Origin of the sequence: Shewanella chilikensis (genome assembly GCF_037953065.1) — a bacterium.
GTDB lineage: Bacteria > Pseudomonadota > Gammaproteobacteria > Enterobacterales > Shewanellaceae > Shewanella > Shewanella chilikensis.
On record NZ_CP149966.1, the window covers coordinates 173,014 to 226,543 of the forward strand.

Here is a 53,530-nt window from a genome sequence, read left to right on the forward strand (position 1 = left end):
CTGTCGCGATCCCGTGACTTGTCGATGCGAACAAAGGGATCAAAAATGCGCTGTTTGTCTTCATCCCGGATCCCCGGGCCATCGTTGGCAATATGCAGCCTGATTCTGTCAGTGTCGCCGCTCAGCTTTATGCTGACGCTTTGGCTGGCATAACGGTAGCCGTTGCGGATGATATTACTGATTGCTCTGTGCCAGAGGCGCAGGTCTACCATGGCCTCCAGTGGTTCTGTGGTGGTGAGTTCAAGGGCGATATCGGTTTCAAACTGCAGGTGGGCAATCAGCTCTTGTAGCGAGGTATTCAATGATTGGCAGCTCAATTGTAATGGCGCCTGACGCCGTTCCATCTTGGCGTAATGCAACAATTCGTCCACCATGGTGCCAAGTTCATCCAGATCCTGATGTATGCCTTCCAGATAGGGCATTTGCTCCGGGCGAACGCCTGAATCGTCCAGCATGTCCAGATTGCAACGGATCCTGAATATAGGTGTACGCACTTCATGGGCTACGGCATTGGTGAGTTGTTTGTTGCTGTCGATGAGTTTGGCTATCTTGTCAGCCATCTGGTTGAAGGATTGGTTCAGGTGCCCCACTTTGTGCCAAACACCTGTTTTGGCTCTAACTTTGAAATTACCATTGGCAAAGGCGTTGTGAACCCGCTCCAAGCGGCGCAGACGCCGGGCCAATAGGTAGAGCAGCACAAAGTTGATAAAAGCCAGTACCGGAAACAGCACCCAGAAAGCAATGGATTCTTTGAAGTAGTATTCCTGCCAGAAGGGGGCGGACTCATCGCGGCTGATGGCATACACCTTGTCTGAGCCTTGGAACATGATGTAGGAGATATCCTCTTCCACATCTTTGATATAACGCTGGTTTTCTCTCAGGCGCTGTTTTTCGTCAGCCGACAGCTCATCCGAGTCCAGCGAGATGACCCTCAGCTGTTTGTGCAGGTTGCCTAGTACTTGTTGAAGTGATGACTCGGCACTGGCAACGCCCTCGGCCGCCGAGATATCCGATAACAACTGGCTCAGTGATATATAGGAGCGATCCTGATAGTCGGCTTCCCACTCATCGGAGGAAAAGAAGTCCAGTTGAAAGACAAAAATGAAGCAGGTGAAAAACAGAAACACCAGCACCAGGTAGGAGAAGATAAACAGCCGTTTCATTACCACCTATCCGGTACAAATAGATAACCCTTGCCTCTTACCGTGATTATCTTGCGCGGCAAGCTGGGGTTGTCACCTAATTTCTTTCTTAAAATCACTACTTTGTTATCTATACTACGGTCTATTCCGTCGTACTCTATGCCGCGGGTTTCTTTGACCAGATACTCTCGCGACAGTATTTCATCCGGATGTGAGCTCAGCAGCCATAGCAGGTCAAATTCGGCAGTGGTGAGGTTGACTTCTGTCTGACTGATGGTGCAAAGCTTGCGGGCATTATCCAGGTAGAGTTCTCCGAACTGGCGTTCGCGATTGCTTTCCGTTGGCACATTTTCCTGACGTCTCAGCAACATGCGGATCCTGGCCAGCAGTACTCTGGGTTGGATTGGTTTATTGACAAAATCATCGGCGCCCATCTCCAGCGCGGCCACCTGATCCATGTCGTCCTCACTGGCGGTCAGGATCAGTATCTTGCCTTGGTATTGGGCGCGGATTTCACGACAAATACTCAAGCCATCGCTTCCCGGCAACATAAGATCCAGGATCACCAGTTCAGGCTGACGCTCGAGGATAAGTTGTCCTGCGCGACTACCATCGTTTATTCGCTCTACATCAAAATGTTGGTTTCTGAGATAATTTGTCAGAAGGTCACTGATCTTATTATCGTCTTCTACGAGTGTTATGCGAGTGTTTGCCATTTCCTGCCGATAAGCATGCGGGTTTAGATAAAGCAAAATTATCACTCCGGTTACATAAGTGACAGCTCAATTGACATAAAGGGGGACTTGGTCACCCCTTTACCCACGAACATCCAGTAATGCAGCTGACAGTATTGAAAATATAGCCAGCCGAAAATCCAAGTTATAGATCGCTATAAATTAACCTTTGCAGTACTGGGAGTAGCGGTGTTTCTGACAGAGTGCTGCCATTATGTATTTGTCGTTATGGTTGTTAACATAGTTATTCCACCAAGTATTTGAGTCCACCTGAGTTCTCGTTAAGTCTTTGTCGAGATCCCAGGAAAATTTCTGGGTGTCATAATGGGTCGCACAGCCACTGACTACTATGGCTAAACCTATGGTAAGCAAGAGGTTTTTAAGCGATTTCATCCAATGGCCTCAGATTCAGAAGTAATAAGTCAGTGCCAGGTTGGCGTTCCACTGTTGTTTGCCATCGACAATCGGCGAGTCGGCAATGGCGGAATCCAGGTAGTTGAAGTTGCTGCTTTGGCTGAGTTCGAGATGTTCACTCAGAGGCACAATCAGCTTATAACCTGCGTTGTAGGTGAAGGCTTTGCCCGGTTGGTAGTCCTTATGCTGCTTATTGGCTTCAGCCTTGCTGACTCCGAAGTAGTATTGGGTAAAGTCACGGCTTAAGTAGCTGACGCCGGCGTAGGGAACGACAGTGCCCCAGCCCAGGTTTAGTGGTACGGCGTAACGGACCTGGCCGATAAAGCCGTTGTATCTGTTGGTTACGTCATGTTGTACCGAGGTGGACAGAGTACCGAATCCCAGTTGGGTATCCAGATTGATACCCAGATCGCCACTCAGCTTACGTTCATGGATGCCGCCAAGCGCTGCAGCGTCTGAGCCTTTCAAGGCAATACCAGGACTACCCAGATACAGACTCAGGTTGAACAGATCTTTATCATTACCGAAGAAGCGGTAGTTGATATTGGCCAGTGAGGCGTTGAAGTCCTTGCCGTTATAACCCAGGTTGCCAAAGGGACGCAGCTTGGAATCGACGCCTTGATAGAGTTCGCTGCCCTGATAGGCACCGGCAGAGACAAAGAAACTGTTTTCATGGCTGTAAATCTGGCCATTACGGATATAAACGTCAGTGTTGTCCGCCAAGGCGGCATTGCTTACTGCAGCGCCAATGAGGGCCAGGGCGCTGAATCTGAATGCTTTCATATTACTTCTCCTGAATACATAAGAAATCCAGGGCATTGTCCTCGGCGCTGCGGCCATACAATAGTGCCGCTTTGTATGGAAATGTCCGTGATCTGTCCCGTAAGCTTGGAGTATGATCGGGCTTTGGCACCCGAAGGGAGACGTAACGTGACCAAGTGTTTGACTGACAAGATTTCTGGGCTGTATGCCGGTGATAAACTGACATTCAGGGACAAGCTGGCAAGCGGGATAGATAACAAGTCTCGGATGGAGACACTGGAGGTTTTCGGCGACAGGGTTGCGGGTGATGCCCAGGCGGATCCCAAACATCATGGTGGCCCGGATAGGGTACTGCATCATTTCCCTCGCGAGCACTATGGCCACTACCGGCGCATGGGGCTGATAACCGCGGGGCAGGATGCTCCGGCCATGGGAGAAAACATCAGCAGTGTTGGCCTGACCGAGGCAGATATTCATATCGGCGATATCCTCAGCTTTGGCGAAGTCGAGCTGCAGGTCACCCAACCACGTTCACCCTGTTTTAAGCTCAATCACCAATATGGCCAGAGGGACTTTGCCCTTGCCATGCAGCAAACAGGTATGTCAGGTTGGTTCTATCGGGTGCTTAAGCCTGGCATCATAAGCTGTCAGGATGCCCTGATACTGAAACAAAGGCGTACCGATATCAGTGTCGCCGAGGCGATGAAGCTGTATTTTCGCCCCGAATTTGATGCGGCCGCCTATGACAGGCTGCTCAGCTGTGAAGGTTTGGCGGCCAGCTGGGTAGGCAGCTTGCAGCGCCGACTGGAGCGGGGCAGCATAGAAGACTGGCAGATGCGCCTCTATGGCCCGGATAGTTTGGCTTTGAACTGAAAAAGTTAGGAAACAGCATGGAAAAGCAGGAAAGAGACATGGGAATGTTGGTGCACCTGGCGAGTTTTGCCGGTTACCTGATCCCTTTCGGCACTATCTTGGGGCCGTTGATCGTTTGGTTGATGAAACGGGAAGAGTTTGAATTTGTCGATGTTTGCGGCCGTAATTGCCTGAACTTCAAAATCAGTATGATCATTTACACCATCATCAGCCTGATCCTGATCTTTGTTGGCATAGGTTTGGTGCTGGTGGCTGTACTGGCGATTTTCGATGTGGTGGTGACCATAGTCGCAGCGGTCAAGGCCAGTGAGGGGGTGGAATACAAGTACCCCTTGGCAATCAAATTCCTGTGAACCCGGGCCATCCATTGGATGGCCTTGTTGCAGACAGCGGAGGAGCAATGCGAGCCTTTTTATCCGGTATCAATAACTTTTGGGTCGGTCTGGTGTTCGGGTTGTCACTGCCGCTGTTGTTAATCGTGCTGACGCTGAGCGTGACCCTCTATCAACTCACTGGCTTTGCCAATGATGTTGCCATAACCCCTCTGTATCAGCGCGGAGAGCAGACGTTGGCGCGGGTCGACCAACTGCTGATGACTCTGGATCAACGACTCAGTGATGACGACCCAGGTTTATTGGCACCATTGAAGCAAATAGAGTTGTTGCCTGAGCTTAAGTTGTTGGCTCTCAGCATTGCCAAGTTACAGGTTGAAGAGAACCAACCAGCTCTCTCTGCTGTGAAGGCTGAGCTGGCGACTCAACTCGATGCATCCCTTAAGCAAAGATTTGCGGCAGCTGAGGCTGATGCTTTGAGCCAGCATTTGCAGCAAATTCTGGAAATATTGGCCAAGGGTAAAGAGGCGCCTTTGCCGCCTCAATCCTGAGAGTTTGTCGAGGTTTCTGCAGCCAGTTGACTCAGCGCTCGTTGGCGGTAATCCAGCAAGGCAAACACCCCGAATAGAAAGGCGTTGAGATAGTCTTTAGCCTTGAGCGGCAACAACTGACAAAATATCGTGTGAAATATCAGCACCTGCAGCCCATGCATCATGGCGGTTACCCCGAGAAGTATGGTGAGTATCACGCCGATATTGCCTTCAAACGGGCTGAACAGGTTGAAAAACATCAACACCCAGGCCAATAGGGTCGCCAGTTTTCCCAACACTAATACGGCTTTCATGACTCTACTCCTCCCGGGAAGCGATACAGGCGGTAGCTGACCTGGCCGGCCTGCTTCTCTTTCAATGCTTCCCAGTCAGCCGGTATCGGCAACTGCTGCAATTCTGATTCCACTTCGAGATAGATAAGGGCGCCTGGGTTGAGCCATTGATGCCGGGCCAGCAGGGTTAGGGTTTGCTCGGCCAGTCCCTTGCGAAAAGGGGGATCGATAAACACGATATCGAAACGGCGATCGGCAGGGCGCGCCAAACCGGCCAATACATCGCCGTTAATGACCTCGGCACTATCGCATTTTAGGGTTTGCAGATTCTGCTGCAGTTGCTGAGCGGCAGTTTTTTGCAGCTCATAGACTCTGGCAAAAGCGGCATAGCGAGACAGGGCTTCCAATGCCAGAGCACCACTGCCACCGAAACAGTCCAATACCGAGCTGCCGCTGAGTTCTCCTGCCAGCCAGTTAAATAGGGTTTCCCGCACTCTGTCTGTGGTTGGCCTCAGCCCTTCCAGATCTTGGATGGGTAATTTTCTCGAGCGCCATTGGCCTGCGATAATACGAACCTGACCGCTGCCCGGTCTATTTTTGGCCATCTTGCCCCCGTGATTTTGCCTGAAGAAAGAAAGTGGTAGACTATGCCACCTTAAAAGCGTCGCTATTTTATAACAAACTCAGCCGAAAAGGTGAGATGAAGCTAAAGCCCTTTATCGCTCGGGAATGCCAGTAACAGGCCCCGTTGCTCCAGGGAAATAGTTGCGACCTCAAGCGGGAGCCCGGCTCCTGAAGATCCCCCACGATGTTGAGCACTGGTAGCACTGATGGCAAAGAAAGGTTTTTTTTCCTGGTTTCGTAAAGACAAACGCAACGACGAAGCCGAGCAGGCGGCCAAACTCGCCGAACAACAAGCCGCAGAAGCCGCGGCAGAGGCCGAACGTTTAGCTGCTGAAAAAGCGCAGGCCGAACAAGCCGAAGCTGATCGTCTGGCGGCTGAAAAGGCACAAGCCGAGCAGGTAGAAGCAGCACGTCTGGCAGCTGAAAAGGCACAAGCCGAGCAGGCAGAAGCCGAGCGTATTGCTGCCGAAAAGGCACAAGCTGAACAAGCAGAAGCCGAACGTATTGCTGCCGAAAAGGCGCAGGCAGAACAGGCAGAAGCCGAGCGTATTGCTGCCGAAAAGGCACAAGCTGAACAAGCTGAAGCCGAGCGTATTGCTGCCGAAAAGGCACAGGCAGAACAAGCTGAAGCCGAGCGTATTGCTGCCGAAAAGGCGCAGGCCGAGCAAGCCGAAGCTGAGCGTCTGGCGGCTGAAAAGGCACAGGCAGAGCAAGCCGAAGCTGAACGTTTGGCGGCTGAAAAAGCCCAGGCTGAACAGGTTGCCGAGGAAGAAGCTCAACCTGAGCCACAGGCAAAACCTGTTAAAGAGGGCTTCTTTGCCCGCCTCAAGCGGGGGCTGATGCGCACCAGCGAAAATATCGGTAGCGGTTTTATCGGGCTGTTTCGTGGTAAAAAGATTGATGATGACCTGTTTGAAGAGCTGGAAGAGCAACTGCTTATTGCCGACGTTGGGGTGGAAACCACCAGTCGGTTGATCTCCAGCCTGACAGATCATGCTTCACGCAAGCAGCTCAAGGATGCCGAAGCCTTATATGAATTGCTGCAGCAGGAGATGCTGGCGACGCTGGAGCCTGTGAGTGCGCCTCTGGTGCCGGACAATGCCGCTGGGCCTTTCGTTATTTTAATGGTGGGTGTCAACGGCGTTGGCAAGACCACCACCATAGGCAAGCTGGCCAAACAGTATCAGCGCGAAGGCAAGTCTGTCATGCTGGCAGCCGGTGATACCTTCCGCGCGGCTGCGGTTGAGCAGCTGCAGGTTTGGGGCCAGCGCAACGATATTCCTGTGATTGCCCAGCATACAGGTGCCGATAGCGCCTCTGTGCTGTTTGATGCCTTGCAGGCTGCCAAGGCCAGAAATATCGATGTGTTGATTGCCGATACCGCAGGTCGATTGCAGAACAAGAGCCATCTGATGGAAGAGCTGAAGAAAGTGGTTCGGGTGATGAAGAAACTGGATCCGGACGCTCCCCATGAAGTGATGCTGACCCTGGATGCCTGTACGGGTCAGAATGCCATCAGTCAGGCGCAACTGTTCCAGGAAGCAGTCGGGGTTACCGGTATCAGTATCAGCAAGCTGGATGGTACCGCCAAAGGCGGAGTTATCTTTGCCATTGCCGATAAATTTGGTATTCCTATTCGTTACATAGGCGTGGGAGAGCAGATAGACGATCTGCGTACCTTCAATGCCAAAGACTTTATCGAAGCCCTGTTCAGTCAGGAGAAGGCGGATAACTGATATATGATTCGATTTGAGCAGGTCAGCAAAATTTACGCCGGGGGCCAAAAGGCACTGTCTGATGTGAGTTTTCATCTTCAGCGGGGTGAAATGGCCTTTCTTACCGGGCATTCCGGGGCCGGTAAGAGTACCTTGCTCAAATTGATCACTGTTATCGAGCGCGCCAGCGCCGGCCGGGTATGGATCAACGGCCATGATATCGCCGGTATCAAGCGCGGCCATGTGCCTTACCTGCGCCGCGATATCGGGATGATTTTCCAAAGCCACCATCTATTGATGGATCGCAGCGTGTTTGACAATGTGGCGCTGCCCTTGGTTATCGAAGGTTTTACCCTGGGGGAGATCCGCAAGCGGGTAGCCGGTGCTCTGGATATGGTGGGGCTCTATGGTAAAGAGCGCCATAATCCCATCATGCTTTCGGGCGGTGAGCAGCAGCGGGTAGGCATTGCCAGGGCGATAGTCAACAAACCCCCTCTATTGCTGGCCGATGAACCGACCGGTAACCTGGACCCCAAGCTATCCATGGATATTCTCAGGCTGTTTGAAACCTTCAACGATGCGGGCACCAGTGTGCTGATTGCCACCCATGATCTCGGTCTTATCGCCAGAATGAAATACCGCACCCTGACCCTGAAGCAGGGGCGGATGATAGGTGGTGAAGAACTGGGGACCAGCCCCATGAGCGCTAAGGAATAAGCTATGTCTGCCCAGCCTTCATTGACCCGCAGTAAACTCCCGCTTTCCGGCCGGATAGTGATGTTCTTTATCCGCCATATACAGCATGCCATGGCCAGCATGGGTGAGTTGTGGCGCAACCCTATCTCATCGCTGATGACTATGGCAGTGCTGGGGGTCAGCCTGAGTTTGCCGGCCGCCTTGCAGGTGCTGGTAAAAAATGCCGAGACCATTACCCAATCCTGGAACAGCGCGGCACAGATCTCCTTGTTTATCGAGGGGAACCGCTCAGAGCAGAGTATTCAGAGCCTGCTGGCGCGGATTAAGGTCTACCCGGAAATCGATGAGGTCGACTATATCAATCGTGACGAGGCACTGGCGGAGTTCCAACAGCTGTCTGGTTTCGGCGAGGCGCTCTCCTATCTGGAAAGCAACCCTTTGCCGGCGGTGATCAGCGTGATCCCCACCGAAAAGTATTCCAGCCCAACAGGCGCCAGAGAGCTTTTGACCAAGCTGGAGCGTGAGCCAGAGGTGAGCTTTGGCCGTCTGGATATCGAGTGGCTGGAGCGCTTACAGGCGCTGGTGCGCTTGTTGGAACGTACTGTGCTGGCGTTGGCGGCGCTGCTGATCCTGGCTGTGGTGCTGGTCATAGGCAACACGATTCGCCTGGCTATCATGAATCGGCGCAGTGAAATTGAGGTCATGAAGCTGGTCGGGGCCACAGAAGCCTTTATTCAACGGCCTTTTCTCTATACCGGCATCTGGTATGGTGTTATCGGCGGTATGCTCGCCTGGGTGATAATCAACCTCTTGGTCTGGTATCTGGATGGAGCGCTGGCCTCGCTTTTGGGCCTATATGGCAGCCAACTTGAGATGCAGTCCCTGAGTTTTGTCGAGCTGCTGCAGATGATGGCACTGGCGTCATTTTTGGGCTGGCTGGGGTCTTTCCTGTCGGTGCGCCAACACCTGCGAGCCATAGAGCCTCACTGATGTAAAAATGAACTTATCTTCACTTGCATTGTCCTATTTTCGGGGTAAAAATAACCCCGGGTGTTGGATACGGCGTTGACAATATATGTCAATTGACCGATAGTGCATCGGCTCATCAGCATTTTTTTCGACCCGAAATGAGCATCAAAGCAGTAAGAAACAGGAGCGTGAATGACTGATCAAACGCAATCAATGGCACTGATGGTTCCCCAAGGGAGCAGCAGTCTCGAGGCCTATATCCATTCGGTAAACAGCATGACCATGCTGGACGCCGAGCAGGAGTATGAGCTGGCGAAGCGTTTGCAGGAAACCGGTGATCTGCAGGCGGCTAAGCAACTGATTATGTCGCACTTACGTTTTGTGGTGCATATTGCCCGCGGCTATGCGGGTTATGGTCTGCCTCAGGCAGATCTGATCCAGGAAGGCAACATAGGCCTGATGAAGGCGGTCAAGCGCTTCGACCCTGATGTGGGTGTGCGTTTGGTGTCTTTCGCCGTGCACTGGATCAAGGCAGAAATTCATGAATATGTGCTGAAGAACTGGCGCATAGTTAAAGTTGCCACCACCAAGGCACAGCGTAAATTGTTCTTCAACCTGCGTAAGGCCAAGAAACGTCTGGGTTGGTTCAGCGATGAAGAAGTCACCATGGTGGCCGAAAATCTTGGCGTATCCAAACAGGATGTGACCGAGATGGAGTCGCGGATGGCGGCGCAGGATCCGGCCTTCGACCTGACCAATGATCACGATGATGATCATGACTTTGCCCCGGCGCTTTATCTGGAAGACCACTCTTCCGACTTGGCGGCTCAGGTAGAAAATGACAACTGGGAATCCAATGCCCAGAACAAGCTGTTGTCTGCCATCAAGACCTTGGATGAGCGCAGCCAGCATATTCTGCGGGCCCGTTGGTTGGACGATGAAAAGACCACACTGCAGGAATTGGCCGATACCTATCAGGTGTCTGCCGAGCGGATCCGCCAGTTGGAGAAAAACGCCATGAACAAGCTCAAGGCTTGTATGGACGTATAACCTAACTTATTTAGTGTGTTGTTTTGATTGCTAATGAATGCCGTTCACCTCAAGTGAACGGCATTATGCTTTCTTGACGGGCGTTTAAAGTATTATCCAGACGTTTTGTACCTGGATAATCTCGGTATTTCTCGCACCTTTTGCTGATTTTTGATTTAGCTGAGTGGGTTAATTCACTGACTCAAAGTTCAGTCTTATCGGTCGGTCACCAGGCAAGCTCAAGGATTTCACGGCTGCTGTCCAGACCAAGATCGCCGGTTTCAGACAAGGCCGTCATGCCGTGAGCTTCCAGTGCGGCAACAACGTCGGCGATACGCTCTTGCGGCACATCATAGTCGCGCAGACGAGTCTTGAGGCCGACCTGTTCAAAGAAGGCCTGAGTGGCTGCAATGGCTTGCTCGATACGGCTGTCTTCATCACCCGAAGTGATATCCCAAACCCGCTCGGCATATTGCAGTAGCTTGGCGCGTTTCTGTTCCTTGCGCACCCGCCATACAGAGGGCAGGACTACGGCCAACGTTTGCGCATGATCTATGCCGAACATGGCTGTCAGTTCGTGGCCTATCATATGAGTGGTCCAATCTGCAGGTACGCCGCTGCCTATCATACCGTTGAGCGCCGAGGTGGCACTCCACACCAGGTTGGCGCGGGCATTATAGTTCTCCGGCTCGGCCACAGTGACAGGGCCCACTTCAATCAGGGTCTTCAGTATGCCTTCGGCCATTCTGTCCTGAACTCTGGCATCCACGGGGAAGGTGACGTATTGCTCGACCACGTGCACGAAAGAGTCGACTACGCCGTTGGCGACCTGGATCTTCGGCAAACTGAAGGTCAGGTTGGGATCCAACATGGAGAATACCGGGAAACTCTGTGGATGAGTCACGGGAAACTTGCCACCCTGATGGCTGACCACGGCAAAGGCATTCATTTCTGAACCTGTGGCCGGCAGTGTCGCCACTGTACCGACAGGCAGTACCTCTGTCACAGGAACCGGGTTGAAACCGTGATGCAGCAAGCTGCTGCTGTCGCCATCGAATTTTGCCGCCAGGGCAATAAACTTGGTGCCGTCCATCACTGAACCGCCACCGACGGCCAACAGAAAGTCGATGGATTCGCGCCGCGCCAGCTCGGCAGCCCTGGCCAGGGTGTCGTATTTGGGGTTGGCTTCAATGCCGCCGAATTCAAATACAACACGGTCGCCCAGCGCGGTTATGACCTTGTCCAGGGTGCCGAAGCGTTTGACACTGCCACCGCCGTAAGTCACCAGCACTCTGGCATTGGCCGGTACCAGTTGGTCCAGTTCTGCCAGTCTGTCTTTACCAAATACTATGTGGGTAGGGTTACGATAGTCGAAATTGAGCATGATATATCTCTCTTCTACAGCTGAAAAACTATGGTTGCCATCTTAGTCCTCTCAGCTTGGATTGAAATACACATTGCTGGAGCGTTTATGCCTATTCCTGCCTGGTTTGGTTAATAGGGGCTTAAATTTGGCTATTTTGATGCTTTTTTCTGTGATGGTGCTAGTATCAAAACCCTGATGATTGGAGAGTGTTATGAGTGATATTGCAGCTTTAATGGCGGCCCTGGCGGTGCATGAAGGGGTCAACAGCACCAGCCTGCCAGGGGTGCATCTGTTTCGCAGTTCGGCCTATGGCAGCCGTGGCCCCATGTGTTATTCCCAAGGGATCATGATAGTCGGCCAGGGGCGTAAACGTGTCTATCTCGAAGATAAGATCTACGACTATGATCCGCAGAACACCTTGGTGATGACAGTGCCTATGCCGGTGGAGTGTGAAACCTTTGCTTCCGAGGAAGAACCGGTATTGGTGCTGATGGTGGATATAGATCTGCAGCAACTGAACCAGTTGATCCGCATGATGGATCAACACCACAAGATGCCCAAGGATCTCGATGATGCTCGTCAGAGCGGCTTCTTTGTTGCCGCCAACAGCGAAGATATGCTTTGCTGTGTCGAGCGTTTGCTGCTGGCTCTGCAGTCGCCGTTGGAAGCCGAGATCTTGGGTAAGGCCATGGTGCAGGAGTTGCTGTTTCGGGTGTTGGCTTCCGACAATGCGGCGCCTTTATATGCGCTGGCGCTCAGTCATACCCGTTTATCCCGGGTAGAGAAGGCGCTCAAATATCTGCACCAGAACTATCGTGAAAGTGTGGAGGTAGAGCAGCTGGCCGAGTTGGTCAACATGAGTCCCTCGGCATTTCATCGCTGTTTCAAGGAGGTAACCGCCTCATCGCCCATTCAGTACTTGAAGAAGATCCGCCTCAATAAGGCCAAAGAGCTACTGCAAAGACAGCGCCTCAAGGTGAAGGAAGCGGCACTGGAAGTGGGCTATGAGAGCCCGGCCCAATTCAGTCGGGAGTTCAAGCGTTACTTTGACCAGAGTCCGGGGGAAACAGCCAGGCTCTAAGGCTGACTCCAGAAGGTTTTGCTAACCGAGACCTCACCAGTATCCGGCAGATATTCCATGATCAGTGTCTCTTCATTTTGCTGGATAAAATACACTGAGCGGTAGATACAGGTATTGGGCGTTTGCTTATAGGTATAGGCCACGTCGACAGTGGTTGTAGGCAGATTGGCATCTTCCACATAGGCGATGCTGAGGTCGGTATCTGTGAGGCCATGCCACAACTGTTCGCAGGCGTCGAAAATATGGGTGTCTTTGCCTGCTGTGGCATAGGGCCAGCCGTTGGCACTGGAATCAACACTGCCATCACCAAAGCTGGCGAGGTTGTCGATGGCGCCCTGATATCCTTTGGCCAGATAGCCACTGTGATAGAGTTTCACCGCAGATTCAAAGGCGGCATACTGGCCTTTAAGTACCTGCTCTGTGGCGTCGTCGCGCAGATTGAGGAACTTGGGTGCGGCCACCACTGCCAGGATCCCGAGGATAATAATCACCACTACAAGTTCAATTAGGGTAAAGCCCTGATACTGCTTTGCTTTCATTATATCGCCCGGTTTATAGAATAGAGATATTGCCAACTGAATCGTCGCCGATGCGGCAGTCTAGCCAAGCCTCTGACGTCTGGCAAGCTGAGAGTGGCAGTGGATATAGGGAAGGTCGCTGCCATGGATTCCTTAATGGTATTTTGCCTCGGTGCATAAATCCAAAGACATTAAAGCTTAAGATATTGTTTTACATGAAACTACAGCTTTGTTCACACTCCGGTGACCTAAAGCATGGCAATCTTCGACTAGGCTGGTTGAGCCTGTGGCGGGATGACGGGCTAATATTGATACTGAAACTATCAGGGAGGAAAGCAGATGAAATGGATTGGGATCTTGTGTGGTTTGCTGGGGTCACTGCCGGTAGCCGCGGCCGAAGGGGAATACTTCTCTGAGGAGATAGTTCAGCAAGGCACTTTAGCCAATGAAACCCTGCTCAGGAATGCTATGCCGGGCGTGGCCGCCGAAGTGGCTCGCCGCGGCTGCGAGGTGCCGGAGCAGTTTTTTGCCTTTGTGCTGGCGATGCCCAAAGGCGAAGTCGGTGAGCGCTACTGGCATGAACGCTGGATAGTAGAAGGTTGTGAGCGTGAGTACCCGGTGGATATTGAATTTCGTGAAGATGGTGTCAACGCGGCCTACTGGACCATCAAGAATAAAGGCTGAACTGCTGGGTTAGCGATTTTGCCAATCTTCTCAGAAACAACAGACCCAAGCCTTGGCCTGGGTCTGTATCTTCAAGGTTTAACATATAAACAGGCTTTAAGCGGCCGCGGGGTTGTTTTGCGGCAGTTGCGCCTGAATCTCTTCGAGACGCTGCTCATACCAGGCAGTTTCGGCCTCGGTAAAGCTTTGCAGCAGTTCCTGTTGCTGCAGCACTAGATTCCCCTGAAAACCAAACTGGTTATGTTCTGCCAGTTCCAGATACAGCCATACGGCGGCATCTACCCGTTTATCCAGCTTGAGGCAGGTTTCATACAGCTCTTCATAGGCCAGAGTTTCTCCGCCGAAGGCGGCCTTTTCCAGCCAGTGCAGCGCTTGTTGCAGCTCCTGGTATTCTTGCTCATCCGCATACAGTAGAGCTTGGCCCTTGAGCAGGTCCAATCTGGCCTGGGCCAGGTTATCTATGGGGTGCAGGGTCAAATATTCCTGTTTGAGAGCTTGGGCTTGCTGCTTTTCCGATTGGCTCAGACGTGCCGTCAGAGTCTCTTTGGCGGCGATATACTCGGCTTCTTCAGCCATGGCGGCAAACTCGAAATGCATCAGTGCCAGCGGCAGCTGGCGATTGATGCCCAGCCCTTGTTGATAGAGTTTGCCGAGCTGAAAGTGGGCACCCAGATCCCAGGCTTGCGCCAGGGGTTCAAGTATTGCCTTGGCACGCAGATGATCCTGACTGTCGTGGGAGTGTTCGAGTAGGAAGCCGGCCCAAATAGTCGCCGCCACGCTGTTTTCTTCGTCGGCTGCGGCCTTTTCCAACCATTCTCTGGCCTTGTGCAGATCTTGGGGCAATTGGTCACCGTTCAGGTAGCGCTGCCCTAATGTCAGTTGCGAGTAACTGCTGTCCTGAGCCTGCTCTATCAACAGCTGCTCGGCCTGGCGTTTATCCACCGGGCCACCTAGGCCTTGCAACATCATTTCCGCCAGATGACCGGCGCTGGCCGCTTCACCCAGCTGGTGTGCCTTGGTGAGCCAGAATCTGGCCTGCTGCAAATCGGCTTCCCCTTGCCTGGGCTCCTGCAGCAATATCCCCAGATGAAAGCAGGCTTCGGGATCATCCTTGGCGGCGGCCAACTCGAGCCATTTCATCGCCTTACTGCCGTCCTTATCGAGTATCGGGTTACGGGAATAGACCCGTCCCAGTTGGCTCTGGCTCTCAGTATCACCGGCTTCGGCTCTGGGGAGTAAGTTTTGCTCCAGCAGCTGAATATTGTCACCAAAAGCAGGGTGTTGGCGTAGCTCCAACATCAGGTCATGGAGCTTGGCAAATTCATTGTCCAATGACGAGGCCTTGGCGGCCCAATGCATCGCCTTGTCGGCATCGTTGGGCACCATCTCCAGCTCGGGACGGGTATAGAACTCATAGAGCATTTGGGCGGCGGCGGGATGATCTTTATTGGCGGCCTGTTCCAGCAGCGCTATGCCTTCATCGACTCTATTTCTGCCAATCAGTCTCAAGCCTTCATTGGCCATGGCATCCGGGTCGCCGCTTTTTACCGCTTGGGCTCGTTGCCACTTTTTCAGGGCAATAAAGAAGGCCACAAACGCGATAATAATCAGTATCAGTTTCATTGTTTTCCTTAACCTTGGGAATTTGGCGCGGACACAGTAAACGCTGTCATGGCGTTTTTTGCAACAGCTATTAAAAGACCGCGGCGGTGCGCGGTCTTTGGAGTGAGAGAGTTGAACGGCGCCAGTATATCCCAGAACTGTTCTGGCTTATAAAAACGGCATAAGGCTTCCTCGTTAGAAACTCCAGGTCATCCCCAGCCAATAGCGGCGGCCGTCTTCGATATAGCCGTATTCTTCCTGGGTAATCTCTTTGTCTAGTAGATTATAGATACCGGCGCTGAGTTTGAGGTTTTCCATCAGCTGCAGGTTGGCACCTATATCCACCAGAGTGTAAGAGGGGGCCACCAGAGTCGACGAAGAGGGGCCCGTGGTGGGTTGGCTCTCTTCACCCCGGTAGTGCACTCTGGCCCAACTGCCCCAGCTGTCGTTGATTTGCCAGTTCAGGGAGGTTTGCAGCAGGTGCTTGGGCAATTGATTCAATGGACTGCCCTGATAGCGCCCTGTCTTTTGCTCTGAGTCCGTATAGGTGTAGTTGGCCGAAAGCTGGATGTCATCATTGATGTCATAGTTGAAATCCAGCTCGAACCCTTGAGTTACCGCTTCATCCACATTCACGTAAGTGGTGGGATCGGAGCCAAACTGGTTCGGACCGTCGGTACACTGACTCTCGGGGCAGGGTACCCGGGTGATCTTGTCTTCAAACTCGTTATAGAAGACGGTCAGGGCCGTGGTGATATTGTCGCCGAAGCCGGTGTGCAGCCCCAGTTCGTAGTTGATTGAAGTCTCGGGTTTGAGATCCGGGTTACCATACATATTGCCACCGCGGCTGACCTGGCCCCAATCCGGCACAGTTTGTCTCAGGCTTGGGGCTCTGAAGCCGGTGGAAACACCACCTTTGAGGGTTGTGCTGTCGGTCAGATCCCAGACTCCGTAGATACGGGGGCTGAAGTGCTCGCCAAAGTTTTCGTCATCATCCATGCGTAAACCGGCCGTCAGGGCAAAGGTGTCGCTCATGCGCCATTCGTTTTCGGCAAATACCGACCATTGGCGTCTGCTGATGTCACTACGGTCACCTATCTGGTTACCTGTCTTGTCGCTGAGATCCTGGTAGTTGAAGGCGGCCCCAAAGGTGGTGGTATGACTATCACCAAAGCCGGTGACCAGACTGGTCTGGGCATCAGTGTTCTTGATGGTCATCTCTCGGCTTTTGTTTTCGAACTCTTCATATTTGACCCAGGTATTACTCGTGCCTATTTCCCAGCGGCCCGAGTGTGCCAAGGAGTATTTGCGGCTCTCATATTCAGTGGTGGAGGACGCCGGGCAGCCGTAACGACCGCAGGATTCACCGGGAGCGAGCGGGGCGACGGTTTTGCCCAGGGTGCTGTCCAACTCTTGAACGGCATTGCTGACTTCCAAAATGATGTCGTGGTCGTCACTCGGGGTCAGCGAGAAACGGGCACTGAGATTGTTGGCATCTCGACCGCGGTAACCGCCGGTTATCTGGTCTTCTTCACGCTTGGTGTACTGGCCATAAAGTTGTAACCCCAGCCAGTTAGGGATCAGGGCACCGCTGACAAAGAAGTTGCCCTGATAAATATTGCCGGATTCGCTGTGTTCCTGAACTGTGCTGTCCAGTCTGAGTTCTCCCTGCCAGTTTTCCGGAACCTTGCGGGTGATGATATTGATCACCCCGCCTATGGCGTCAGAACCATACAGGGATGACATGGGGCCGCGCACCACTTCGATTCTGTCTATTGCCGACAGTGGCGGAGTCCAGGCGCCTTCGACTCCCGGGCCATCGCTATTGGTGCGAGTCTCCCGGGATGACTGGCGCATGCCGTCTACCAGGATCAGTGTGTATTGGCTTCCCATGCCCCTCAGGCTAATGTCACGGCGATCGCTGCCGCCGGTAACCACGACACCGGGAACATCCAGCATGGCATCGGTAATATCGCGATAGAAACGGCTATCCAGCTGTTCTCGGGTAAGTACGCTGATAGAGGCGGGAGCATCCTTGAGTTGTTGCTCGTAGCCGGAGGCGGTAACCACTATGACTTCCATGTCTTGGGGCGCTTCATCGGCCTGTGCTGCAGGTATGAGGAAGAGTGCGGCAATGGCGCTGGCCAGAGGGCTGATTCGACACAAAGACATCGGCTTTAAACTCCTGAATGCATAATTGCAAATTTGGTAAATGAGAATGATTTTCAATGGCGAGAATTTACGCCGATGATACAATCCTCTCAAGCGCATTTTTCTGGAAACACAGTTAAGGAATGCTTTATGGCGACCGCTGTAACTGAGATGTTTTTGCTGTTGTGATGGGGCTTAAAGATGAATAGGCAGATGGTCAAGGCGATGCTGGTATTTGCCACCACAGTTGAGAAAGGCACCATGAATGCCGCCGCCGGGCAGTTATGCATGAGTACATCTGCCGTTAGCCAGCAGATCTTCAAGCTGGAGCAGCAACTTGGGCTTGGGCTACTTAATCGTAGCACCAGGGCGTTGACACCGACCGAGGCAGGTAAGCTCTTTTACCAGAGCTGTGTACAGATGATTGCTCTTGCCGATGAGACAGAGCTGCAGTTGAGTCGTTTGAAGGACGGTCCGGCCGGTGAGTTGCGCATAGCCGCCCCTGTGGGATTTGGTGGCGGTCTTCTCAGTGAGCCGCTAAGGCGTCTGTTGGAAGCGCATCCCGGCATTCAATTGTCGCTGCAGCTGCAGGATGAGACTGTGGATCTGGTGGGTTGCGCCCTAGACCTGGCTATCTGTATCGGGCCTTTGGCCGATTCGGCGCTGGTGGCTCATCATCTGGCCGATTGGCAGATGCTCTTGTGCGTAGCACCGGACTTTCTGCGTAGGCGAGGGAACTCAATGCCCATGCATCCCGGTGAATTGCAGAACTGGGAGCGTCTGTGCCATAAGGGGAGTATGGTGCAGGACAGTATGTTGAGTCATACCGTCAGTGGTGAGCAGCTGTCTTTGGGGCCAGGGCGTCTGGCGGTCAACAATATGCAGAGTCTGATCCGCTTTACCTTGGATGGTTTGGGTTATGCGGCCTTGCCGGAGCCTGAAGTACGGCAGTTTTTGCAGCAGGGCACTTTGTTGCCTCTATTGCCTGACTGGCAACTGCCGCAGTACAGCGTTTACGCTCTGACTGCGGGACGAGAGGCGCAGGCGCCAAAGATCCGCGAAGCCATAGCAACCCTGAGTGCCTGTTTTGCAGAAGATGGTCCACTGGTTGCCGCTTGACTCAGGGTTGTCATTACCAGTGGATTGTCATTGCCAGTTGGGGAAATGGCTACAGGCCAAGACGGATTATTGCTTTACCAGCGGCTGTCGTTTTCACAGGGACGGCCATCATTGTCGCCATCCATCTTGGTGTTGGGGCAGTAACGGTTGAAGTACTCGGCTTCGGCTCTGGAGGTCATCTGACTGCAGTACTGGCGTCCATCGCAGTGGAAGTTGGCATCCATATCCACAGATTTACTGGCATAGCGTGGCGCAGTTTGAGCCGCTTCGCGGATGCTGTTGCTTATGGTGTCCTGGTGAATGTCGGTCAGCTGTTGCGGTTCATTGCCGCTGAGTTTTACCCAACTCAGGTAACAGGCATAACCAAAAATAAAATAAAAAACAAAGCGTTTCATCTTTTTCCCTTAAGTATTTCGGCATCCTTGGCCAAATTGAAGTTGGCTTTGCATCTTTGAGTGGCTAAACCGCCCAAGGTGAAATTTTGCGTCGCTATTGCAGCCTGTTCCGGGGAAAAATTCAACTTAAATTTGACTTGTGTCACCCTATTACCGGGTGTAATGCAGTTTACTCTTCCGCCAAGGCCTGTAGCCTGTTCATTTCATCCTGCACCTGTTGCACATATTGGTCCCAGTAGCCCAACTGTCGAAATTCTTCCAGACAGCAGCGATAGAGCTTGAGTTTGTGCTTGTTGGCCAACTGCGGCAGTAAGCAGATTTCTCCTTGATTGCTAGCATCCATTCCTTTAACTCCTGTCAGGCGATACTGCGTGGCTTCCTGCCACTGCAGATAAGTTACTTTTTAATCAGTTGTCTGATGGTGCCGACTCGACTGATATCGGCGGCATTTGGACCCGGCCAAGCTGGGGCAAGCCCTATGCCACCAGGGGTTGCCAAGGGTGAGTTGACAATAAATTTGAATGTTTTTGGCGGATTTCTTAATGAAAAATCAGCATAAGCTTAAGTAATCCAAGGCAAATTTCTTACTGCTAAAGTATGGGTATTTCAAGAGTGGCTTCCCCTGTGGGCCTTGCTTGGCTATGCTGCGCTATTGGCTGTATTGGGGGAATCATAATGGTCACAGAGTTTAGGCAACTGCAAGGCACGGCTTTGGTGCTGGAGGGCGGTGGCCTGCGCGCCATTTATACCGCCGGGGTGCTGGATGCTTTCCTGGAAGCCGGAGTCATGTTTGATTATCAGGTAGGGGTTTCCGCTGGAGCCATCTACCCGGCTTCGTACCTTTCCAGACAGAAAGGGCGTAACCTGTTAATTCAGCAGCGTTATCTTGCAGATAAGCGCTACATGGGCATGAGGCATCTGCTGAAGACGGGCAATTATGTCAATACTGACTTCACCTATAGACGTATGGCTCACGAGTTGCTGCCGTTCGATTTTGAGACCTTCCTGTCCTCGGGGGCCGAATTCAAAATAGGTGCTTTCAACTGCCTTTCCGGTGAAACCGACTTCTTTGGCATGAGTGATTTTGGTGGCCACGACGAGCTGTTGCAGATACTGATTGCCTCAAGCAGCCTGCCTTTTATCTCCAAACCCGTCGCCATCAATGGGGTGCCTTATCTTGATGGTGGCATTGCGGCTCCTATCCCGCTGCAGCAAGCCAGAGCTGACGGCTATCAAAAACAGCTGGTTATCCTGACCCAGGCCGCGGATTACAGTAAGTCAGCCTTTAAGTTTAAATGGTTGGCACAAAAGGCCTATCGGCGTTACCCCAAGGTTGCCGAGGCTTTGCTGAGGCGCCATCAGGTGTACAACCAGGCACAACAACAATTACAACAGGCGGTTGCTGAAGGGAGTGCCATGGTGATCCAACCCAAGATGGCGCTGGACTTGTCGAGGCTGGAGCGCGACATCAACAAGGTAGAGGCTGTGTATCATTTAGGGCTGGCCGATGGCCGTGAAGCGCTACCGGCTGTACAGGAGTTCAGTTGTTTTGGTGAAAAGCAAAGGGCTGGATAGCGAATGGAGCCAATTACAAGCACCAACCTGACACTGCGCCGCTTAAGAGCGTCAGATCTTGCCGCCTTCAGCCGTTATCGGCAGGAGCCGCAGGTGGCTCGTTATCAAAGCTGGGACACCTTCAGTCTCGAACAAGCCAAGACCTTGTATGAAGCCATTCCAAAAGCTTGGGCGCTGAGCGGTCATTGGTATCAACTGGCTATTGAGCTTACCGACGGCACTCTGGCCGGCGATCTGGCCTTGCACTTCATTGATGAGCAGCAAGTGGAGTTGGGATTCAGCCTGGATCCACTCTGCCAGGGGCAGGGTATCGCCAGGGAAGCGGTATTCGCCGTGCTGGATTACCTGTTTCGTGAGCTTGGCAGGCACAGGGTGATCGCAATTACCGACACGGAGAACCGCCCTGCCTGGCGCTTGCTTGAGGCCTTGGGCTTTCGCCGCGAAGGGCATTTTATCGACAATATTTTCTTTAAGGGACGCTGGGGCTGTGAGTATCAATATGCCCTGTTGGCAAAGGAGTGGTTATCCAAATGAAACAGCAAGTTGAAGTTCTGGAGCAAACCGCCGCTGTGGAGGACTTTATCCGTTTGCGGCAGATTACCGGACTGAGCCCTAGGCCGAGAGTCGGTGTCGAAAAGGCGCTGCCCAACAGCCTCTATGGTGTGCAACTTGTTTTCGAGGGTGAGTGTATCGCCATGGCCAGGGTGGTGGGGGACGGCGCAATTAATTTTGAAGTGGTGGATGTGGCTGTCGATCCCCGCTGGCAGGGACAAGGCTTGGGGCGTTTGTTGATGCAAAAGGTGATGGACTATCTGAAAGCTCACGCCTTCGAGGGTGCCTATATCACCTTGATGGCCGATGTGCCGCAACTGTACCTCAAATTTGGTTTCAGTTTCAGTTCACCGGCCAGTGAGGGCATGTATCTTGTCTGGCCGCCCAAGGCCGAGTTGAGTGCCTGAGTCCGGCCAAGGATCCTGAGCCTCAGCAGCGGCTCAGGGACGCAGTGCCGGCATCCGGCCACGGGTTGGTCGCACACTGGACAACAGCATATAGATACAAGTTGTGGTCAGACACAAGCCCAGATACATAGGCAGACCCTGCTGTTGCTGGAAGCCGTTGGCCACCAGAGGCCCGATAACTGAACCCACAGAGTAGCTGAGCAGCATAAGTTCGGTTGCCGCCACTATCTTGCTGCTGTCGAGGCTGTCACAGGCCAGCGTAATAGCGATAGGGTAGAGGGCGAAGGCGGCAGCCCCCAGCAGCAACAGGTTGAAGCCCATCACTAAAGTGCTGTGACTCAGCAGAATACCCACAACCCCGGCGGCGCCCAACAAACAGAAAAATGCCATCAAGAGAGTCTTGCTGAATCTGGGAGACAACCAACTGACCAGGGGTTGCACCAACATGGCTCCCAGGATCACTATGGCCATCAGTTTGCCCGTCAGCTGGTGGTCACCTGTCTGCTCGCTGAGAAACACAGGCATCAGGCCATAGATGGGGCCCAATACCAAACCTGCAACCAGACAGCCCATGATGGCAGGGCGACTGACATGCCTGACTTCTTTGAAGCTAATCTTCTGATGCTGTATTTTTTGTGGCTGGCAGCGCTTGGCCAGCAGTGGCGGCAATACGGCCAACACCAGTACTATAGCCACCAAAATATGCGGCATGGCACCATCGACACCCAACTGTCCCACACCCAGTTGTCCCAGGGCGTTACCGCCATAGAGTGAGCCTGTATAGAAGCCCAAACGCTTGGCTCTCTGCTTGGCGGTGTCGGCTATCAACAACCAGGACTCCACCACTACGAAGATGCCGGCCACGGCAATCCCGGCAATGAAGCGCGCCGCCAGCCAAAACTGACCATTAACCACCAAGGGCATGCCAGCCACTGTCGCCGCCAGTAGCAATAGAAACAGGATGAAGGCACCTCTGTGTCCCAGACGTGCCACGACAGGTGAAATACAAGTTGCCCCGAGCAACAGGCCGAAATAGAAAATACTCGCCAGCCAAGCCGCCAGATCTGTCGCTAAGCCAAAACCGTCCAATGCCAGCGGCAGCAGACTCATGTGATAGCCGGAAGCCAGAGCAAACAGGGTCAAACCCGCAACAGGTACCCAGGCACTGTTGTTGTGAGCGGTGGCGTGAGGTTGGGACAACTCAGACTCCAAATAGAAAAACGACCTTTTAAACGGAGATCAGTTTAAAAAGTCTGAATGGTGAAATTTTCCGCGAATATAGGAGTCTGTAACGCTCGGGTAAAGTGAGTTTATTTTGTTGTCTTGGAAAGAAAATTTCACCAAAGTCTGGATGTTTAATAGTCTGTTTTAACTTTGAATAAATGTAAATAAAAACTCGCTTGAACGGCAATTTTTGCTGAGTTAAAACGGTGTTTTTAGCCGTTTGGCAATATCACCTCTTGTGGCCTTTGTTGTTGGCTGCGCTGCATTTAGTGTTTGCCCTGGGGTAAGATGGGGTCATTCGTTTCTGTGGACTATTTCTATGGCCAAGATTTTGCTCGTTGCCAACCTTAACTGTGACCGAATCTTATTGCTGGATAAACCCTTGCGTACCGGAGGTAGATTCCATTATCAGGATGGTGGCCAACGCTTGGGTGGTGGTGGCGCCAACACTGGCATAGGGCTGGAATGGGCCGGTCATAATGTGGCTCTGGTCAGTCAGGTTGGGCGAGACGAGATGGGCGATTGGCTGCTGGCCGAAGCCAGTACCCAAGGGCTGGATTGTCGCAGGGTGCAGCGGCGAGCAGGCAATACCTGTGAAATGTTGTTGGTGATGACCCCGGATGGCGAGCGCACCATTATCCGGCCGCAGCGGCCGATATTTGAATTGCCGGCGCCGCCCAAGTGGTCGCAGTGGGATGCGCTCTATATCAACTCCTCTGCCGAAGGGGCGGTCAGTTGGGCGCGAACCGCGCTGGAACACACTCTGGTGGTGGCACAATTGGCCAAAGATGACAGGCCAAGACCCTGCCATGTATTGCTGTCTTCGATAACCGATATGCAAGGGCGCAGCGAGCTCAGCCCCTGGCAGTTTGGGCGTCAGATAGCCGGTGATGCACTTACATACTTTATTGTGACTCAAGGCGAGCAGGGCGCGGTGTTATACCAGGAGAATGGTGAGACGCTGATAGCGGCGGTTCCAGCGAAAGTGGTGGATACCACGGGTGCCGGTGATGCCTTTGCCGCCGGGCTTATCCATGGTTTGGTATCGGGAATGGCAGTGGAACAGGCCATGAATGAAGCCGCTCAGTGGGCGGCTTTCGCGGTTGCCTCGGAAACCTCGATTCCGGGAGACGCCTTACGTCAGTACCTGCAAGCACAGCAGGATTGAGCTTGTCATAAAAATCCCGCATCAGTGTCATGCTGCTGTCATCAAGAGTGCTTAATCTTGCTGGCGATCTTTGGTTAGAGCTTAAGGGCTCTGCGGGTTTCTCCCTTCTTATTTATGTGCTAACTGGCTTGCCCTGCTCTTTGAGCGGGGCTTTTTTATATCTTTTACCATTGTTTTTGAGGTCGGATTTTCGACAAGTTCTGTTAGTCACCTAACTGGAAGCAAAGGCGATGAGGACAGAGTTGTTCTATTTATAAAGCATTGTTGTCATACAGTGGACTCTCATTAACCGTTTCATTTTGGCATCGGACTCTGAGCCGAATTTAACCTGGGGCATGTGTTAATATTGGCATTACTGAGCTGCCGTCTTGGCAGATGATCGACTATCAGCCTGACTATAAATAGCAAGATGGCGTTGAAGAGAGCAAGTGCTGATTAAGGAAAGATATTAGGTATGTCGCGCTGTTATTGTGAACAATGTGGGTACCCAGAAACGGCCTGTGTTTGTACTGCAGTGTCTGCAATATATCCTGGTAGCCATCTGCTGGTGCTGCAGCATCCTTCGGAGGTCGAGCATGCCAAAAATAGTGTGCGTTTGTTGCAGTTGGCCGTGCCGGACACCCGGGTGATAGTGGGAGAAACCGAGGCGGATTTTGCCGAGTTGAGAGCTGAACTGACAACAGATAGCATGCCGACTTTCTTGCTCTATCCTTCTGATAACAGTCAGCTGTTGCAGGCGGATGACTCATCAGAAGCTGTAAGGCTTATCCTGCTGGACGGCACCTGGCGCAAAACCTTGAAAATGTATCGGCTTAACCCTTGGTTACAGGCGTTGCCTCAAAGGCATTTGCCACTGGCGGTGCCGACAGCGTATCGCATCCGCAAGGCTAATCGCAGTGATAGCTTATCGACACTCGAGGCTGCAGCTGCAGCTCTGTCTCAGTTGGAGCCTGGGCTGGATGTGGCACCTATGTACGCATTACTTGCTGAGCTGGTGGAGCAGAGGCTACGGCGGATGCCGGCCAAAGTGCGTGAGCGGTATTGAGTAAGTGAGTAAGTAGTCGCGAAAATTCCGTGTAGATCACGACATTTATAAGTGAATCCGGTTTTAATGAGCCTACATCATCCTTGATGATGGAGTGGGACTGTCGGCTTACCGCTTTTGCAGGGGAGTGGTAGCAGAGTAACTCTGTTGCCGACAGTTCTGTTCACCCTTCTTAGTATCGAGCTCTTATAGATCAAAATGCGCTAAGGCAAACTGTTCTGGATGTAAGGGGTAACCGAAAAAGAATCCCTGAGCCAGTCCATCCCCCATTTGTCGTACCATATTATTTTGATATTCGGTTTCTATTCCTTCGGCAACAAATTTGAGTTCAAGTGCTTGTGACAGCTGTACTATGGCTTGGCACAAACGTTTGCCTTTTTGATGTTGCAATTGCTCGGCAAATTCACCGGCAATTTTTAGCCCATCCAGTGGCAGACTGCCCAAACGACTCAATGATGACAGCCCGGTACCGAAATCATCGAGAACTATTTTGACGCCCAGTGCCCTGAGCTGTTTGAGGGTTTGTTTGGCCTGACGTGGGTGGCCCAGCAATGCCGATTCGGTGATCTCCAGAATCAAGGCTTGTGCGGGAAGCTGATGATGTTGCAGTGCAGATTTTACCTGTTGGTAAAAGTCCAGGTGCTCTAATTGCAGCGGCGATATATTGACTGAAATAATAAAGTCGTTGTCCTGTTGCCGCCAAACAGCCAGTTGTCGGCAGGCTTGCTCTACCACCCAGTTGCCGACAGTGATTATTAGACCGGTTTCTTCAAGCAAGGGTACAAAATCGGCCGCTTCCAACAGTTCATGAGGACTCTTGTGCCAGCGCAGCAGTGCTTCGGCACCGGCCATATGGTTATCTTTGAGCCTGACTATGGGTTGATAAAACAGGCTTAGTTGTCCCAGACCCAAGGCGTGACGCAGATCGCCGAGCAGTTTAAGTTTATGTTCGGCGGCCTCACTCATGGAGCTGTCATAGAAATTGATATGGCTGGCGCTGCGTTTGGCACTGTACATGGCGGTGTCGGCTTGGCTCAGCAGTTCGGAAGGGTCTATCTCCTGGTTGCCAAAAAGGCTGATACCTATACTGGTACCCAGGTAAAACTTTTGTCCTTCCAGTTCAAATGGGGTCTCGAATAGAGCCAATATCTGCTGTGCAAAAAGGTAGATATCTTCCTTGTCGCGGCAATCTTGCAACACCAGGGTAAATTCATCGCCGCCCATACGGGCGATATCGGCTCTCTCTATACAACCGGCTTCCAGCCTGGCGGCGACCAGTTGCAGTATTCTGTCCCCCATGGAATGACCGAAACTGTCGTTGACATGTTTAAAGCCGTTGAGGTCCAGAAACATCAAGGCTCCCGTGGTTGGCTTTCCTTGGTTGAAGGCCTCTAGACTGGCTCTGAGAACCTGGCGCAGCTTGCGCTTCATATGACGGCGATTGGGAAGCCCTGTCAGCATGTCAAACATGGCTTGTTCTGTCAGGCGTGATTCCAGCTGTTTACGCTCGCTGATATCGCTGAAGATGGTGACCAGATAACAACCGGATTCAGTCTGCAACCTGCGACTGCTCTGCCAGGCGGGGAAGTGACTGCCATCGACCCGGGTATGACTGACCTCTCCCTGCCAGAAGTCCCGCTGCGCCAGCGCAGCACGACATTCTCTCTGCTTGGGATCGTTTGCGGTTTCGAGGATCTGCAACTGCTGACCTATTAACTGCGCCTGACTAAAGCCGCAAAGACGGCAGAGGGCTCGATTGACCGCAAGGATTTTGCCCGAGGTATCACTGATGACAACGGCTTCGGCACTTTCTTCAAGAATGCCCGCCAATACGCTGCGGGGCAGCAGGCCGAATACGTCTTGAGCTTCACCTCTGGGACTAAGGCGACGATCCAAGGCTTCGAACCTCACCAAGATCATCTTATTACTATCTATTCTGACGGGTTCCAGGTAGAGGCGGGTTGGCAGCTCTTTGCCGTGGCGATTGAGGTGTAACCACTCCTGTACTTGAGAGCTGGCCGCCGCCGCTTGCATGAGTTTTTTGGCCAACTCTATACTGCTCTGACCGCCTAATTGCAGTCGGGGAGCAAAGTCGTAGAGAGTGGCATCGAGAATTTCCTGGTGAACACAGGCGAAGTAATCCAATGCTGCCTGATTGGCGGCAAAAATTTTGCACCCCATGAATAAGGCCAGAGGTGTCGAGTGAGGCTCGCTGCGCCAGAGTTGCAACTGGGGGCCGAGTTTTGTGTCGGCCACCAGGCTCTGTAACAGTTGTGTCCATCGGATCATCCAGGATACTCCCTTGTCGTTCTCCGTTGAGAACCACTTCCCTTTGTTATGTTTACACAGCTCCGCATATTCGGCTTTTCAACCAACAGGAAGGAAGCTAACACTTCCGACTATGTGGTGACCTGCCTTGCACCCTATAGCTTATTGGTTGGGCAAACGGTTATGTGGAACAGCATTTCAATCCGTTAGTTTAAAGCTAAACAGATCTACTCTTTGGCTCAATCAAAATTTCGTTTTGTTGCTAAAAACCTTCATTATCGGTCAAACTGGTGAAAAAATGTGTGATAGTCCTTGGAAGATGAATTTTTGTTCTCTCTAAGCAGGAGCGAATTTTGGCGAGATTAATACTGTTATTGAGCTGGTTGCTGGCCTTTGGCGTGAGTGCGACCGATTTGACGCAGCTGAGTGAAAAGGCCAGTGAAGATGCCCGACGTCTGGAACAGGAACAGTTGGAAAAGGCCAGGGTTGCCGCCAAGGAAACTGCCGAGCGGGAGCAGAAGGTGCTCAAGCGCCAGCAATCCGGTGACTGGCAGGAGGAGCAGAGGCTGAAGGCCAGTAAACAGTTTGATGAGAGGGCGCAGCGAGAGCAGAAATACCTGCAGGAAGCCAAAGAGGCGGCGGCCAAAGAGCGTAAAATCGACGAGCCCAAGATGAAGAAGCTGAAACAGAAGAAAATAGAGCCTTAAGCCAAATCTGTACTTCAGCCCCCCAAGTTAAAGTGTTTGCCGTTTAACTAAACTTGGAGGTCTTCAATAACGGCTGACGCTCAATTTACTATTAGTAGAACCTCTAGCCGAGCCAATATTAAACGGCAACTGAGCAAGACCGCTGAAATGATAGCGCAAGCCAATGGCACTGAGGCGAAGACAGAGGCAGTCCAAGGCTATCCTGTGCTGGTGAACAGTGCTGAATTGGTGGCCGAAGTCAGGCCATTGCTTGAGCAAGTGGTCGGCAAGGGGAGAGGCTGGTGGAACCCGGGCTTATCACATGGGCTGAGAACTTTGCTTTCTACGCGCAAGAAACCCCGGGAGTTTTCTTCTTTCTTGGGGTAACTCCTAAGGGGACTGACCCGGCAACGGCGGCCAGCAATCACTCCCCCTATTTCTATGCCGATGAAGCAGCGTTCAATACGGGGGTAGAGGCGTTGACCACACTGGCACTCTCCAGCTTAAGCAACAAATAAACCGTACGGGATAAAGCACTTTGCTTACAAAATCTGACAATTCCGTATCACTTGTTACTTGATTTGCAGTGCTTTTTTACCCGATATTGGATCTTTTGAAATCAGCAATCAGCCAAGGAGCGACCCAATGAAGCGTACGCTGACCGCCCTGCTGATGTCAGCCAGCCTTCTTGGGGCGGCGACAACACAGGCGACCACGGCCGAAGATATTCAGAGTTTTACCCTGAATAACGGCATGAAAATCATGGTATTGGAAGACTCATCCATTCCCAATGCCAACATGTATCTGTTTTGGAAGGTGGGTTCACGCAACGAGGTGCCCGGGATCACAGGGATCTCCCACTTCTTCGAGCATATGATGTTCAATGGCTCCAAGAAATACGGCCCCAAGATGTTTGACCGCACCATGGAAGCGGCCGGTGGCGCCAATAACGCCTACACTACTGAAAACGTGACCGTTTATACCGACTGGTTCCCTTCCAATGCGCTGGAAACCATTTTTGATCTGGAAGCCGATCGGATTGCGGCGCTGGATATCAATGCCGAGATGGTAGAGAGTGAGCGCGGCGTAGTTGCCTCAGAACGTACCACAGGGCTGGAAAACTCCAACTGGCGTACCCTGCAGGAAGAGGTAAAAGGTGTGGCCTTCAGGGCGCATCCTTATAGCTGGTCAGTGATTGGCCATGAATCTGATATTGCGGCCTGGACCTTGGAAGATCTGGTGCAGTATCACAAGACCTACTATGCCCCCAACAATGCGGTTGTGGTGATTGCCGGTGACGTTAAGCTGGCCGAGGTCAAGCGTCTGGCCCAGCGTTACTTTGGCCCTATCCCGGTGCAAGAGCCACCCAAGGCGGTGAAGACAGTCGAGCCGCTGCAAAAAGGGGAACGACGGGTCTTCGTCAAGAAAGAGTCTGTCAGCACGCCTAATATCATGCTGGCCTATCACGTACCGGCCACCACCAATAAAGACTATTACGCGCTGGATCTGCTGACCTCGATTCTGAGTGAGGGCAACAGCTCGCGTCTCTACAAGGCTTTGGTGGACAAGCAGTTGGCGATTGCCGCCGAGACTTATATGCCCATGTCTTTTGACCCCAACCTGTTGTACATCCTTGGGGTGGCGGCCCCAGGTGTCAGCGCCACCACTCTGGAACAGGCATTGATTGAAGAAGTCAACCGTATTGCCCGTGACGGCGTTAAGGTTGAAGAGTTGGAAAAAGCCAAAAATATCAAGCTGATGGATTTCTATCGCAGTATGGAAACCATCAATGGCAAGGCCAATACCCTGGGCACTTACGAACTTTATTTCGGTAGCTTCGACAAGCTGTTCCAGGCACCGGATGCCTATAACCGGGTCACAGTGGCCGACATTCAAAGGGTGGCAGAAACATACCTGCGCCGGGCCAACCGCACTGTGGGGGTACTGGCTGCACAAGAGGAGGCGGATCAATGAGCAAGGTTTTTTCTCTCAAGGCCTCTCTGGGCGCCGTGGCCATTGCTGCAGCCTTGATGGTTTCAGGTTGTCAGTCTACCCAGGTGAAGGTGAGCCAGGATACCGGCCACTTTGTACTGCCAACTTATGAAAGAGTCACTCTGGGTAACGGCCTGACGCTGATGCTGATGCCGCAGAAAGAGGTGCCGTTGATCACCCTGAACGCCGTGGTGAAAGTCGGCAGCGTCAATGACACCACAGCCGGTGTGGCAGAGGTGACGGCTCAGGGCTTGTTGCTTGGCGCCGCCGGTCGCACCAAGGCCAGCATAGAGCAGGAGGTGGACTTTCTCGGTGCCAGTCTGAATGCCGATGCCGGCCGTGAGGGCAGTTACCTCAGTGCCGATTTTATGGCCAAAGATGCTGATACCATGCTGGGATTGTTTGCCGATGTGCTGACCCGTCCCGACTTTGATGCTAGCGAGTTTGATAAACTCAAGAACCGCAGAGTCGCCGAGCTGGCGCAGGAGAAAGAGAGTCCCAAGTCTGTGATTGGGCGCTACTTCAACAAGTTGGTCTTCGGTCAGCATCCTTATGGCAATGCCACTTCGGGAACCAGTGAGTCTGTGTCCCAGTTGACGGTCAACCAGCTGAGAGCCTTCCACAAGGGCTACTATCAACCGGCCAATACCGCTATCAGCGTGGTGGGCGATTTCGACCCGGCGCAGATGAAGGCCAAGCTGCAGGCGGCATTCGGTCAATGGAGCAACAGTGAATCGCTGCGTGCCGTCGACCTCAAGCACGGGCTGCCGACTCTGTCTGCCAGCCGAGTCTTGCTGGTGGATAAGTCGGACGCGATAGAGACCACCTTCACCATAGGTGGCCTGGGTGTGACTCAGGATAACCCTGACTATGTGGGCCTGACTGTGGTCAACACCATACTCGGTGGCCGTTTTACCTCCTGGCTCAACGATGAGCTGAGGGTGAATGCCGGTTTAACCTATGGCGCGCGCTCGGGTTTCGTCCCCTATCGTGACTCAGGGGTGTTTATGATCAGTACTTTCACCAAGTCGGCTACTACAGAGGAAGCCATTGACTTGGCACTCAAGACCTACAGCCGCCTGTGGCAGAAAGGGATAGATCAGCAGACTCTGGATTCGGCCAAGGCCTACGTCAAAGGCCAGTTCCCGCCCAAGTTTGAAACCAGCGGCCAGTTGGCAGGTCTGCTGTCAGACATGTACCTGTACGGTTTTGATGAGTCCTATATCAATCAATTCCAGCAACGGGTGGATGGACTGACTCTGGCGCAGACCAAGCAGTTGGTTGACAACTACTTCCCCAAGGATAAGTTGCAGATGGTGCTGATTGGCAGTGGCGACAAGATAGCCCCGATAGCGGCCAAGTATGGCGAGGTGACCCGGGTCGATATCAAGGATGTCGGTTTCGGCGGTTAATCCTTTCATGGCAGTCAAACAACGCTTCTTGTTGTTTGACTGTCTTGCTTGGAGCACAGTGATTCAGACACATTCCCGGTAAAGTTAATCTGCAATTGCCTGTCATAACACCGGAAGCTTTTTACCACTATGATCGCTACATCATAGTCCCCCTAATGAGTTTCCTGTTGAACGCTAAAGTGTGATATCAGTTCTATTGGATAGACGATTGACTTGTTTGAGTATGTTTAACCGCTGAAGGCTGAAATAGTCGGTTAATCCCGTTACAATGCTGCTTTTATTTGCAGTGAAAGCTTTAGATGTCAGCCCTAGTCCACTCCCTTAAATCCTTGAACACTTTTGGAATCGATTGTTATTGTCGGGAACTCATCAGAGTGAGTTCTACCGCTGAGCTTGTCCGGGCTTGTATGCAGCACAAGGATGATGATGTCCCTATGCTGATCCTCGGTGGCGGCAGTAATCTATTGTTGCTTGAGGATTATCAAGGGAGCGTGATTCAAGTCGCTACCAAGGGAATCGACGTCAGTGAGGACCAAGCGCATTTCTATTTAAAGGTTGCCGCCGGTGAAAACTGGCATGAATTGGTTTGTGAAACGCTTAAGCTGGGGATGCCGGGACTTGAGAATATGGCTCTTATCCCTGGAACGGTTGGTGCTGCGCCGATTCAAAACATAGGTGCCTATGGGGTTGAACTGTGCCAGGTATGTGACTGGGTTGAGTATCTGGATCTGCAAACCGGGGGGATAACTCGTCTCGAGGCCGCTGATTGTGGTTTTGGCTATCGAGAGTCAATTTTCAAAAACGAGCTCAAGGGCAGGGCTGTGATCACCTCTGTCGGCTTGAAACTGCCTAAAGACTGGCAGCCCAAACTGAGTTATGGGCCGTTGCAGTCACTTGCTGAAGAGACAAAAGTGACCGCGCCTATGATTTTTAAGCAGGTATGTCAGGTTCGTCAGGAAAAACTGCCTAACCCTACCGTGCTTGGCAATGCCGGCAGCTTTTTCAAGAATCCAGTGGTTGCTGCTGCCGACTATCTTAAGTTGGCCGAACGCTTTCCTGATTTGGTGGGTTATGCTCAGCAGGATGGTACTGTTAAGTTGGCCGCGGGCTGGCTTATCGATAAGGCAGGTTTGAAAGGTTTCCAGATGGGAGCTGCCGCAGTTCATGATAAGCAAGCCTTGGTGCTGGTGAATAAAGGCGGCGCCAGCGGTGAAGATGTGGCTAATTTGGCGCGGGAAATTATCAGGCAAGTGCAAACGCGTTTCGGTGTTGAATTACTACCCGAGCCGCGAATTTTTGCGGCAACAGGAGAGAGGAGTCTCTGACGATGACCGAACAGTGGAAGCGCAAGCGGGAAATATTACAGCTGTTGCAGCAGGGTGAGTTTGTTTCCGGCGAGATACTGGCCGAACAGCTCGGTATCAGCCGTACCGCCGTCAGCAAGCATATCAGCGCCTTGGCCGCCTTTGGGATCGATATTTTCAGCGTGAAAGGCAAAGGTTATAAGTTAGCGAGAAGTTTGCATCTTATCGACAAGCCGCGTTTGCTTTCCGCTATAGATAACCGCTGTTTTTACTTTGATGAGTTGGCTGGTACCAACACCTTCCTGCTCAACCATGTCGATGAATTGAGTAATGGTGATCTCTGTATTGCCGAGTATCAATCGGCTGGACGAGGGCGTAGAGGACGCCAGTGGTTGTCGCCCTACGGCAGTCACCTCTACTTTTCCCTGTACTGGCAGTTCTCTCAAGGTCTTTCCCAGGCGATGGGCTTAAGTCTGGTGGTCGCCTGTTCTCTGGTTAGTGTGTTGGAGTCTTTCGGTATTACAGGTTTGGGAGTGAAGTGGCCCAATGATATCTATCTCGATGGCCGTAAACTTGCCGGTGTACTGATTGAAATGAGTGGTACTGCCGACAGCGAATGCGATCTAGTGATCGGAATAGGCTTGAATATGGCTATGCCTGCTGAACTGGGTGAGCAACTGGATCAACCCTGGAGCGATCTCAGTGGCCTTGATTCTATGCCGGACAAGACGGAGTTGGCTATCAATCTTTACCAACAGTTATTGAAAGATATTAAGCTGTTTGAAACTCAAGGATTGGCGGCATTCAGCACCAGGTGGCAGAGTGCCGATATCTTTGCCGGTCAACAGGTCAAACTGCTGCTGGGTGAGCAGCAGATTAGCGGCCACTACCTGGGAGTGGATGAGCAAGGCGGCGTTATCCTGCAGACAGATACAGGCACACAGCATTTTGTTGGTGGGGAAATCAGTTTACGCGGTGCTTGATTATTTTCGCAGTAGCACTTGATCCATCAGGTGGTCCTGACCTTTTTTCAGAATAAGATGTGCCCGCTCGCGGGTGGGCTCGATATTCAGATTCAGGTTCGGGCCGTTGATAGTGTCCCAGATATTGGCGGCTATATGTTCGGCTTCGGCATCGCTCAGCTTGGCATAGTGGTGGAAATAGGAGCGTTCATTGGCAAAAGCTGTATGCCGGAACTGCAGGAACCTGTCTATATACCAATGTTTCAGCAGTGATTCGTCCGCATCTACATAGATAGAGAAGTCTACGAAATCAGAAACAAAAGGCCGCTTGATACTCACTGGAGAATCCAGCTCTGTCTGCAGTACATTCAAGCCTTCCAGGATCAAAATGTCCGGCTGTCTGACCTGCTGCACTTCGGGAAGCCGGTCGTAACTGATGTGGGAATATAGAGGAGCCTCGACCAACTCGGCGCCTGACTTAATGGCGGCGATAAACTCCACCAATAGCTTCATGTCATAGCTTTCCGGAAAGCCCTTACGCTGCAACAACCCTTTTTGTTTCAGCTCGGCCAGCGGGTAGAGAAAACCATCAGTGGTAATCAGATCGACTTTAGGGTGTTCGGGCCAATGGCTCAACAGTGCCTGCAGGATACGGGCTGTAGTGCTTTTCCCTACGGCGACACTGCCGGCAATACTGATAATGTATGGGCTCTTCGCTGGGGTTTGCCCCAAAAACTCATTTAACACCAAACCTCTTTGCTGCTTGGCGCCAACGATCAAGTTAAGCAGACGGCTGAGGGGCAGATAGATGTCGGTAACTTCTGTGAGGGAAACTTTTTCGTTAATCCCCCGCAGCTTCTTCAATTCGGTTTCGCTCAAGGTCAAAGGCACAGACTCACGAAGTTCGGCCCATTGCTGGCGGTGAAAAGGCATATACAATGCCTGTTGAATTGAGTTGGCTGTTGTCATCTGATTTCCTCTGCTCAGGCAAGGCACAGTACACCATGAATTATTCGTGAACAATAAAAAATCCCTATGCCAGACCGAATTGTTTATCCCGTGTACAAAGGGTTAGGGGGAAGTCTAATCGCTACGCAGTGCCAGCGTAAAAAAACACCATTCAGGGCTTTTTTGCGAAAAAAAACCAATTTACTATTGCACTCGACCCAACATTTACCTAATATCCGCTACCGAAATGAAGTGCCGGCATAGCTCAGTTGGTAGAGCAACTGACTTGTAATCAGTAGGTCCCGAGTTCGACTCTTGGTGCCGGCACCAATTTTATTGGAGGGGTTCCCGAGTGGCCAAAGGGATCAGACTGTAAATCTGACGGCTCCGCCTTCGAAGGTTCGAATCCTTCTCCCTCCACCATTTTCAAGGTAAGTAGGTAGCCTTAAGTAGGTTGCGCGGGCATCGTATAATGGTATTACTCCAGCCTTCCAAGCTGATAACGCGGGTTCGATTCCCGCTGCCCGCTCCAAATTTGCATGCTGATATGGCTCAGGTGGTAGAGCGCATCCTTGGTAAGGATGAGGTCGGCAGTTCGAATCTGCCTATCAGCACCAGCCTCTCTTAAATTCTACTTTTACCTTTATAATCTGTTCGATGACATTCATTTGCATCGGACTTTTTCACTATATATGGTTTCACCACCAGAAAATCTTAGATTGAGGCAATACCATGTCTAAAGCTAAATTTGAACGTAGTAAGCCCCACGTTAACGTGGGCACCATTGGTCACGTTGACCATGGTAAAACCACTCTGACTGCTGCTATCTCAACTGTACTGTCTAAGACTTACGGTGGTGAGGCGCGTGACTTTGCAGCGATCGATAACGCTCCAGAAGAGCGTGAGCGCGGTATTACCATCAATACCTCTCACATCGAGTATGACACTCCAACTCGTCACTACGCCCACGTAGACTGCCCAGGTCACGCTGACTATGTTAAAAACATGATCACCGGTGCTGCCCAGATGGACGGCGCAATCCTGGTAGTAGCTTCTACTGACGGCCCAATGCCACAGACTCGTGAGCACATCCTGCTGTCTCGTCAGGTAGGTGTACCTTTCATCATCGTATTCATGAACAAGTGTGACATGGTAGACGATGAAGAGCTGCTGGAACTGGTAGAGATGGAAGTTCGTGAACTGCTGTCTGAGTACGATTTCCCAGGTGATGACCTGCCAGTAATTCAGGGTTCTGCTCTGAAAGCTCTGGAAGGCGACGCTCAGTGGGAAGCCAAGATCATTGAACTGGCAGAAGCACTGGATACATACATCCCTGAGCCAGAGCGTGATATCGATAAGCCATTCCTGCTGCCTATCGAAGACGTATTCTCAATCTCTGGTCGCGGTACTGTAGTAACAGGTCGTGTAGAGCGCGGTATCATCAAAGTTGGTGACGAAGTAGAAATCGTGGGTATCCACGACACTACCAAGACCACCTGTACTGGTGTAGAAATGTTCCGTAAGCTGCTGGACGAAGGTCGTGCCGGTGAGAACTGCGGTATCCTGCTGCGTGGTACCAAGCGTGATGAAGTAGAGCGTGGTCAAGTACTGGCTAAGCCTGGTTCAATCACTCCACACACCAAGTTCGAATCAGAAGTTTACGTCCTGTCTAAAGAAGAAGGTGGTCGTCACACTCCATTCTTCAAAGGCTACCGTCCACAGTTCTACTTCCGTACAACTGACGTGACCGGTACTATCGAACTGCCAGAAGGCGTAGAGATGGTAATGCCAGGCGACAACATCAAGATGGTTGTAACTCTGATCTGCCCAATCGCGATGGACGAAGGTCTGCGCTTCGCAATCCGTGAAGGTGGCCGTACAGTTGGTGCTGGTGTTGTAGCTAAGATCATCGCTTAATTGCGGATCTCGGCTATCATAAAAAGGCGACCTTAGGGTCGCCTTTTTACTGGCCGTTTGTCAGTCGTTCAAAAATGGTTGGCAATGAGTGTTGAAGTCAGTATAATTTGCGCCACTTTTTGACAGCGTTAATGCTGTTGATAATTCCGACAGTAGGCTTGTAATCCGTAACTGGATGAGTATAATAGCCTCCTCGCTTAACTTGAGTAAGCGACAAAAGTTGATTTAGCCCTCGGGGCTAAACACAAATACAGCGACTCCGATTGGGAGTCGAACGGTTAAATCATCTCGCTCTGTCTTTCCAAGAAAGGAAATGGCTAGAGGGTGATTTTTTATGTGTCCATTTTAGGAGCTCTGGTCAATGCAGAACCAAAGAATCCGTATCCGCTTGAAAGGATTTGATCATCGTTTGATTGATCAGTCTACCGCGGAAATCGTTGAAACTGCTAAGCGTACTGGCGCCCAGGTACGTGGTCCTATCCCACTGCCTACGCGCAAAGAGCGTTATACCGTTTTGATCTCTCCGCACGTTAATAAAGATGCTCGTGACCAATACGAAATCCGTACTCACAAGCGTTTGGTTGACATCGTAGAGCCAACTGAGAAGACTGTCGACGCGCTGATGCGTCTGGATCTTGCGGCTGGTGTCGACGTACAGATTAGCTTGGGTTAATTGAGATCCTTAGAAGAGGTTTGAGAGATGGCTATCGGTCTTATTGGTCGTAAAGTGGGTATGACCCGCATCTTCACCGAAGATGGCGTGTCTATCCCTGTTACTGTAATTGAAGTAAATGCAAACCGCGTTACTCAGGTGAAAACTCTGGAAAACGACGGCTACCGTGCACTTCAAGTTACTACTGGTGCCAAAAAAGCCAATCGCATCACTAAGCCAGAAGCAGGTCACTTTGCCAAAGCGGGCGTTGACGCCGGCCGTGGTTTGTGGGAAATGCGTCTGGCAGACGGTGAAGGCGAAGGCATTGAAGTTGGTGCTGAGCTGAACGTAGATATCTTCGCTGACGTAGCGAAAGTAGATGTTACCGGTCAATCAAAAGGTAAAGGTTTCCAAGGCGGCGTTAAGCGCTGGAACTTCCGTACCCAGGATATGACTCACGGTAACTCATTGGCGCACCGTGCTAACGGTTCTATCGGTCAGAACCAGACGCCAGGTCGCGTATTCAAAGGCAAAAAAATGTCAGGCCACATGGGTGCTGAGCGTGTTACCACTCAAAATCTGGACGTAGTACGTGTAGATGCTGAGCGTAACCTGCTGCTGGTTAAAGGTGCTGTTCCAGGCGCTACCAATGGCGACCTGATCATCAAGCCTGCCGTTAAAGCCTAAGGTCTGAGGAGATAGTAATGGAATTGGTATTGAAAGACGCGCAAAGCGCTCTTGAAGTTTCCGAAACTACCTTCGGCCGTGACTTTAATGAAGCACTGGTTCATCAGGTAGTTGTAGCTTACGCTGCAAACGCGCGTCAGGGCACTCGTGCTCAGAAAACTCGCGCTGAAGTGACTGGCTCTGGCAAGAAGCCATGGCGCCAAAAAGGTACTGGCCGCGCTCGTGCGGGTGGTGTCAAGGGTCCAATCTGGCGTGGCGGTGGCGTAACTTTCGCTGCTAAAACCCAAGATCACAGCCAGAAAGTCAACAAGAAAATGTACCGCGGCGCTCTGAAGAGCATCCTGTCCGAGCTGGTACGTCAGGAACGTCTGATCGTTGTTGAAAAGTTTGCTGTTGAAGCTCCTAAAACTAAAGAGCTGAAGGCCAAGCTGAAAGACATGGGTCTGGAAGACGTATTGATTGTGACTTCCGAAGTTGACGAGAATCTGTTCTTGGCAGCTCGCAACCTGTACAAGGTTGATGTTCGTGATGTTGCTGGTATTGACCCAGTAAGCCTGATCGCGTTCGACAAAGTGCTGGTAACTGCTGATGCTGTTAAGCAAATCGAGGAGATGCTGGCATGATCCGCGAAGAACGTTTACTGAAAGTTATTCTGGCGCCTCACATCTCTGAAAAGAGCACTGTGGTTGCTGAGAAGAACAACACTGTAGTTTTCCGTGTAGCTATCGACGCCACTAAAGCTGAGATCAAAGCTGCAGTTGAAAAACTGTTTGAAGTTGAAGTTGATTCAGTTCGCACTCTGGTGAACAAAGGCAAAACCAAGCGTCACGGTGCCCGTGTTGGTCGTCGCAGCGATTGGAAAAAAGCCTATGTTACTCTGGCTGAGGGTGCTGACATCGATTTCGTCGGCGCTGAAGCGTAAGGAGATTACTCATGGCAGTTATTAAGTGTAAGCCAACCTCTCCAGGTCGTCGCCACGTCGTTAAAGTGGTTAACTCTGACCTGCACAAGGGTAAACCTTTTGCTGGCCTGTTGGCGAAAAAATCTAAGAGTGGTGGCCGTAACAACACTGGTCGTATCACTGTTCGTCACGTTGGTGGTGGTCATAAGCAACACTACCGTCTGATTGACTTCAAACGTGATAAAGATGGTATCCCAGCGAAGATTGAGCGTCTGGAATACGATCCAAACCGTACCGCGCACATTGCGCTGGTACTGTACGCAGACGGTGAGCGTCGCTACATCCTGGCTGCCAAAGGCATGCAGGCTGGTGACAAAATCGTTTCTGGCGTAGAAGCTGAAATCAAGACAGGTAACGCCCTGCCACTGCGTAACATCCCAGTTGGTAGCGTAGTTCACGCTGTTGAAATGAAACCTGGCAAAGGTGCTCAGATTGCACGTTCTGCCGGTGCTTATGTACAAGTTGTAGCTCGTGATGGCGCTTATGCCACTCTGCGTCTTCGCTCTGGCGAAATGCGCAAAGTGCCAGTTGATTGCCGCGCGACTCTGGGTGAAGTTGGTAACGCCGAGCACATGCTGCGTCAGCTGGGTAAAGCTGGTGCCAAGCGCTGGAGAGGCGTACGCCCAACAGTTCGTGGTGTTGCAATGAACCCAGTAGACCACCCACATGGTGGTGGTGAAGGCCGTACTTCTGGTGGTCGTCACCCAGTGACTCCATGGGGTGTGCCAACTAAGGGTTACAAGACCCGTAGTAACAAGCGCACTGACAAGTACATCGTACGTCGTCGTAATAAATAGTAAGAGGATTCGCCATGCCACGTTCTCTCAAGAAAGGTCCATTCATTGACCTGCACTTGCTGAAGAAGGTAGAGAAAGCGGTGGAAGCAGGTGACAAGAAGCCTATTAAGACTTGGTCACGTCGCTCAATGATCATTCCAAACATGATTGGTTTGACCATCGCTGTCCATAATGGTCGTCAGCACGTTCCTGTGTTCGTAACTGACGAAATGATCGGCCACAAACTTGGTGAATTCTCACCAACTCGCACTTATCGCGGCCATGCTGCTGATAAGAAAGCGAAGAAGCGCTAATACGGGAGGAATGAGATGGAAGTTTTAGCTAAACATCGTTTTGCCCGTACGTCGCCTCAAAAGGCTCGTCTGGTAGCTGATCAGATCCGCGGTTTGCCTGTTTCCAAGGCCCTCGAGATCCTGACCTTCAGCCCCAAGAAAGCCGCCGTACTGGTCAAAAAAGTACTGGATTCAGCCATTGCTAATGCTGAGCATAACGAAGGTGCTGACATTGATGAACTGAAAGTTGGAAAAGTCTTCGTTGATGAAGGTCCAACTATGAAGCGCATCATGCCACGTGCTAAAGGCCGCGCCGACCGTATCATGAAGCGTACCAGCCACATTACTGTGGTTGTATCAGATCGCTAGGAGAGAGCAATGGGACAGAAAGTACATCCTAATGGTATCCGTCTGGGTATCACTAAGCCTTGGATCTCTACCTGGTACGCTGATAAAGCAGACTACGCTGCTAATCTGCACGGCGACTGGGAAGTGCGTAAGTTTCTCGAAGAGAAGCTGAAAGCCGCATCAGTATCTAAGATCGTTATCGAACGCCCAGCGAAAAGCATCCGCGTTACCATTCACACTGCCCGTCCAGGTGTTGTGATCGGTAAGAAAGGTGAAGACGTTGAGGTTCTGCGTGCTGAAGTTGCCAAAATTACTGGCACTCCTGCGCAAATTAACATCGCTGAGATCCGTAAGCCTGAACTGGACGCCAAGCTGGTAGCTGATTCTATCGCTCAACAGCTGGAACGTCGTGTTATGTTCCGTCGCGCTATGAAGCGTGCGGTACAGAACGCTATGCGTCTGGGCGCTAAAGGTATCAAAGTTGAAGTTAGTGGCCGTTTAGGCGGCGCTGAGATTGCGCGCACCGAGTGGTATCGCGAAGGCCGTGTGCCTCTGCATACACTGCGTGCTGACATCGACTATTCAACCTCTGAAAGTCACACTCAATACGGTGTGATCGGCATTAAAGTTTGGGTCTTCAAAGGTGAAGTCCTGGACGGTATCGTGCCTCAGATCGAAGAGCCGAAGCAGCAACCTAAGCGCAAGCCTCGTGGTAAATAGGAGAGCCGGCAATGCTGCAACCTAAACGTATGAAGTTTCGCAAAATGTTCAAAGGCCGCAACCGCGGTCTGGCGAACGGTACTGAAGTTAGCTTCGGTACATTTGGTCTGAAAGCAGTTGGCCGCGGCCGTTTGACTGCCCGTCAGATCGAATCTGCACGTCGTGCCATGACACGTCACATTAAGCGTCAAGGTCAAATCTGGATTCGGGTTTTTCCTGACAAGCCAATTACCTCTAAGCCTCTTGAAGTGCGTATGGGTAAAGGTAAAGGTAACGTTGAATACTGGGTATGTCAGATTCAACCAGGCAAGGTACTCTATGAAATGAATGGCGTTTCAGAAGAGCTGGCTCGCGAAGCATTCGCACTGGCCGCTGCTAAACTGCCTATCAAGACTACCTTCGTAACTAAGACGGTGATGTAATGAAAGCGAGCGAACTGAGAGAAAAGAGCGTTGAGGAATTGAACGCTGAACTGCTTGGTCTGCTGCGTGAGCAGTTTAACCTGCGTATGCAACACGCCACTGGTCAGCTGGCACAAACTCACCAGCTGAAACAAGTGCGCCGTAACATTGCGCGCGTTAAGACCATTATTACTTCTAAGGCAGGTGCATAATGTCTGAGAAAATCCGTACTTTGCAGGGTAAAGTCATCAGCGACAAGATGGACAAGTCCATCACTGTAGCTGTTGAGCGTCAAGTTAAGCACCCAATCTACGGTAAGTACATTAAACGTACTACTAAGATCCATGCACATGACGAACAAAACCAGTGTAAAGAAGGTGATTTCGTGTCTATTCGCGAATGTCGCCCTCTGTCTAAGACCAAGTCTTGGACTCTGGTTGAAGTAGTAAGCAAGGCCTAATTTTTATTAGGTAAACTGGTAAACGGCTCCTTTTCGGGGCCGTTTGTTTTTTAATACTATCCATCCTCTATTTATGGTGTTATACTTGCGCGCCATTTTTGACCGATTTGAACGGCAAAAATGGTGTTTATTTAGCCCCATGGTGGGGATTGTGTAGTAACGATAGCGGAGCACTTAAAATGATCCAAATGCAATCGACTCTCGATGTCGCATGTAACAGCGGCGCGCGCAGAGTTCAGTGTATTAAGGTCTTGGGTGGCTCTCATCGTCGTTATGCCGGTATCGGCGACATCATCAAGGTTTCTGTTAAAGAAGCCATTCCTCGCGCTAAAGCGAAGAAAGGTGATGTGTATAACGCGGTGGTAGTCCGTACTAAGAAAGGCGTACGTCGTCCAGACGGTTCTGTCATTCGCTTCGATCGGAATGCAGCGGTATTGCTTAACGCAAACCTTGCCCCGATTGGTACTCGTATCTTTGGACCTGTGACACGTGAACTGCGTACTGAGCAATTCATGAAGATTGTGTCGCTGGCACCAGAAGTACTGTAAGGAGCTTCAAAATGGCAGCAAAAATCCGTCGTGAAGACGAAGTAATTGTACTGGCCGGTAAGGATAAGGGTAAGCGCGGTAAGGTTACTCGTGTACTTACTACCGGTAAGTTAATTGTTGAAGGCATCAATCTCGTTAAGAAGCACCAGAAGCCTAACCCACAACTGGGTGTGACTGGTGGTATCGTTGAGAAAGAAGCACCGATTCAAGCATCTAATGTTGCGATCTTTAACCCTGTCACTGGCAAGGCGGATCGTGTTGGTTTCCGATTCGAAGACGGTAAGAAAGTCCGTTTCTTCAAATCGAACAGTGAACTCGTTAAGTAACTGGAGTAAACGATGGCGAAACTGCATGATAGATACAAAGAGACTGTTGTTGCTGAACTAACTAAAAAGTTCGGTTATACCAGTGTCATGCAAGTCCCTCGGATTGAGAAAATCACCCTGAATATGGGTGTTGGCGAAGCCGTAGCTGACAAGAAAATCATGGAAAATGCTGTCCGTGATATGACTGCTATTGCCGGCCAAAAACCAGTTGTGACTGTAGCTCGTAAGTCAGTTGCTGGTTTTAAAATCCGTGAAGGCTACCCTATTGGCTGTAAAGTAACCCTGCGCGGTGAGCGCATGTGGGAATTCTTTGAGCGTTTGGTTGACATCGCAATCCCTCGTATCCGTGACTTCCGTGGTCTGAGCGCTAAGTCGTTCGACGGCCGTGGTAACTACGCGATGGGCGTGCGCGAGCAGATCATCTTCCCAGAAATCGACTACGATAAAGTCGATAAGATTCGTGGTATGGATATTGTTATCACTACCTCTGCGAATACTGACGAAGAAGGTCGCGCTTTGCTTGATGCTTTCAACTTCCCATTCAAGAAATAAGGGGTAGCGAAATGGCAAAATTGTCAATGAAGGCACGTGAAGCAAAACGTGCAAAGCTCGTGGCCAAGTATGCTGAAAAGCGTGCAGCTCTTAAGGCTATCATCAGCAGCCCAGAGTCTTCTGACGAAGCTCGTTGGGATGCGGTTCTTAAGCTGCAAGCTCTACCACGTGATTCAAGCGCATCGCGTCAACGCAATCGCTGTAATCAAACTGGCCGCCCACATGGTTTCCTGCGCAAATTCGGTCTGAGCCGTATCAAGCTGCGTGAAGCAACCATGCGTGGTGAAGTTCCTGGTCTGCGTAAGGCCAGCTGGTAAGCACTTGTCACGGAGTAAGCTAATATGAGCATGCAAGATCCTATTGCGGATATGTTGACCCGTATTCGTAACGGCCAAGCTGCTAACAAAGTATCTGTGAAGATGCCTTCTGCCAAACTGAAAGTTGCTATCGCAAAGCTGCTGAAAGATGAAGGTTATATCACTGACTACGCCGTAGCAGAAGAAGGCGCTAAGCCTGAACTGGAAATCACTCTGAAGTATTTCCAGGGCCAACCTGTTGTTGAGACTATCCAGCGCGTAAGCCGTCCTGGTCTTCGTATTTACAAAGGTAAAGACGAGCTGCCAAAGGTTATGGGCGGACTGGGTGTCGCAATTGTGTCCACTTCTAAAGGCCTGATGACTGATCGTGCCGCCCGCCTTGCAGGCATGGGTGGTGAGGTTATCTGCTACGTAGCGTAAGGAGCTAGGAATGTCTCGTGTAGCAAAAGCACCAGTATCTATTCCAGCCGGCGTAGAGGTGACTTTAAACGACCAAACTATTACCGTTAAAGGCGGTAAAGGTAGTCTGACTCGAGTAATCAACAGCGCAGTTAACGTTGTTGTTGAAGGTGCAGAAATCAAGTTCTCTCCTGTTGAAGGCGTTGTTAACGCTTGGGCACAGGCAGGTACTGCTCGCGCACTGATCAACAACATGGTTGTTGGTGTTTCTCAGGGTTTCGAAAAGAAGCTGAAGCTGGTTGGTGTGGGTTACCGTGCCAAAGTTAGCGGCAGCGCTCTGGACCTGACCTTGGGTTTCTCTCACCCTCTGGTTCATCAATTGCCAGAAGGCGTTACAGCTGAATGTCCAAGCCAAACAGACATCGTACTGAAAAGTATCGATAAAGAGCTGGTTGGTCAGGTTGCGGCTGAAATTCGTGGCTATCGTCCACCAGAGCCTTATAAGGGCAAGGGTGTTCGCTATGAAGACGAACAAGTACGCCGTAAAGAGGCTAAGAAGAAGTAGGTAACGCGATATGGATAAGAAAACATCTCGCTTGCGCCGCGCCACTCGCGCTCGCAAGAAGATCCAAGAGCTGGGCGTCAACCGTCTGGTTGTACATCGTACACCGCGTCACATTTACGCTCAGGTAATCAACCCTGAAGCTCAGGTGCTGGCTGTTGCCTCTACTGCTGAGAAAGCAGTAAAGGAACAACTGAAGTACACCGGTAACGTAGATGCGGCCAAGGCAGTAGGTAAAGCTATTGCTGAGCGCGCGATCGAAAAAGGCGTAACTGTTGTTGCTTTCGATCGTTCTGGGTTCAAGTATCACGGTCGTGTTGCTGCTCTTGCAGAAGCCGCTCGTGAAGCTGGCCTCCAGTTCTAAGGGGTAAAACAATGGCTAAATTAGAAGCTCAGCAAAAAGACGATCTGCAAGAAAAGCTGATTGCAGTTAATCGTGTTTCTAAAGTAGTTAAAGGTGGTCGTATCTTTAGCTTCACCGCTCTGACTGTAGTGGGTGATGGTAACGGTAAGATCGGCTACGGCTATGGTAAAGCGCGTGAAGTTCCAGCTGCTATTCAAAAAGCAATGGAAAAAGCCCGTCGTAACATGGTTACAGTAAACCTGAACGAAGGCACTCTGCACCATCCGGTGAAGGGTCGCCACTCTGGTTCACGTGTTTACATGCAACCTGCTTCAGAGGGTACCGGTATTATCGCCGGTGGCGCAATGCGTGCCGTATTGGAAGTAGCAGGCGTTCATAACGTACTGTCGAAAGCATACGGTTCTACTAACCCGATCAACATCGTTCGTGCAACTGTTGACGCACTGGTACATATGAAGTCACCAGCGCAGATTGCAGCCAAGCGTGGCCTGAATGTTGACGAAATTCGGGGGTAATGCACCATGGCTACTAAAACTATCAAAGTAACCCAGACCAAAAGTGCTATCGGCCGCCTGCCTAAGCACAAGGCCACTCTGACAGGTCTTGGTCTGCGTCGTATTGGTCACACCGTTGAGTTGGAAGATACTCCTGCTATTCGCGGTATGATCAATAAGGTCTACTACATGGTAAAGGTGGAGGACTAATCAATGCGTCTGAATACTTTATCTCCAGCTGCAGGCGCTAAGTCTGCACCTAAGCGTGTAGGCCGTGGTATTGGTTCTGGCTTGGGTAAGACCGCTGGTCGCGGTCACAAGGGTCAAAAATCTCGTAGCGGTGGCGGTGTACGCCCTGGCTTCGAGGGTGGTCAAATGCCACTTAAGATCCGTCTGCCTAAGTTCGGCTTTACCTCGCGTATCGCTATGGTAACTGCTGAAGTTCGCTTGAGCGAACTGGCAAAAGTTAATGGTGACGTTATCGACCTGAACGCACTGAAAGATGCGAACGTAATAACTCGCAACATCCAGTTTGCGAAAATCGTTCTTTCAGGTACCATTGAGCGCCCAGTGACCGTAAAAGGTCTGAAGGTAACCAAAGGTGCACGCGCAGCTATTGAAGCTGCCGGCGGTAAGATCGAGGAATAATACGTCGATGGCAAAACCAGGACTTGATTTAAAAAGCGCGAAAGGTGGACTTTCCGAATTGAAAGTTCGCCTCCTGTTCGTGATTGGCGCAATTATCGTGTTTCGTGCCGGTTCATTTGTGCCAATTCCTGGTATTGACGCTGCTGTATTGGCAGAGCTGTTTGCTCAGCAAAAGGGAACCATCCTGGGCATGTTTAACATGTTCTCGGGTGGCGCCCTTGAGCGCGCCTCTATTTTTGCATTGGGGATCATGCCGTACATTTCGGCCTCGATCATCATGCAGTTGCTGACTGTTGTGCATCCTGCACTCGCTGAACTGAAGAAGGAAGGTGAGTCAGGACGTAAGAAAATCAGCCAGTATACAAGATGGGGCACGTTGGTGCTGGGTACATTCCAGTCGATCGGTATTGCAACAGGGTTACCTAATCTGGTGAACGGCCTGGTGGTCGATCCCGGTTTCGGATTCTATTTTGTTGCAGTCGTCAGTTTAGTCACAGGAACCATGTTCCTGATGTGGCTTGGCGAGCAAATTACCGAGCGCGGTATAGGTAACGGTATCTCGATCCTGATTTTCGCAGGTATCGTAGCCGGTCTGCCTTCTGCTATCGGTCAAACGGCCGAGCAAGCGCGTCAAGGCGACTTGAACGTATTGGTATTGTTGTTGATTGCGGTGATTGTGTTTGCCGTAACCTATTTCGTGGTATTTGTGGAGCGTGGTCAGCGTCGTATCGTCGTTAACTATGCTAAGCGTCAGCAGGGCCGAAAGGTATTTGCTGCGCAGTCAACCCATTTGCCGCTGAAGGTTAATATGGCCGGCGTAATTCCGCCAATCTTTGCGTCCAGCATAATTCTGTTCCCAGGCACACTGGCTCAGTGGTTTGGTCAGAATCCGTCTATGGAATGGCTGACTGAGGTTTCCCTCGCAGTTTCTCCTGGACAGCCGCTGTACTCTCTGTTGTATGCAGCAGCAATTATTTTCTTCTGTTTCTTCTATACTGCGTTGGTGTTTAACCCTCGTGAGACAGCAGATAACCTGAAGAAGAGTGGTGCGTTCATTCCCGGGATCCGTCCCGGCGAACAGACTTCGCGTTACATTGATAAAGTGATGACCCGTTTGACTCTGGCAGGCGCGTTGTATATTACCTTTATCTGTTTAATTCCGGAGTTCATGTTAATCGCATGGAAAGTACAGTTCTATTTTGGCGGTACTTCACTACTGATTATGGTAGTTGTGATCATGGACTTCATGGCTCAGGTTCAGACCCATATGATGTCTCATCAATATGAGTCTGTGATGAAGAAAGCTAATCTGGTGAACAAAGCGAATCTCGATCGCTTTGGTCGATAAGATAGCTTTACGGAGTGATGAAATGAAAGTTCGAGCTTCCGTGAAGAAGATCTGCCGTAACTGCAAGATCGTCAAGCGTAGTGGCGTTGTACGCGTTATCTGTGTTGAACCAAAACACAAACAGCGTCAAGGCTAAAAATCTTGGCCAGCTCTTAACTGGGCTGGCCAAAAATATTGTTTGCAAACTAGTCATCTGTCGAGTATCCTTTCGGGCTTTTCACAGATGGCCTTTAACTTAAGGAGTGCATAGTGGCCCGTATCGCTGGCATTAACATTCCTGATCAAAAGCACACAGTCATTGCACTGACTGCTATCTACGGTATCGGTCGTACTCGCGCTAAAGCTATCTGCGCGGCTACAGCCATTGCCGAAGACGCTAAGATCAAGGAATTGAGCGAAGCTCAAATCGATACTCTACGCGAAGAAGTTGCCAAATACTCAGTAGAAGGTGACTTACGCCGTGAGGTTTCAATGAACATCAAGCGTCTTATGGACCTTGGTTGTTATCGTGGCCTCCGCCATCGCCGTAGCCTGCCTCTCCGTGGGCAACGTACTAAGACCAATGCGCGTACTCGCAAAGGTCCACGTAAACCAATCAAGAAGTAACGGGAAGGTAGACAATGGCTAAAGTTCCGTCACGTTCTCCGCGTAAGCGCGTACGTAAACAGGTTGCTGATGGCATGGCTCATATCCATGCGTCTTTCAACAATACAATTGTTACTATCACAGATCGTCAAGGTAACGCTCTGTCATGGGCGACTGCAGGTGGTTCAGGTTTCCGTGGTTCACGTAAATCTACTCCATTTGCTGCGCAGGTGGCAGCTGAGCGCGCAGGTACTGCCGCTCAGGATTATGGTGTTAAAAACCTTGAAGTTTTCGTGAAGGGTCCAGGTCCAGGTCGTGAGTCAGCCATTCGTGCGCTGAACGCTGTTGGTTACAAAATTACCAACATCACTGATGTGACGCCGATCCCTCATAACGGTTGTCGTCCTCCTAAAAAACGCCGCGTGTAATTGGCAGTTTCGTTAGGATAGTTGGAGAAAGATCATGGCAAGATACTTGGGTCCCAAGCTCAAGCTCAGCCGCCGGGAAGGTACTGACCTTTTCCTGAAAAGCGGTGTGAGAGCAATCGATTCGAAGTGTAAGCTGGAAGCTGCACCTGGACAGCATGGCGCTCGTAAGCCACGTTTGTCTGATTACGGTTTGCAGTTACGCGAGAAACAAAAAGTTCGTCGTATTTACGGTGTGCTGGAAAAGCAGTTCCGTAACTACTACAAAGAGGCTGCACGTCTGAAAGGCAACACAGGTGAAAACCTGCTGCAACTTTTGGAAACCCGTCTGGATAACGTAGTTTATCGTATGGGCTTTGGTGCGACTCGTGCAGAAGCACGTCAGCTGGTTAGCCATAAGTCAATTATGGTCAACGGTCGTGTTGTTAACATTCCGTCATTCAAAGTGTCTGCGAATGATGTTGTAAGCATTCGCGAGAAGTCACAGAAGCAAGCCCGTATCAAGGCTGCTCTGGAAGTGGCTGCTCAACGCGAGAAGCCTACATGGGTTGAAGTCGACAGCGCAAAAATGGAAGGTGCTTTCAAGCGTCTGCCAGAACGTAGCGATTTGTCTGCGGAAATTAACGAACAGCTGATCGTCGAGCTTTACTCTAAGTAAGGCTAACAAACAAGAGAGGACACAATGCAGGGTTCTGTTACAGAATTTCTTAAACCGCGTCTCGTTGATATCGAGCAGGTTAACCCAACTCGTGCCAAGGTGACTCTGGAGCCACTCGAGCGTGGTTTTGGTCATACTTTGGGTAACGCGTTGCGTCGCATCCTATTGTCGTCTATGCCCGGCTGCGCGGTTACCGAAGTCGAGATCGACGGCGTACTGCATGAATACAGCAGTAAGGAAGGCGTACAAGAAGATATCCTTGAAATATTGCTGAACCTGAAAGGGCTGGCAGTTATGATCGAGGGTAAAGACGAGGCTATGCTCACTCTGAGCAAGTCCGGCGCAGGCCCTGTTACCGCAGCCGACATCACCCACGACGGCGATGTCACAATCGTGAACCCGGATCATGTTATCTGTCACCTGACCGGTAACAATGACATCAGTATGCGTATCCGCGTTGAGCGTGGTCGTGGTTATGTACCGGCTTCTGCCCGTGCACAAACCGAAGACGATGATCGCCCAATCGGTCGTCTGCTGGTCGATGCTTCATTCTCGCCTGTTGCTCGCATTGCTTATAATGTTGAGGCGGCTCGTGTGGAACAGCGTACTGACTTGGACAAGCTGATCATCGATATGACTACTAATGGTACTATCGATCCTGAAGAAGCTATCCGTCGTTCTGCGACCATCTTGGCTGAACAGCTGGATGCCTTCGTTGAACTGCGTGATGTGACTGAGCCAGAGCAGAAAGAAGAGAAACCGGAGTTCGATCCGATTCTGTTGCGTCCTGTCGACGATTTAGAGCTAACTGTACGTTCGGCTAACTGTTTGAAAGCCGAAGCGATTCATTACATCGGAGATCTGGTACAACGCACTGAAGTTGAGCTGCTCAAAACTCCTAACCTGGGTAAGAAATCGCTTACCGAGATCAAGGATGTGTTGGCATCTCGCGGACTGTCGCTAGGTATGCGTCTGGAAAACTGGCCACCGGCTAGTTTGGCAGACGACCTGTAAGTCCCAGGTTTTGTACAGATTTAGGTTATAAGGATTAGGTCATGCGCCATCGTAAGAGTGGTCGTCAACTTAACCGCAACAGCAGTCACCGCCAAGCCATGTTCCGTAACATGGCAAGTTCACTGGTTCGTCATGAAATCATCAAGACAACTGTAGTGAAGGCCAAAGAACTGCGTCGCGTAGTTGAGCCTCTGATAACACTTGCTAAAAGTGACAGCGTAGCAAACCGTCGTCTGGCGTTTGCTCGTACTCGCGACCAAGAAGTCGTAGGTAAACTGTTTAACGAACTGGGTCCACGCTATCAGGAACGTCCTGGTGGTTACACCCGTATCCTGAAGTGCGGTCTGCGTGCCGGTGATAAAGCCCCTATGGCTTACATCGAGCTGGTTGGTCGCCCAGAAGCTGCTGAAGCTGTAGAAGTTGAAGCTGCTGCTGAGTAATCTCAGGTAAGTTCTGAAAAAGCCCCGCTAACAGCGGGGCTTTTTATTTTCTATATTGTCGTAATTAATCCATCAGTTCGGCCTGCTCCCTGACCCTCTCAGGCAAACTCAGTTGCCATCGCTTTAAACCACTCTCACTGAATAGATAAGCACCGCTGGTATCCATCTTGGGGAATATCTCTGCCGGCTTTTTGCCCGTCAGGATCTGTTTGGCTATGGTTCCTGCTATGCGGCCATGTTTGTAACCATCAAGAATATACCCTCCGATATTGCCCTTTGAACCTACACTGAAATCCCAGAACCCAAAATGAGGCACGGTGGCGTTGTCGTGAGTCCAGCGAGCGACCCGCATCTCATCTACTATCTGTTGCTTATCGTCTTGCAGTGTTTGATACAGGGCCACAAATACAGCATCATAGCCTCGCTCTCGGGCGCTTGACACAGAAGCCTGCCAACTGCTGAACTTTTGATGTTGTTCAATATCGATTTGGTTGTTGCCTATCATCAGATTCTGGTTGAGTTTTTTAATCGAGTTTATGGCGGTTTCAGACGTATAACTAAAGTCAAATAACAGTAAGAATTTATGTGGTGGTGGAGTGGGTAACATCGCCTGTGCCATCAACAGCGAGCGTTTAAACAGAGGACGCTCCAACACACCGGTAATGTTACCTGTATGCTTGATTCTATAATCACGAGGATTACCGTTGATCCCTAAATAAACTACAGGGGTTTGGGTTTGGCTGAAGCGCTCATGTAGCAGCATCAAGGCATTGTCATCGGCGAGAAATACCAAATCGGGTTTAAGTTCCAGGTATCTTTGCCAGGCTTTATCGGCCTGGATTTTAAATTGCTCTTTGGGGAGTCGCTTGGTATCAAGAGCGAAGGTATGAAATGGGTGTTCATTGCCAAGGATGGATATTATCCCGGCTTTATAGCTTTGGTCCCAGGGATATTCGGCGTGGTAGGACTCAATCAGCAAGAGATTGGCGGCACCGGTTGGCAGTGACAGCAGTAAACCCAGAAATACCAATGCGCGCATGCTAAGTCCTTGTATCCAGCCTATAGAATTTTAGCGTGGCAGAAATTTCAGACTCTGCAAGTAATAAAAAAGCCTCCGAAGAGGCTTTTTTATCTATGGGCATTTACTTGGCGCCGCCGACCTGTTGCGTGTTGTACTCAAGCTTTTCATGGGTCTGGCCCATGGCTTCGGCAACTTCAGGTGGCATATAGTTTTCATCATGCTTGGCCAGCACTTCAGAAGCTTCCAATTTGCCAGATTCAACCAGTACACCCTGGGCAACAATACCTTGTCCTTCACGGAACAGATCCGGCAACAGGTCATCATAAGTCACTATGATTTCACCGCCGGCGGCATCATGCACGGCAAACTCAACATGCAGGCTATCAGGATCACGTACCATGGAGCCTACAGTAACCATGCCCCCCACGCGGATCCGTTGTCCTACTTCCGGCTTGATGCCAGTGTCCTTTTTACCATTGACTATTTCGGTGGGAGTATAGAAGAGGTTAAGGTTGGAGTTGAGGGCATATAACAGCAAGGAAGCCACGGCAGCAACACCTGCAATCAAGGCTACAGCCAATACCAGTCTCTTTTTGCGTCTTGGGTTCACGATCTGTTACTCCGGTTTTGAGCGAGGCGTTCCTCACGTTGCACTTTGGATGCTATTTCCTGCAGCACTCGACGCTTCTTCATCGAACTGACCAGGATAAGCAGGCTAAGGGACACGAAAGTGACACCGTAGGCCAACCATACATAGAAGGCATAGCCGCCCATGTTGAAAAACTCTGCTAAAGATTGAAACTGCATTATTTGACTCCTTCGGCCTTGGCCAGTTCCCTAACCCAAGGGCGCATTCCGTTACGGGCCAGAATTTCGGCACGGAAACGCACCAGAGTGATGGCACCTATCATCAAACCAAACCCAAATATGTTAATCAATAAAGGGTAGAGCATGTCGGTGGACATGGTCGACTTTTCAGTGATTCGGATAGTGGATGGCTGGTGCAGTGAGTTCCACCATTCAACCGAATACTTAATGATAGGGATATTAATCACCCCAACTATGGCCAGAATACCGGCGGCTCTGGCTGCCAGCACCTTGTCTTCGAATGAGGCATAAAGAGAGATAACTCCTAGATACAGGAATAACAGCACCAGCTCAGAGGTCAGGCGTGCATCCCAAACCCACCAAGTACCCCACATGGGTTTACCCCAAGTGGCACCAGTGAACAGAGCGATAAAGGTCACTACAGCACCAATTGGTGCGATAGAGGCGGCTGCCCAATCGGCCAGTTTGATCTGCCACACCAGGCCAATGAAGGCCGCGGTTGCCATACCCATGTAAGCGGCCATCGACATGGATGCTGCAGGTACGTGGATAAAGATAATACGATAGCTGTCACCCTGTTGGTAATCAGTGGGAGCAAATGCCAAGCCCCACACGGTTCCGGTTGCGATAAGTGCCAGGGCAAGAAGTGCAAACCAAGGCAGTAGTTTTCCTGACAGTTGATACGCCCTTTGAGGGTCGGCGTAGGGATGTAACCATTTCCACATTTCAGTTAGTACTCACTCGCAATGAGGCACCAATAGCAAAAGGTGCCAAGACTAAAGAACCGACCAGCATGGCGCCTAAAATCGCCAGCTGACCATCATAGGGTTGTTTGGATGCTGCAAAGTCGATCGCGCCGGTCGCAAAGATCAACACTGGTATATATAGTGGCAGGATCAACAAACTCAACAGCACACCGCCTTTGCGCAATCCCACTGTCAAGGCTACACCTATGGCGCCAAGCAGACTCAACACAGGTGTCCCCAGCATCAAGGTGGCTATCAGGGCGCCGTAACTGTTGTCGTCCAGATGCAGCAGCACAGCCAACAGCGGTGCAATTATAATTAAAGGTACGCCAGTCAGTAACCAGTGAGCAAACACTTTGGCCAGTACCAACAGCGCCAGTGGCTGTGGGCTAAGCAACATCTGCTCCAGACTTCCGTCACTGAAGTCTGCCTTGAACAGCCGCTCCAGTGACAACATGGCTGCCAGCA

The 53,530-nt window shown here is 51.2% G+C and carries 68 protein-coding genes, 4 tRNA genes and 1 pseudogene (2 of these 73 running past the window's edge); 54 read left to right on the top strand and 19 right to left on the bottom strand.

Going from position 1 to position 53,530, the window contains the following annotated elements; all coding sequences use genetic code 11:
• The 3 genes from WKR14_RS00780 to WKR14_RS00790 form a co-directional block, all read right to left on the bottom strand.
• Positions 1-1,163, bottom strand: the 5' portion of a protein-coding gene (locus tag WKR14_RS00780; RefSeq protein WP_339087214.1) for an ATP-binding protein. It extends 145 nt beyond the left edge of the window; 1,163 of the gene's 1,308 nt are visible here — the first part of the coding sequence; it begins with the start codon at positions 1,161-1,163; the stop codon falls past the left edge of the window.
• Positions 1,163-1,858 carry a response regulator gene (locus tag WKR14_RS00785; protein ID WP_165564276.1) on the bottom strand — a complete coding sequence of 232 codons (696 nt, stop codon included), beginning with the start codon at positions 1,856-1,858 and terminating at the stop codon, positions 1,163-1,165. Before WKR14_RS00785 ends, WKR14_RS00780 begins: the two co-directional genes overlap by 1 nt.
• Positions 1,859-2,284: 426 nt before the next feature.
• The gene (locus tag WKR14_RS00790) at positions 2,285-3,073 is read right to left on the bottom strand and encodes a MipA/OmpV family protein (protein ID WP_157822657.1); all 789 of its coding nucleotides are present in this window, start codon (positions 3,071-3,073) and stop codon (positions 2,285-2,287) included.
• Between the two features lie 147 nt (positions 3,074-3,220).
• Between WKR14_RS00790 and WKR14_RS00795 the strand changes: the two genes are divergently transcribed.
• From WKR14_RS00795 to WKR14_RS00805, 3 genes are read left to right on the top strand one after another with little or no spacing between them, the layout of a single operon-like run.
• A complete protein-coding gene (locus WKR14_RS00795) occupies positions 3,221-3,925 on the top strand; it encodes an MOSC domain-containing protein (protein WP_335923394.1) in 705 nt (234 codons plus the stop codon).
• A gap of 17 nt (positions 3,926-3,942) precedes the next feature.
• Positions 3,943-4,278, top strand: a complete 336-nt coding sequence (locus WKR14_RS00800; protein WP_037436274.1) for a DUF4870 domain-containing protein — start codon at positions 3,943-3,945, stop codon at positions 4,276-4,278.
• A gap of 47 nt (positions 4,279-4,325) precedes the next feature.
• Entirely contained in the window at positions 4,326-4,808 is a 483-nt protein-coding gene (locus WKR14_RS00805) for a hypothetical protein (RefSeq protein WP_101053152.1), read from the top strand.
• Here the strand turns inward: WKR14_RS00805 and WKR14_RS00810 are convergent.
• The gene (locus WKR14_RS00810; protein ID WP_165564278.1) at positions 4,799-5,101 is read right to left on the bottom strand and encodes a DUF1145 domain-containing protein; all 303 of its coding nucleotides are present in this window, start codon (positions 5,099-5,101) and stop codon (positions 4,799-4,801) included. The two genes, WKR14_RS00805 and WKR14_RS00810, sit on opposite strands and share 10 nt — an antisense overlap.
• Positions 5,098-5,685, bottom strand: coding sequence for a 16S rRNA (guanine(966)-N(2))-methyltransferase RsmD (rsmD, locus tag WKR14_RS00815; RefSeq protein ID WP_025888876.1), 588 nt, complete (start codon positions 5,683-5,685; stop codon positions 5,098-5,100). Before rsmD ends, WKR14_RS00810 begins: the two co-directional genes overlap by 4 nt.
• Before the next feature lie 225 nt (positions 5,686-5,910).
• On the opposite strand from rsmD, the gene ftsY reads away from it, so the two are divergent.
• The 4 genes from ftsY (at position 5,911) to rpoH (ending at position 10,134) form a co-directional block, all read left to right on the top strand.
• Complete coding sequence (gene ftsY, locus WKR14_RS00820) at positions 5,911-7,440, top strand: signal recognition particle-docking protein FtsY (RefSeq protein WP_339087215.1); 1,530 nt, start codon at positions 5,911-5,913, stop codon at positions 7,438-7,440.
• A 3-nt stretch (positions 7,441-7,443) separates the two neighbouring features.
• Entirely contained in the window at positions 7,444-8,136 is a 693-nt protein-coding gene (gene ftsE, locus WKR14_RS00825; protein WP_025012145.1) for a cell division ATP-binding protein FtsE, read from the top strand.
• Positions 8,137-8,139: 3 nt separating this feature from the next.
• On the top strand, positions 8,140-9,105 hold the full coding sequence (gene ftsX, locus WKR14_RS00830; RefSeq protein WP_101053148.1) for a permease-like cell division protein FtsX: 966 nt from the start codon (positions 8,140-8,142) through the stop codon (positions 9,103-9,105).
• Positions 9,106-9,276: 171 nt separating this feature from the next.
• Positions 9,277-10,134 carry an RNA polymerase sigma factor RpoH gene (gene rpoH / locus WKR14_RS00835; RefSeq protein WP_028780766.1) on the top strand — a complete coding sequence of 286 codons (858 nt, stop codon included), beginning with the start codon at positions 9,277-9,279 and terminating at the stop codon, positions 10,132-10,134.
• A gap of 205 nt (positions 10,135-10,339) precedes the next feature.
• On the opposite strand, the gene WKR14_RS00840 is transcribed toward rpoH, so the two are convergent.
• Positions 10,340-11,497, bottom strand: coding sequence for an iron-containing alcohol dehydrogenase (locus WKR14_RS00840; protein WP_339087217.1), 1,158 nt, complete (start codon positions 11,495-11,497; stop codon positions 10,340-10,342).
• Between the two features lie 193 nt (positions 11,498-11,690).
• Between WKR14_RS00840 and WKR14_RS00845 the strand changes: the two genes are divergently transcribed.
• A complete protein-coding gene (locus WKR14_RS00845; protein ID WP_101053144.1) occupies positions 11,691-12,560 on the top strand; it encodes an AraC family transcriptional regulator in 870 nt (289 codons plus the stop codon).
• On the opposite strand, the gene WKR14_RS00850 is transcribed toward WKR14_RS00845, so the two are convergent.
• Positions 12,557-13,099, bottom strand: coding sequence for a type II secretion system protein (locus tag WKR14_RS00850; protein ID WP_101053142.1), 543 nt, complete (start codon positions 13,097-13,099; stop codon positions 12,557-12,559). The genes WKR14_RS00845 and WKR14_RS00850 overlap by 4 nt on opposite strands.
• Before the next feature lie 318 nt (positions 13,100-13,417).
• Between WKR14_RS00850 and WKR14_RS00855 the strand changes: the two genes are divergently transcribed.
• Entirely contained in the window at positions 13,418-13,762 is a 345-nt protein-coding gene (locus tag WKR14_RS00855) for a hypothetical protein (protein ID WP_339087218.1), read from the top strand.
• Between the two features lie 96 nt (positions 13,763-13,858).
• On the opposite strand, the gene WKR14_RS00860 is transcribed toward WKR14_RS00855, so the two are convergent.
• Together WKR14_RS00860 and WKR14_RS00865 are read right to left on the bottom strand one after the other, a co-directional pair.
• On the bottom strand, positions 13,859-15,385 hold the full coding sequence (locus WKR14_RS00860; protein ID WP_339087219.1) for a hypothetical protein: 1,527 nt from the start codon (positions 15,383-15,385) through the stop codon (positions 13,859-13,861).
• A 174-nt stretch (positions 15,386-15,559) separates the two neighbouring features.
• Positions 15,560-17,536 carry a ligand-gated channel protein gene (locus WKR14_RS00865; RefSeq protein WP_339087221.1) on the bottom strand — a complete coding sequence of 659 codons (1,977 nt, stop codon included), beginning with the start codon at positions 17,534-17,536 and terminating at the stop codon, positions 15,560-15,562.
• 180 nt (positions 17,537-17,716) lie between these two features.
• Between WKR14_RS00865 and WKR14_RS00870 the strand changes: the two genes are divergently transcribed.
• Positions 17,717-18,634, top strand: a complete 918-nt coding sequence (locus WKR14_RS00870; RefSeq protein WP_339087223.1) for a LysR family transcriptional regulator — start codon at positions 17,717-17,719, stop codon at positions 18,632-18,634.
• A gap of 74 nt (positions 18,635-18,708) precedes the next feature.
• On the opposite strand, the gene WKR14_RS21315 is transcribed toward WKR14_RS00870, so the two are convergent.
• Together WKR14_RS21315 and WKR14_RS00880 are read right to left on the bottom strand one after the other, a co-directional pair.
• Positions 18,709-19,029: an excalibur calcium-binding domain-containing protein gene (locus WKR14_RS21315; protein WP_420884224.1), complete on the bottom strand. Its 321-nt coding sequence runs from the start codon at positions 19,027-19,029 to the stop codon at positions 18,709-18,711.
• A gap of 169 nt (positions 19,030-19,198) precedes the next feature.
• Positions 19,199-19,372, bottom strand: a complete 174-nt coding sequence (locus WKR14_RS00880; protein WP_219014489.1) for a hypothetical protein — start codon at positions 19,370-19,372, stop codon at positions 19,199-19,201.
• 353 nt (positions 19,373-19,725) lie between these two features.
• On the opposite strand from WKR14_RS00880, the gene WKR14_RS00885 reads away from it, so the two are divergent.
• From WKR14_RS00885 to WKR14_RS00895, 3 genes are read left to right on the top strand one after another with little or no spacing between them, the layout of a single operon-like run.
• Positions 19,726-20,604: a patatin family protein gene (locus tag WKR14_RS00885; protein WP_339087722.1), complete on the top strand. Its 879-nt coding sequence runs from the start codon at positions 19,726-19,728 to the stop codon at positions 20,602-20,604.
• Between the two features lie 3 nt (positions 20,605-20,607).
• On the top strand, positions 20,608-21,138 hold the full coding sequence (locus WKR14_RS00890; RefSeq protein ID WP_107005815.1) for a GNAT family N-acetyltransferase: 531 nt from the start codon (positions 20,608-20,610) through the stop codon (positions 21,136-21,138).
• The gene (locus WKR14_RS00895; protein WP_044735473.1) at positions 21,135-21,563 is read left to right on the top strand and encodes a GNAT family N-acetyltransferase; all 429 of its coding nucleotides are present in this window, start codon (positions 21,135-21,137) and stop codon (positions 21,561-21,563) included. The genes WKR14_RS00890 and WKR14_RS00895 overlap by 4 nt, the downstream gene beginning before the upstream one ends.
• A 33-nt stretch (positions 21,564-21,596) precedes the next feature.
• On the opposite strand, the gene WKR14_RS00900 is transcribed toward WKR14_RS00895, so the two are convergent.
• Entirely contained in the window at positions 21,597-22,763 is a 1,167-nt protein-coding gene (locus WKR14_RS00900; RefSeq protein ID WP_025009228.1) for an MFS transporter, read from the bottom strand.
• 343 nt (positions 22,764-23,106) lie between these two features.
• Between WKR14_RS00900 and WKR14_RS00905 the strand changes: the two genes are divergently transcribed.
• A complete protein-coding gene (locus tag WKR14_RS00905; RefSeq protein ID WP_339087226.1) occupies positions 23,107-23,955 on the top strand; it encodes a PfkB family carbohydrate kinase in 849 nt (282 codons plus the stop codon).
• Between the two features lie 454 nt (positions 23,956-24,409).
• On the top strand, positions 24,410-25,000 hold the full coding sequence (locus tag WKR14_RS00910) for a tRNA-uridine aminocarboxypropyltransferase (RefSeq protein ID WP_339087228.1): 591 nt from the start codon (positions 24,410-24,412) through the stop codon (positions 24,998-25,000).
• Between the two features lie 186 nt (positions 25,001-25,186).
• On the opposite strand, the gene WKR14_RS00915 is transcribed toward WKR14_RS00910, so the two are convergent.
• Positions 25,187-27,289, bottom strand: coding sequence for a putative bifunctional diguanylate cyclase/phosphodiesterase (locus WKR14_RS00915; RefSeq protein ID WP_224866862.1), 2,103 nt, complete (start codon positions 27,287-27,289; stop codon positions 25,187-25,189).
• Between the two features lie 332 nt (positions 27,290-27,621).
• Here WKR14_RS00915 and WKR14_RS00920 point away from each other — a divergent pair, with 332 nt between their 5' ends.
• The 6 genes and pseudogenes from WKR14_RS00920 to birA all read left to right on the top strand — a co-directional run bounded on the left by WKR14_RS00920 (position 27,622) and on the right by birA (position 33,645).
• Positions 27,622-27,975, top strand: a complete 354-nt coding sequence (locus WKR14_RS00920) for a hypothetical protein (RefSeq protein WP_248953104.1) — start codon at positions 27,622-27,624, stop codon at positions 27,973-27,975.
• 108 nt (positions 27,976-28,083) lie between these two features.
• A pseudogene (locus WKR14_RS21320) lies at positions 28,084-28,472 on the top strand (M20/M25/M40 family metallo-hydrolase); the annotation flags it as partial.
• Between the two features lie 127 nt (positions 28,473-28,599).
• A complete protein-coding gene (locus WKR14_RS00930; RefSeq protein ID WP_339087230.1) occupies positions 28,600-29,928 on the top strand; it encodes a pitrilysin family protein in 1,329 nt (442 codons plus the stop codon).
• Positions 29,929-29,984: 56 nt separating this feature from the next.
• Complete coding sequence (locus WKR14_RS00935) at positions 29,985-31,358, top strand: M16 family metallopeptidase (protein ID WP_412486220.1); 1,374 nt, start codon at positions 29,985-29,987, stop codon at positions 31,356-31,358.
• 299 nt (positions 31,359-31,657) lie between these two features.
• On the top strand, positions 31,658-32,683 hold the full coding sequence (gene murB / locus WKR14_RS00940; protein ID WP_101053119.1) for a UDP-N-acetylmuramate dehydrogenase: 1,026 nt from the start codon (positions 31,658-31,660) through the stop codon (positions 32,681-32,683).
• Between the two features lie 2 nt (positions 32,684-32,685).
• The gene (birA, locus tag WKR14_RS00945; protein ID WP_101053117.1) at positions 32,686-33,645 is read left to right on the top strand and encodes a bifunctional biotin--[acetyl-CoA-carboxylase] ligase/biotin operon repressor BirA; all 960 of its coding nucleotides are present in this window, start codon (positions 32,686-32,688) and stop codon (positions 33,643-33,645) included.
• Here birA and coaA read toward each other — a convergent pair whose 3' ends face one another.
• On the bottom strand, positions 33,646-34,593 hold the full coding sequence (coaA, locus tag WKR14_RS00950) for a type I pantothenate kinase (RefSeq protein WP_039036033.1): 948 nt from the start codon (positions 34,591-34,593) through the stop codon (positions 33,646-33,648).
• A gap of 233 nt (positions 34,594-34,826) precedes the next feature.
• Between coaA and WKR14_RS00955 the strand changes: the two genes are divergently transcribed.
• The 33 genes from WKR14_RS00955 (at position 34,827) to rplQ (ending at position 50,467) form a co-directional block, all read left to right on the top strand.
• Positions 34,827-34,902: transfer RNA gene (locus tag WKR14_RS00955), tRNA-Thr, on the top strand.
• Between the two features lie 8 nt (positions 34,903-34,910).
• Positions 34,911-34,995: transfer RNA gene (locus WKR14_RS00960), tRNA-Tyr, on the top strand.
• A 35-nt stretch (positions 34,996-35,030) separates the two neighbouring features.
• Positions 35,031-35,104, top strand: a tRNA-Gly gene (locus WKR14_RS00965).
• 9 nt (positions 35,105-35,113) lie between these two features.
• A tRNA-Thr gene (locus tag WKR14_RS00970) sits at positions 35,114-35,189 on the top strand.
• A gap of 115 nt (positions 35,190-35,304) precedes the next feature.
• On the top strand, positions 35,305-36,489 hold the full coding sequence (tuf, locus tag WKR14_RS00975) for an elongation factor Tu (protein ID WP_165564289.1): 1,185 nt from the start codon (positions 35,305-35,307) through the stop codon (positions 36,487-36,489).
• A 361-nt stretch (positions 36,490-36,850) separates the two neighbouring features.
• Complete coding sequence (gene rpsJ, locus WKR14_RS00980) at positions 36,851-37,162, top strand: 30S ribosomal protein S10 (RefSeq protein ID WP_011635639.1); 312 nt, start codon at positions 36,851-36,853, stop codon at positions 37,160-37,162.
• 27 nt (positions 37,163-37,189) lie between these two features.
• Positions 37,190-37,828 (top strand): 50S ribosomal protein L3, encoded by a 639-nt coding sequence (gene rplC, locus WKR14_RS00985; protein WP_025889970.1) that lies wholly within the window; start codon positions 37,190-37,192, stop codon positions 37,826-37,828.
• Positions 37,829-37,845: 17 nt separating this feature from the next.
• Positions 37,846-38,451, top strand: coding sequence for a 50S ribosomal protein L4 (rplD, locus tag WKR14_RS00990; protein WP_025011959.1), 606 nt, complete (start codon positions 37,846-37,848; stop codon positions 38,449-38,451).
• A complete protein-coding gene (gene rplW / locus WKR14_RS00995) occupies positions 38,448-38,750 on the top strand; it encodes a 50S ribosomal protein L23 (protein ID WP_039036038.1) in 303 nt (100 codons plus the stop codon). Before rplD ends, rplW begins: the two co-directional genes overlap by 4 nt.
• Positions 38,751-38,761: 11 nt before the next feature.
• The gene (rplB, locus tag WKR14_RS01000; protein ID WP_101057424.1) at positions 38,762-39,586 is read left to right on the top strand and encodes a 50S ribosomal protein L2; all 825 of its coding nucleotides are present in this window, start codon (positions 38,762-38,764) and stop codon (positions 39,584-39,586) included.
• 14 nt (positions 39,587-39,600) lie between these two features.
• Complete coding sequence (gene rpsS / locus WKR14_RS01005; protein WP_025011962.1) at positions 39,601-39,879, top strand: 30S ribosomal protein S19; 279 nt, start codon at positions 39,601-39,603, stop codon at positions 39,877-39,879.
• Positions 39,880-39,894: 15 nt separating this feature from the next.
• Positions 39,895-40,227, top strand: coding sequence for a 50S ribosomal protein L22 (gene rplV, locus WKR14_RS01010; RefSeq protein ID WP_039036040.1), 333 nt, complete (start codon positions 39,895-39,897; stop codon positions 40,225-40,227).
• A gap of 9 nt (positions 40,228-40,236) precedes the next feature.
• Complete coding sequence (rpsC, locus tag WKR14_RS01015) at positions 40,237-40,926, top strand: 30S ribosomal protein S3 (protein ID WP_101057426.1); 690 nt, start codon at positions 40,237-40,239, stop codon at positions 40,924-40,926.
• A gap of 11 nt (positions 40,927-40,937) precedes the next feature.
• On the top strand, positions 40,938-41,348 hold the full coding sequence (gene rplP / locus WKR14_RS01020) for a 50S ribosomal protein L16 (protein ID WP_039036042.1): 411 nt from the start codon (positions 40,938-40,940) through the stop codon (positions 41,346-41,348).
• Positions 41,348-41,539, top strand: coding sequence for a 50S ribosomal protein L29 (gene rpmC / locus WKR14_RS01025; RefSeq protein WP_011758342.1), 192 nt, complete (start codon positions 41,348-41,350; stop codon positions 41,537-41,539). Before rplP ends, rpmC begins: the two co-directional genes overlap by 1 nt.
• The gene (rpsQ, locus tag WKR14_RS01030) at positions 41,539-41,787 is read left to right on the top strand and encodes a 30S ribosomal protein S17 (RefSeq protein WP_025011966.1); all 249 of its coding nucleotides are present in this window, start codon (positions 41,539-41,541) and stop codon (positions 41,785-41,787) included. Before rpmC ends, rpsQ begins: the two co-directional genes overlap by 1 nt.
• Before the next feature lie 179 nt (positions 41,788-41,966).
• Positions 41,967-42,335, top strand: a complete 369-nt coding sequence (gene rplN / locus WKR14_RS01035; RefSeq protein WP_011494644.1) for a 50S ribosomal protein L14 — start codon at positions 41,967-41,969, stop codon at positions 42,333-42,335.
• 11 nt (positions 42,336-42,346) lie between these two features.
• Positions 42,347-42,661, top strand: a complete 315-nt coding sequence (rplX, locus tag WKR14_RS01040) for a 50S ribosomal protein L24 (RefSeq protein WP_025011967.1) — start codon at positions 42,347-42,349, stop codon at positions 42,659-42,661.
• Positions 42,662-42,673: 12 nt separating this feature from the next.
• Positions 42,674-43,213: a 50S ribosomal protein L5 gene (rplE, locus tag WKR14_RS01045; RefSeq protein WP_025011968.1), complete on the top strand. Its 540-nt coding sequence runs from the start codon at positions 42,674-42,676 to the stop codon at positions 43,211-43,213.
• Positions 43,214-43,224: 11 nt separating this feature from the next.
• Entirely contained in the window at positions 43,225-43,530 is a 306-nt protein-coding gene (rpsN, locus tag WKR14_RS01050; RefSeq protein WP_025011969.1) for a 30S ribosomal protein S14, read from the top strand.
• Positions 43,531-43,554: 24 nt separating this feature from the next.
• Entirely contained in the window at positions 43,555-43,950 is a 396-nt protein-coding gene (gene rpsH / locus WKR14_RS01055) for a 30S ribosomal protein S8 (RefSeq protein WP_025011970.1), read from the top strand.
• Between the two features lie 10 nt (positions 43,951-43,960).
• On the top strand, positions 43,961-44,494 hold the full coding sequence (gene rplF / locus WKR14_RS01060; RefSeq protein WP_101057428.1) for a 50S ribosomal protein L6: 534 nt from the start codon (positions 43,961-43,963) through the stop codon (positions 44,492-44,494).
• 10 nt (positions 44,495-44,504) lie between these two features.
• A complete protein-coding gene (gene rplR, locus WKR14_RS01065) occupies positions 44,505-44,855 on the top strand; it encodes a 50S ribosomal protein L18 (protein ID WP_025889969.1) in 351 nt (116 codons plus the stop codon).
• 11 nt (positions 44,856-44,866) lie between these two features.
• The gene (rpsE, locus tag WKR14_RS01070; protein WP_025011973.1) at positions 44,867-45,370 is read left to right on the top strand and encodes a 30S ribosomal protein S5; all 504 of its coding nucleotides are present in this window, start codon (positions 44,867-44,869) and stop codon (positions 45,368-45,370) included.
• A 6-nt stretch (positions 45,371-45,376) separates the two neighbouring features.
• Positions 45,377-45,559 carry a 50S ribosomal protein L30 gene (gene rpmD / locus WKR14_RS01075; RefSeq protein WP_101057429.1) on the top strand — a complete coding sequence of 61 codons (183 nt, stop codon included), beginning with the start codon at positions 45,377-45,379 and terminating at the stop codon, positions 45,557-45,559.
• Positions 45,560-45,562: 3 nt separating this feature from the next.
• A complete protein-coding gene (rplO, locus tag WKR14_RS01080; RefSeq protein WP_039036045.1) occupies positions 45,563-45,997 on the top strand; it encodes a 50S ribosomal protein L15 in 435 nt (144 codons plus the stop codon).
• A 7-nt stretch (positions 45,998-46,004) separates the two neighbouring features.
• Positions 46,005-47,345, top strand: a complete 1,341-nt coding sequence (secY, locus tag WKR14_RS01085; protein ID WP_101057431.1) for a preprotein translocase subunit SecY — start codon at positions 46,005-46,007, stop codon at positions 47,343-47,345.
• A 22-nt stretch (positions 47,346-47,367) separates the two neighbouring features.
• Positions 47,368-47,481, top strand: a complete 114-nt coding sequence (rpmJ, locus tag WKR14_RS01090) for a 50S ribosomal protein L36 (RefSeq protein ID WP_006083579.1) — start codon at positions 47,368-47,370, stop codon at positions 47,479-47,481.
• Between the two features lie 113 nt (positions 47,482-47,594).
• Positions 47,595-47,951, top strand: a complete 357-nt coding sequence (rpsM, locus tag WKR14_RS01095) for a 30S ribosomal protein S13 (RefSeq protein WP_025011977.1) — start codon at positions 47,595-47,597, stop codon at positions 47,949-47,951.
• Between the two features lie 14 nt (positions 47,952-47,965).
• Positions 47,966-48,358, top strand: a complete 393-nt coding sequence (gene rpsK / locus WKR14_RS01100) for a 30S ribosomal protein S11 (protein ID WP_025011978.1) — start codon at positions 47,966-47,968, stop codon at positions 48,356-48,358.
• A gap of 34 nt (positions 48,359-48,392) precedes the next feature.
• Entirely contained in the window at positions 48,393-49,013 is a 621-nt protein-coding gene (rpsD, locus tag WKR14_RS01105) for a 30S ribosomal protein S4 (protein WP_025011979.1), read from the top strand.
• A gap of 24 nt (positions 49,014-49,037) precedes the next feature.
• Positions 49,038-50,027: a DNA-directed RNA polymerase subunit alpha gene (locus tag WKR14_RS01110; RefSeq protein ID WP_039036048.1), complete on the top strand. Its 990-nt coding sequence runs from the start codon at positions 49,038-49,040 to the stop codon at positions 50,025-50,027.
• A gap of 41 nt (positions 50,028-50,068) precedes the next feature.
• Positions 50,069-50,467 (top strand): 50S ribosomal protein L17, encoded by a 399-nt coding sequence (gene rplQ, locus WKR14_RS01115; RefSeq protein WP_028781249.1) that lies wholly within the window; start codon positions 50,069-50,071, stop codon positions 50,465-50,467.
• 64 nt (positions 50,468-50,531) lie between these two features.
• Here rplQ and WKR14_RS01120 read toward each other — a convergent pair whose 3' ends face one another.
• The 5 genes from WKR14_RS01120 to ccmB form a co-directional block, all read right to left on the bottom strand.
• Positions 50,532-51,506: an ABC transporter substrate-binding protein gene (locus WKR14_RS01120; RefSeq protein WP_165564290.1), complete on the bottom strand. Its 975-nt coding sequence runs from the start codon at positions 51,504-51,506 to the stop codon at positions 50,532-50,534.
• Between the two features lie 103 nt (positions 51,507-51,609).
• Complete coding sequence (gene ccmE / locus WKR14_RS01125) at positions 51,610-52,098, bottom strand: cytochrome c maturation protein CcmE (RefSeq protein WP_101057436.1); 489 nt, start codon at positions 52,096-52,098, stop codon at positions 51,610-51,612.
• Entirely contained in the window at positions 52,095-52,295 is a 201-nt protein-coding gene (gene ccmD, locus WKR14_RS01130) for a heme exporter protein CcmD (protein WP_025011982.1), read from the bottom strand. The genes ccmE and ccmD overlap by 4 nt, the downstream gene beginning before the upstream one ends.
• Positions 52,295-53,041, bottom strand: a complete 747-nt coding sequence (locus WKR14_RS01135) for a heme ABC transporter permease (RefSeq protein WP_025011983.1) — start codon at positions 53,039-53,041, stop codon at positions 52,295-52,297. The genes ccmD and WKR14_RS01135 overlap by 1 nt, the downstream gene beginning before the upstream one ends.
• A 1-nt stretch (position 53,042) precedes the next feature.
• A protein-coding gene (gene ccmB, locus WKR14_RS01140; RefSeq protein ID WP_025011984.1) for a heme exporter protein CcmB crosses the window boundary here: on the bottom strand, positions 53,043-53,530 show its 3' portion. 199 nt of this gene lie beyond the right edge of the window; only the last 488 of its 687 coding nucleotides appear in the window; the start codon falls outside the window, past its right edge; its stop codon occupies positions 53,043-53,045.

Coding starts and splice junctions, on each gene's coding strand:
- WKR14_RS00785 (WP_165564276.1), bottom strand. CDS start 1,858: ATGGCAAACACTCGCATAACACTCGTAGAAGACGATAATAAGATCAGT.
- WKR14_RS00790 (WP_157822657.1), bottom strand. CDS start 3,073: ATGAAAGCATTCAGATTCAGCGCCCTGGCCCTCATTGGCGCTGCAGTA.
- WKR14_RS00800 (WP_037436274.1), top strand. CDS start 3,943: ATGGAAAAGCAGGAAAGAGACATGGGAATGTTGGTGCACCTGGCGAGT.
- WKR14_RS00805 (WP_101053152.1), top strand. CDS start 4,326: ATGCGAGCCTTTTTATCCGGTATCAATAACTTTTGGGTCGGTCTGGTG.
- WKR14_RS00810 (WP_165564278.1), bottom strand. CDS start 5,101: ATGAAAGCCGTATTAGTGTTGGGAAAACTGGCGACCCTATTGGCCTGG.
- rsmD (WP_025888876.1), bottom strand. CDS start 5,685: ATGGCCAAAAATAGACCGGGCAGCGGTCAGGTTCGTATTATCGCAGGC.
- ftsY (WP_339087215.1), top strand. CDS start 5,911: ATGGCAAAGAAAGGTTTTTTTTCCTGGTTTCGTAAAGACAAACGCAAC.
- ftsE (WP_025012145.1), top strand. CDS start 7,444: ATGATTCGATTTGAGCAGGTCAGCAAAATTTACGCCGGGGGCCAAAAG.
- ftsX (WP_101053148.1), top strand. CDS start 8,140: ATGTCTGCCCAGCCTTCATTGACCCGCAGTAAACTCCCGCTTTCCGGC.
- rpoH (WP_028780766.1), top strand. CDS start 9,277: ATGACTGATCAAACGCAATCAATGGCACTGATGGTTCCCCAAGGGAGC.
- WKR14_RS00840 (WP_339087217.1), bottom strand. CDS start 11,497: ATGCTCAATTTCGACTATCGTAACCCTACCCACATAGTATTTGGTAAA.
- WKR14_RS00845 (WP_101053144.1), top strand. CDS start 11,691: ATGAGTGATATTGCAGCTTTAATGGCGGCCCTGGCGGTGCATGAAGGG.
- WKR14_RS00850 (WP_101053142.1), bottom strand. CDS start 13,099: ATGAAAGCAAAGCAGTATCAGGGCTTTACCCTAATTGAACTTGTAGTG.
- WKR14_RS00855 (WP_339087218.1), top strand. CDS start 13,418: ATGAAATGGATTGGGATCTTGTGTGGTTTGCTGGGGTCACTGCCGGTA.
- WKR14_RS00860 (WP_339087219.1), bottom strand. CDS start 15,385: ATGAAACTGATACTGATTATTATCGCGTTTGTGGCCTTCTTTATTGCC.
- WKR14_RS00865 (WP_339087221.1), bottom strand. CDS start 17,536: ATGTCTTTGTGTCGAATCAGCCCTCTGGCCAGCGCCATTGCCGCACTC.
- WKR14_RS00870 (WP_339087223.1), top strand. CDS start 17,717: ATGAATAGGCAGATGGTCAAGGCGATGCTGGTATTTGCCACCACAGTT.
- WKR14_RS21315 (WP_420884224.1), bottom strand. CDS start 19,029: ATGAAACGCTTTGTTTTTTATTTTATTTTTGGTTATGCCTGTTACCTG.
- WKR14_RS00880 (WP_219014489.1), bottom strand. CDS start 19,372: ATGGATGCTAGCAATCAAGGAGAAATCTGCTTACTGCCGCAGTTGGCC.
- WKR14_RS00890 (WP_107005815.1), top strand. CDS start 20,608: ATGGAGCCAATTACAAGCACCAACCTGACACTGCGCCGCTTAAGAGCG.
- WKR14_RS00895 (WP_044735473.1), top strand. CDS start 21,135: ATGAAACAGCAAGTTGAAGTTCTGGAGCAAACCGCCGCTGTGGAGGAC.
- WKR14_RS00905 (WP_339087226.1), top strand. CDS start 23,107: ATGGCCAAGATTTTGCTCGTTGCCAACCTTAACTGTGACCGAATCTTA.
- WKR14_RS00910 (WP_339087228.1), top strand. CDS start 24,410: ATGTCGCGCTGTTATTGTGAACAATGTGGGTACCCAGAAACGGCCTGT.
- WKR14_RS00915 (WP_224866862.1), bottom strand. CDS start 27,289: ATGATCCGATGGACACAACTGTTACAGAGCCTGGTGGCCGACACAAAA.
- WKR14_RS00930 (WP_339087230.1), top strand. CDS start 28,600: ATGAAGCGTACGCTGACCGCCCTGCTGATGTCAGCCAGCCTTCTTGGG.
- WKR14_RS00935 (WP_412486220.1), top strand. CDS start 29,985: ATGGTTTCAGGTTGTCAGTCTACCCAGGTGAAGGTGAGCCAGGATACC.
- murB (WP_101053119.1), top strand. CDS start 31,658: ATGTCAGCCCTAGTCCACTCCCTTAAATCCTTGAACACTTTTGGAATC.
- birA (WP_101053117.1), top strand. CDS start 32,686: ATGACCGAACAGTGGAAGCGCAAGCGGGAAATATTACAGCTGTTGCAG.
- coaA (WP_039036033.1), bottom strand. CDS start 34,593: ATGACAACAGCCAACTCAATTCAACAGGCATTGTATATGCCTTTTCAC.
- tuf (WP_165564289.1), top strand. CDS start 35,305: ATGTCTAAAGCTAAATTTGAACGTAGTAAGCCCCACGTTAACGTGGGC.
- rpsJ (WP_011635639.1), top strand. CDS start 36,851: ATGCAGAACCAAAGAATCCGTATCCGCTTGAAAGGATTTGATCATCGT.
- rplC (WP_025889970.1), top strand. CDS start 37,190: ATGGCTATCGGTCTTATTGGTCGTAAAGTGGGTATGACCCGCATCTTC.
- rplD (WP_025011959.1), top strand. CDS start 37,846: ATGGAATTGGTATTGAAAGACGCGCAAAGCGCTCTTGAAGTTTCCGAA.
- rplW (WP_039036038.1), top strand. CDS start 38,448: ATGATCCGCGAAGAACGTTTACTGAAAGTTATTCTGGCGCCTCACATC.
- rplB (WP_101057424.1), top strand. CDS start 38,762: ATGGCAGTTATTAAGTGTAAGCCAACCTCTCCAGGTCGTCGCCACGTC.
- rpsS (WP_025011962.1), top strand. CDS start 39,601: ATGCCACGTTCTCTCAAGAAAGGTCCATTCATTGACCTGCACTTGCTG.
- rplV (WP_039036040.1), top strand. CDS start 39,895: ATGGAAGTTTTAGCTAAACATCGTTTTGCCCGTACGTCGCCTCAAAAG.
- rpsC (WP_101057426.1), top strand. CDS start 40,237: ATGGGACAGAAAGTACATCCTAATGGTATCCGTCTGGGTATCACTAAG.
- rplP (WP_039036042.1), top strand. CDS start 40,938: ATGCTGCAACCTAAACGTATGAAGTTTCGCAAAATGTTCAAAGGCCGC.
- rpmC (WP_011758342.1), top strand. CDS start 41,348: ATGAAAGCGAGCGAACTGAGAGAAAAGAGCGTTGAGGAATTGAACGCT.
- rpsQ (WP_025011966.1), top strand. CDS start 41,539: ATGTCTGAGAAAATCCGTACTTTGCAGGGTAAAGTCATCAGCGACAAG.
- rplN (WP_011494644.1), top strand. CDS start 41,967: ATGATCCAAATGCAATCGACTCTCGATGTCGCATGTAACAGCGGCGCG.
- rplX (WP_025011967.1), top strand. CDS start 42,347: ATGGCAGCAAAAATCCGTCGTGAAGACGAAGTAATTGTACTGGCCGGT.
- rplE (WP_025011968.1), top strand. CDS start 42,674: ATGGCGAAACTGCATGATAGATACAAAGAGACTGTTGTTGCTGAACTA.
- rpsN (WP_025011969.1), top strand. CDS start 43,225: ATGGCAAAATTGTCAATGAAGGCACGTGAAGCAAAACGTGCAAAGCTC.
- rpsH (WP_025011970.1), top strand. CDS start 43,555: ATGAGCATGCAAGATCCTATTGCGGATATGTTGACCCGTATTCGTAAC.
- rplF (WP_101057428.1), top strand. CDS start 43,961: ATGTCTCGTGTAGCAAAAGCACCAGTATCTATTCCAGCCGGCGTAGAG.
- rplR (WP_025889969.1), top strand. CDS start 44,505: ATGGATAAGAAAACATCTCGCTTGCGCCGCGCCACTCGCGCTCGCAAG.
- rpsE (WP_025011973.1), top strand. CDS start 44,867: ATGGCTAAATTAGAAGCTCAGCAAAAAGACGATCTGCAAGAAAAGCTG.
- rpmD (WP_101057429.1), top strand. CDS start 45,377: ATGGCTACTAAAACTATCAAAGTAACCCAGACCAAAAGTGCTATCGGC.
- rplO (WP_039036045.1), top strand. CDS start 45,563: ATGCGTCTGAATACTTTATCTCCAGCTGCAGGCGCTAAGTCTGCACCT.
- secY (WP_101057431.1), top strand. CDS start 46,005: ATGGCAAAACCAGGACTTGATTTAAAAAGCGCGAAAGGTGGACTTTCC.
- rpmJ (WP_006083579.1), top strand. CDS start 47,368: ATGAAAGTTCGAGCTTCCGTGAAGAAGATCTGCCGTAACTGCAAGATC.
- rpsK (WP_025011978.1), top strand. CDS start 47,966: ATGGCTAAAGTTCCGTCACGTTCTCCGCGTAAGCGCGTACGTAAACAG.
- rpsD (WP_025011979.1), top strand. CDS start 48,393: ATGGCAAGATACTTGGGTCCCAAGCTCAAGCTCAGCCGCCGGGAAGGT.
- WKR14_RS01110 (WP_039036048.1), top strand. CDS start 49,038: ATGCAGGGTTCTGTTACAGAATTTCTTAAACCGCGTCTCGTTGATATC.
- rplQ (WP_028781249.1), top strand. CDS start 50,069: ATGCGCCATCGTAAGAGTGGTCGTCAACTTAACCGCAACAGCAGTCAC.
- WKR14_RS01120 (WP_165564290.1), bottom strand. CDS start 51,506: ATGCGCGCATTGGTATTTCTGGGTTTACTGCTGTCACTGCCAACCGGT.
- ccmD (WP_025011982.1), bottom strand. CDS start 52,295: ATGCAGTTTCAATCTTTAGCAGAGTTTTTCAACATGGGCGGCTATGCC.
- WKR14_RS01135 (WP_025011983.1), bottom strand. CDS start 53,041: ATGTGGAAATGGTTACATCCCTACGCCGACCCTCAAAGGGCGTATCAA.